This window comes from Allorhizobium undicola ORS 992 = ATCC 700741, from assembly GCF_000621665.1.
GTDB lineage: Bacteria > Pseudomonadota > Alphaproteobacteria > Rhizobiales > Rhizobiaceae > Allorhizobium > Allorhizobium undicola.
This window is the reverse complement of sequence record NZ_JHXQ01000005.1, coordinates 113,467-169,851: the sequence shown is the minus strand read 5'-3', so window position 1 is coordinate 169,851 and position 56,385 is coordinate 113,467. Positions and strand designations below refer to the sequence as shown.

Here is a 56,385-nt window from a genome sequence, read left to right as displayed (position 1 = left end):
CTATGGCAACGCCGGAAAATTCGGGTGGCACATTTTCGAGCACGGCCGTGGTCATGGCTGGCACGCCTGTGCCCATTCCGGCTGGTATCAGCATGAAGGGCAGGATCAGCGCGATAAAGGGCGCCGTGGCGCCAAGCGCGAGCAGTGTCAGAAATCCGAAGGCATCAAGCAAGGCTCCGCCGATCATCGGCGCTCTTGGGCCAAAACGCCCGACAAGCGTACCGGCAAGCATATTCACCAGGAAAAACGTGGCTGTCAGCGGCAGGTAGGCATAGCCTGCCTGCATGGGCGTGAAGCCGAGCGTTTTTTGCAGATAGAGGCTGATGATGAAGACGACGCCGTAATAGGTGAAATTGACGGTGAATCCATAAAACAGGCAGATCCGATAGAGCGGAAGCCCGAAGATCTCCATCGGGATCAGCGGCTGTTTCGCCCGCCGTTCCACCAGAATGAAACCGGCGACGGCAAGCGGTCCGCAGATCATGCCCGCAAGCCCGCAGGCGAGCGATGCCGCGGCAAACACTGCGATGCCGAGCAGATAGATTGTTCGGGCGCCAAACCTGTCGGTCAGAAATCCGCCGGAAAGCAGCAGGGATGCAAATGTCAGCGCATAGGCATCAACAATCCATTGCAGCCAGGAGATGCCGCCGCCGAAGGTCGCCGAGATGTTCGGCGGCGCTTCTCTAATCGGCGGGGCAAGGTCAAGCTCCATTCAAGCGGGACCCACGGGGGATGGCTTTCGGCTCCGGTAGCCCCAGAGCAAAGTGCGAGGCTTCCACACTAGGCAACTTGTGATATCCGTTGTCCAACGACCAATGGAAAGTGTTAATGAGTTTACTATCAACCGTAAAAGTCCTTATGTTCGTAGCCATCGGATGTGGAGCCATATGGCTAGTCCCTGCTCGGTTTGACCGGTCGAAAATCGAAGAGCGGTGGGGCAGTTCACTCGCAGGCCTTCTCTTCGGACAATGTGATGCCGCTTTCAAAGCTTTCGTGGAAAGAGACAGAACGAGCTTTCCCTCCGACGTAACCATAAGCGTACGTTTTCTCCCAGCATCTCTTCCGGCTATCTACCCAGTCCTGAAGGAAGAAGAGGATCAAGTCGTCGGCTTCATTGAGCGCAATTTTGGCTGGAAGCCGTCGCGGGAAAAATTTCTTATTTCTGCCAGCCCACAGGGTCACGCCACTTTCCATGTTGTTGGCACGGATGACCCTGGCCTGCGGGACGGCTTCACCCTCGACGAGTGCGGTTATCTGATTGGAGACGACTACAGCACACGGAAGCGCCATATAGCCGTTCTTTCCGGTGCACATAAAGATGCCGCCAGATGAACTTGATTGGCGGCGCGCGCCGCCAACGGGCTCTCTCCTAAGACAGCCAGTCACCAATTCCTGTCTACGTTCGGCTCACCTAGCGTTCATCGTCTATCGCGGCCCGCGCTTCTCTCCGGGATCGGCATTTAGCCCTCCCATGATAGGGTCCAGTAGATGATGCGGTCCAATCTATGCTGCATCCTGATGACGGGTCATCGGAATAAACGCCGCCACGAACTCACATCACCATCGTCCGCGAAGGACGTCTTCCGCTGCTACGCGGAACCTTGAATTCGAACCTTCTGATTGCCTCTGGGGCTGACTGTCATGCTGCTAAGGTTGAGACGGTGTCCTCCCTTGTCCAGCGGAACTCGGTGCCATCCACCCACATGCGGTGCATGACGACTGCTAGACGGCGGGCCAGTGCCACTTTGGCCTTCTTGCTGCCATGGCGCTTCGCGATGTTCATGGCCCATGCCTTCAGCCAGCACCATTTTACCATGCGCGTCATCATCGACTGGGCGGCTTCATAAAGCAGCTTTCGCATCATTGCGTCTCCGCGTAGAGAGACATGGCCGACCCTGCTCATTTCGCCCGACTGTTTGAGGACAGGGGTGAGGCCCAATATTGCTCCCACCGATCGGGAATGACGAAACCTGCCGGGAATATCTATCGTCGAGACATAGGCGAGCGAGACGATCGGTCCAACGCCAGGCACCGTCATCAGCCGCCTGCAAACCTCATCCTGCCTCGCTTCGGCCAGAACCCGCTTCTCTAACTTGGCAAGCCCTTCTCGCAACTTGCGTCGTCCCGCGAGCAGCGGCTCCATGATTTCCGCCAGCTCAGTGTCGTGTTCGACAAGTTCGAGTATCCGTCTCTCGAACACGCCGCCTGAAGTATGGCCGACCTTCAGTCCGAAGTTGCGCAGGAGCCCACGCATCTCATTCTCCAGGTCGATTGCCTTTTCCTGCAGTAACGATCGGGCCGTCAGCAAGGCGCGGCGCTTCTGGCTGGAGAGCGTCTTTACATGCACGTCCTTGAACAGGCCGACCCGCATCATGTGAGCAATACCGCGTGCATCGTTCCTGTCGCTCTTGTTCTGCTGAAGAGCGTCGAGAAAAGCTTTGGTGTGCCGCGTCTCGATGCAAAATACAGGCATGCCAGCTTTTGCCAGCCCTTCGAACAGCCACTGCGATAGCGGTCCTGCCTCAATGCCCACCCTCTCCAAGCTGAGTGCCGGATCGCTCAGGATCGCTACAAGGTCTTCCGGGTGAGATGCCACCTTCCGTTCCCGGCATAGTTTCCCGCTTTCATCAACGATACAGACGCTCGTTTCTTTGACTGAGTCATCGAGGCCGACGTAGTGTTTCATGGCTGCGCTCCTCTGCATGATGGCTGTGCCTGTTTCCGACAGGCCAGTTGTATCATCGGCAGTCGGGTGCTGCTCATTCTTCCGGGCGGATGAGATGGGCACGAAGCCGATTAGCCCATCTATGTTGACGATCGTGACATCCAGTTGAACCAGGGAAAATCCAAAACTGGTTGCGGCAATGACCGGCACAATCTTCATCGATGTACTTTCTTGTCTCCGCTGCGCCAATGAACGGGCAGGGCCGTCGTTATTTTGACCTCTGGCGGTATGCACGATCATGAACCGGGATGCACGTCCGGTGAACATGGGTTCACCTCCATTGTTTTATCTCCTTGCGTTGACGCATGTCCCGGCGCAAGGCCGCTTTCCCTCATGCCTGAAATGTTCAAATTCTGAGCCATTCCAGGGTTTCATTTTTTGCGTGCCTGCGCGGCTTTTTCCCTGAAATCCCCTTGGCCCCTTGCCATCCGTCTCATCCTTTGCAATGTCACCGGGCAGATGACATGACGCAGGAACGATCCATGCCGCAGCAGCTTTCCACCTTTCTCGATGCCTCCGGCCTTTACGACGTGGCGCTTTGCGATGTCTGGGGCGTGTTGCACAACGGGGTCGATGCCTTTCCCCGCGCCGGTGAGGTGCTGTCGGCTGCCCGCGACAAGGGCGTGACGGTGGTTCTCATCACCAACTCGCCGCGGCCGTCGCAGGGCGTGATTGCCCAGTTGCGCGCCATTGGCGTGCCCGATAGCGCCTATGACAGGATCGTCACCTCCGGCGACGTTACCCGCAAGCTGATTGCCGAAGGCCCGAAAAAAGTCTTCCTGCTCGGGCCGGAGCGCGACCTGCCGCTCGTGGATGGGCTGGACGTGGCCGTCACCTCCGCCGACGAGGCCGAATGCATCGTCTGCACCGGTTTTTTCGACGACGAGAAGGAAGTGCCGGAAGATTACCACGACATGCTGGCCGCTTTCGTGGCCCGTTCCGTGCCGCTGATCTGCGCCAATCCCGATCTCATCGTCGAGCGCGGCCATCGCATGATCCCCTGCGCGGGCGCCATTGCCGCCTATTACGAACAACTGGGCGGGCAAACCCGCATTGCCGGAAAGCCGCACAGCCCCATTTATGCCGCAGCCCTTGCTGCCGCAGGCGAGGCGCGTGGCGGTGAGATCGACATGTCTCGCGTCATTGCCATCGGCGACGGTATGCCGACGGATGTGCGGGGCGCAGTCGCTGCCGGACTTGACCTGCTCTATATTTCCGGTGGCATTCATGCGGGCGAATATTCTCCCCACGGCCAGACGGATGAGGCCCTGATGAAAGCCTATCTGGCCGGGCAGGGGGTAAAGCCTGCCTACTGGATGCAACGTCTGGCCTGAGCTTGAGATATTTCCATGACCGTCTTTCACCGCAATGAACTGAAAAGCCCCCTGCCGGACAGCCTGAAGGGCGGGGTTGTCGCCATCGGCAATTTCGACGGCGTGCATCGCGGCCATCAGGCGGTTTTGCACCGGGCGCTGGAACTGGCGCAAGCGCGCGGCGTGCCAGCCCTCGTCCTGACGTTCGAGCCGCATCCGCGCAGCCTTTTCCAGCCGCAAAAGCCGGTTTTCCGCCTGACGCCTGCGCCCATGAAGGCGCGGCTTCTGGAGGCCATGGGTTTTCGCTGCGTGGTGGAATACCCCTTCGATCGTGAATTTGCCGGGCGCTCGCCGGAGGATTTCGTAAAATCCATCCTCAAGGACTGGCTGGATGCTTCGGAAGTGGTCACAGGCTTCGATTTCCACTTTGGGAAAGGCCGCGAGGGCGGCCCGGCCTATCTCATGGAGGCGGGGCATCGCCACGGCTTCGGCGTGACGATGCTGGATGCCTTTCGCGATGAAAATGCCGAGGTCGTCTCCTCCAGCCGTATTCGCGACCTGCTTTCCGAAGGGCGCATCGGCGAGGTCAACGGGCTTCTTGGCTATCGTTTCACGGTGGAAGCGGAGGTTATCAAGGGCAAGCAGCTTGGCCGCCAGCTGGGCTTTCCCACCGCCAACATGGCTTTGCAGCCGGAAGCGACGCTTCGTGCGGGCATCTATGCCGTGCGCCTGCGCCGCCCTGATGGCGTGATCCGCGACGGGGTGGCAAGCTTTGGCTACCGGCCAACCGTAACGGAGGACGGAGCGCCGCTGCTGGAAACCTTCGTATTCGATTTCTCCGGCGATCTTTATGGCGAGGTTTGCGCCGTATCGTTTTTCGCGCATCTGAGGGATGAGTGGAAGTTCGACGGGCTGGACCCGCTGGTGGCCCAGATCCGCAAGGATGAGCAGGAGGCGCGCGCCGCCCTTTCCGCCGTCGCGCCGCTTTCCTTGCTGGACGGACGCATTGCATTTTGACAAGCATTGCGCTCAACGCAATGCTGGAATGCTGAATTTGCTGGGGCTTTCGGTGGAAAATGCTGTAAAAGCCGTGGCTTCCGCGTTTTTTGTCTGCCCGCGCAGTTGTCCAGCAGGCAGCCTTTTCCAACAGAAGGAGTACGTGTCATGAATGAGTATGTTTCCCAGCGTTCGCTTCTCCAGTCTTCTCCGCGTTTTACCATTGGCCGCGATCAAAAAGGCTTCTGGGTCCTTCAGGATGAGACCAACCGGCTTGGCGGCCTTTTCGCCAGCGAGGAAGCAGCGCTGAAATTCGTGTCGAAGGAATGCAAGGATCACTCCGCCGAGATCAGCCGCGCTCCCGCCACCATGACGGTCGAGCTTGCCTTTAATAACAAAGGCCTTTCCCGCGCCGCCTGACGCGACCGCCCAGCAGGGCTTTGACCGGATTTCAGAAAGCAGCCTTCCGCACGACGGTCGGCTGCTTTTTGCATTACTGCATAATTCCTTAAATCGGAATCGATTCAAGGTGAAAATTATGCAGCAGTTTTAAAGTGTTACGGCGCCGTGCGTTTGGTAAAAAGCACGGCGCCGTAGGGTATAATCCGGCCGGAGTGAAACGAGGATCGACAAGATTACGCTTCGAAAAGAAAACGGTAGAGCGCCGATCTGATTCAATCAGATCGAAAAGCGCTTTAAGCTCCTGTTTCAACGCATGTCGTCATCGCAAACCCGTTTCACATTTTGCGGGCCATGCTCTCGCTCCTGTAAGGGGCTTTCCCCCAAATCGGCTGCAAATCTGTGTGCAACCGTGTGCGACTGTCCGATTTTGGGTTGCGACGGGCGCGCGAATCCGAAAATCTCGGAAGTCTAGGGGAGGAGGGGTGCCTCCTTCGCGCCTTGGGAGGCTTTCATGCAAAAACCTGTCTGGACGGCGGCCTGCTGGCTGCTTGTCATTCCTTATATCGGATTGCTCTGGGTACCGTTCTATAACAAGAGCGAGCCGCAGCTTTTCGGATTTCCGTTTTTTTACTGGTATCAGCTTGGCTGGGTGCCGCTTGCCTCGCTCCTGATCTTCATTGCCTACAGGAGCTTCAAGAATGACGAGTGAAATCAACGTGACAGCGCTGTCTGTCTTCATCTTCTTCTTCGTGCTCGTCACCGTCATGGGCTTTGTGGCGTCGCGCTGGCGCAAGCCGGAAACGCTGGCCCATATCGATGAATGGGGGCTTGGGGGGCGCAAGTTCGGCACCTGGATCACCTGGTTCCTGGTGGGCGGCGATTTCTACACGGCCTATACCGTCATTGCCGTTCCGGCGCTGGTCTATGCGGTGGGAGCCTATGGTTTCTTCGCCCTGCCTTATACGATCATCGTCTATCCCTTCGTCTTTCTGGTCATGCCGGTTTTGTGGAAGCGCGCCAAGGAGCATGGCTATGTGACAGCGGGCGATGTCGTGCATGGTCAATATGGTTCGCGGGCGCTTGAGCTTGCCGTGGCGCTCACCGGCGTCATCGCCACCATGCCCTATATCGCGCTGCAACTCGTGGGCATGGCAACGGTGTTGAAGGCGCTGGGCCTGCATGGGGAAGTGCCGCTTGCCATCTCCTTCATCATTCTGGCGCTCTACACCTATTCGGCGGGCCTGCGTGCGCCGGCGCTGATTGCCTTCGTCAAGGACATCATGATCTATATCGTGGTGATCACCGCCGTTGCGGCCATTCCGCTGAAGCTTGGCGGCTATGCCAATGTCTTCGCTTCCGCCGAAGCCGCCTTCCAGGCCAAGGGGTCGGGCGGGTTGCTACTGGGTTCCGGTCAGGTTGTGGCCTATGCCTCTCTGGCGCTGGGCTCGGCGCTGGCTGCCTTCATGTATCCGCACACACTGACTGGCATCTTCGCCTCCAATGGCGGCAATACCATCCGCAAGAATGCCGTGTTGCTGCCAGCCTACACGCTGTTGCTCGGCCTTCTGGCGCTGCTTGGCTATATGGGCCATGCCGCCGGTCTCAAGCCCCAGAGCCCGAACGACATCGTGCCCATGCTGTTCGACACGCTGTTTCCGGACTGGTTTGCTGGCTTTGCCTTCTCCGCCATTGCCATTGGCGCGCTGGTGCCTGCGGCGGTGATGAGTATTGGCGCCGCCAATCTCTTCACCCGGAATATCTGGAAGGCCTATGTCAACCCGCAGGTGTCCCATGCCGGCGAGGCGCAGGTGGCCAAGGTCACGTCGCTTGTCGTCAAGGTGGGTGCGCTTCTGGTCATCGTCTTCCTGCCCACCCAGTTTGCGCTGGATCTGCAATTGCTGGGCGGCATCTGGATCCTGCAAACGCTTCCCGCGCTGGTCTTCGGGCTCTATACCAACTGGTTCCGCGCGCCCGGTCTTCTGGCGGGCTGGCTGGTCGGCTTTGCCGGAGGAACCTGGCTGGTCTGGCTGAATGGCTGGAAGCCGCTGCACGCGCTGGCCTTCGGCGGGGCGCCCGTCACGGTCTATATCGGCCTTCTGGCGCTTGCCGCCAATATTGCCGTGGCGGTTCTCGTCAATCTGGTGGCGAGGCCTGCGACAAGCCGGGCCTGATAAAGGCTTCGGTCACGTCCGGGGGCGGTGGCCATTGACTGGCCGCCGCCCTTCTTTGCTTTTCCGTTGGGCTTTTTGCTTTTCTTTCCGGGCAAAAGCGCTTAAACAACCGGCCGATGAGAAAGCTTGAGCCAATAAGCACGCTGCGAATTATTGGCCCGGCCTTTCGTGCGGCCTGAAGGCGCGCCGAAGGGTCCGGGTTTTCGGCGTTTGTCCACCGCCCGCCCGCTTGGCAGGCGCGCTGCCGCAACGCTCCATTCTCTCCTATCGCATTTCAAGGCGCCCGCCGCCGCCCATTCAATGGTTGGACCATGACCGAGACCACGGACAAGCAGGACTATTCTTCCACCCTCTATCTGCCGCAGACGGATTTTCCCATGCGCGCCGGGCTGCCGCAAAAAGAGCCGGAGCTGGTGGCGCGCTGGAAGACGATGGATCTTTACAAGCGGCTTCGCGCCTCTGCCGCGGGCCGCGAGAAATTCGTGCTGCATGACGGCCCGCCCTATGCCAACGGCAATATCCATATCGGCCATGCGCTGAACAAGATCCTCAAGGACGTCATCACCCGCTCCTTCCAGATGCGCGGTTTCGACAGCAATTACGTGCCCGGCTGGGATTGCCACGGCCTGCCCATCGAGTGGAAGATCGAGGAAAAATACCGCGAGAAGGGCAAGAACAAGGACGAAGTGCCGGTCAACGAATTCCGCAAGGAGTGCCGTGATTTTGCCGGAAGCTGGATCAAGGTTCAGGCCGATGACTTTCGCCGTCTCGGCATCGAGGGCGATTTCGACAATCCCTACACCACCATGAACTTCCATGCCGAAGCCCGCATTGCCGGCGAGCTTTTGAAAATCGCCAGAAGCGGCCAGCTTTATCGCGGCTCCAAGCCCGTCATGTGGTCGGTTGTGGAGCGCACGGCGCTGGCCGAGGCGGAAGTGGAATATCACGAAATCGAAAGCGATACGGTCTGGGTGAAGTTTCCCGTCGCCACGGGCGAGCTTGCCGGTGCCTTCATCGTCATCTGGACCACTACGCCCTGGACCATTCCCGGCAACCGCGCCATCTCCTTCTCGTCCAAGGTGGAATACGGCCTTTATGAAGTCACGGCGGCGGCCAATGATTTTGGTCCCCAGCCTGGAGAAAAGATGCTGTTTGCCGACAAGCTGGCGGCGGAGTGCTTCGCCAAGGCAAAGCTTGAGGCAAAACGCCTGCGCGGCGTGAGCGCGGATGAACTTTCGCCCGTCATCTGCGATCATCCGCTGAAGGGTCTGGCCGGTGGCTATGGCTTCCAGGTGCCGCTGATGGATAGCGACCACGTCAATGACGATGCCGGTACCGGTTTCGTGCATACGGCGCCCGGCCATGGCCGCGAGGACTTCGACGCCTGGATGGCCAATGCCCGCAGCTTCGAGGCGCGTGGCATCTCGCCGCAAATCCCCTTCACCGTGGGCGATGACGGTTTCTACACCGAAGAGGCCCCCGGCTTCGGCCCCGGCGCAGAGGGCGGTCCCGCCCGCGTCATGGATGACAATGGCAAGAAGGGCGATGCCAACAAGCGGGTGGCCGAAGCGCTGATTGCGGCCGGAAACCTGTTTTCGCGCGGGCGCATCAAGCATGATTATCCGCATAGCTGGCGCTCCAAGAAGCCGGTGATCTACCGCAACACGCCGCAATGGTTCGTCTATATGGACAAGGATCTCGGCGATGGCACCACGCTGCGCTCGCGGGCGCTTTCGGCCATCGACGGCACGCGCTTCGTGCCTGCCGCCGGGCAGAACCGCCTGCGCGCCATGATCGAAAATCGCCCGGACTGGGTTTTGTCGCGCCAGCGCGCCTGGGGCGTGCCGATCGCCATCTTCGCCGACGACAAGGGCGAGATCCTCGTCGATGAGGCGGTAAACGCCCGCATCGTCGAAGCCTTCGAGGCCGAGGGGGCGGATGCCTGGTTTGCCGAAGGCGCCAAGGCGCGCTTCCTTGCCGGTCGCGAGGATCAGGATCGCTGGACGATGATTACCGACATTCTCGATGTCTGGTTTGATTCCGGCTCCACCCATACCTTTACGCTGGAAGACCGGCCCGACCTGAAATGGCCGGCCGATGTCTATCTGGAAGGGTCTGACCAGCATCGCGGCTGGTTCCATTCCTCCCTGCTGGAAAGCTGCGCCACGCGGGGCCGCGCACCCTACAACACCGTCATCACCCATGGCTTCACCATGGACGAGCATGGCCGCAAGATGTCGAAATCGCTTGGCAATACGGTGGTGCCGCAGGATGTGATGGCCCAGTCGGGGGCCGATATTCTGCGTCTCTGGGTGATGAATACCGATTACGGCGAAGATCAGCGGCTGGGCAAGACCATCCTGCAAACCAATATCGATGCCTATCGCAAGATCCGCAACACCATTCGCTGGATGCTTGGCACGCTTGCCCATGATCCGGGCGACGAGTTTGCCTATGGCGATCTGCCGGATCTGGAAAAGCTGATGCTGCACCGTCTGGCCGAACTCGACCGGCTGGTGCGCGAGGCCTACGACGCCTTCGATTTCAAGCGCATCACCCGCGCCCTGACCGATTTCGCCAATGTCGAACTGTCCGCCTTCTATTTCGACATTCGCAAGGATGCGCTTTATTGCGATGCGCCGTCTTCGGCCCGTCGCCGTGCGGCCCTTTACGTCATCCGCAAGCTGTTCGATTGCCTGGTGCTGTGGTTTGCGCCGATGATGCCCTTTACCACCGAGGAGGCGTGGCTGTCGCGCAATCCGCAGGCGGAATCGGTGCATCTTGAGCAGTTCCCGGCCATTCCGGCGGAATGGCTCAATCCGGCACTGGAGGAAAGCTGGAGCCGCATCCGCAAGGTGCGCTCCGTAGTCACGGGCGCGCTGGAAGTGGAGCGCAAGGACAAGCGCATCGGCTCGTCGCTGGAGGCAGCACCCGTGGTGCATGTGGCCGATGCCAGCCTGCTGGCGGCGCTGGACGGTGTGGACATGGCCGAGATCTGCATTACCTCGTCGATTTCCGTGGTCGCGGGCGAGGGGCCGGCAGAGGCCTTCCGTCTTGCCGATGTTGCCGGTGTCGCGGTGGAACCAAAATTGGCCGAAGGCCGCAAATGCGCCCGCTCCTGGCGCATTACGGCCGATGTCGGTTCCGATGCCGATTATCCGGAGGTTTCCGCCCGCGATGCAGCCGCCCTGCGGGAGCTTGCTGCGCTGCAAGGTTGATTTTGGCGAAATGCCGCTGCACACTTCTGTTTGGGGTTGGCAGACGGCATTTGCTCTTTTACTGAACTTTCGGTAAAAGCTGCCTGAAATTGGCCGGAATTTTCTTTCAGGCGAGAAATGCTCGCCTGAAAGCACGGTGCAAGTCCGCATTCCGCGTGGATACGACCCCTGCCGTGATGGGTGGAGCATGGAGCTGTGACGCCAAGTGGCGCGTCATGCTGAAAGGCTGGAAGTAGATGGTGAAGGCAAAACTGTTTCGCGTAGGTGTGACGCTCGCTGGCGTTGTCGGCGCCTGCTCCGGCCTCAGCGGCTGCATGAGCAGCCCGACCTATGGAACGGACAAGACGGCGATGGAACAACTGACCGACGACCTTGGTTCGGCGGTGTCTGTCACCGGCGGCCAGAAAAAGGCCGATGGTAAGTATAATCCGCGCCCTGATCTGGTGCTGCCGCCCAAGGGCGCGCAGGCCGAACTGGTGCAGCCGCAGACCTCGCTTGCCAGCAAGGACAATCCCGAATGGCTGGAAGCGCCGGAAGATACCCGCAAGCGCTTGGTGGCGGAAGCCGATGCCAATGCCAGCAACCCGAATTATCGCTCGCCGCTTCTGGCCGGTTACGGCACCAACGGCACGATGACGGAAACGCAAAAGTGGCAGGCCTTCCGCGATGCCCGCAAGATCCAGAAGGGCGCCTATCTCGACCAGCGCCGCGTTCTTTCCGATCCGCCGGACAGCTACCGCATGGTGGATGAGACCAAGCTGACCGATCTGGGCGAGCCGGAAGCCAAGAAAGAAAAGCGCCGCCAGAAGGATGCGCAGATTGCAAATTCCGGCAAGAACTGGTGGCAGCCCTTCCAATAAGCGCGCTACAGCGCCGTGCGTTTTAACAAACGCACAAAGGACGCTGTAACACTTTAAATCTGCTGCATAATTTTCACCTTAAATCGATTCTGATTTTAAGGAATTATGCAGTAGTCCAATGCGGTCATCGCAGGTGATGATTTTCGGGGCCGGTATCGGCCCCTTTTCATGTCGGGATTTCCATGAGCTTTACCATTCGCCAAGCCGACCGCGCCGATGTTCCGGCCATTTTGCGCTTCATCACCGATCTTGCCATTTACGAAAAGGCCGAGCATGAGGTACTGGCAACGCCGGAAAGCCTTGAGCGCACGCTATTTGGCGAAGGCAGCGTCACCGGCGCGGCCATTCTGGAAAGCGATGGGGTCGCGGCGGGTTTTGCCATCTGGTTCTACAGCTATTCCACCTGGCTGGCGCGCAAGGGCCTCTATCTTGAGGATCTTTACGTCGATCCCGCCTTTCGCGGAAAAGGCGGCGGCAAGCTCCTGCTGCGCTATCTGGCCAAACGCGCCGTTTCGGAAGATTGCGGACGCTTTGAATGGAGCGTGCTGGACTGGAACGAACCGGCCATCCGGGTTTATGAGGCCATCGGCGGCGAACCGCAAAGCGATTGGATCCGCTATCGCCTGACGGGCGAGGCGCTCAAGGCCTTCGCCGGGGAGTGATAATCTACTGCATAATTCCTTAAATCGGAATCGATTTAAGGTGAAAATTATGCAGCAGCTTTAAAGTGTTACAGCGTCCTTTGTGCGTTTGAGAAAACGCACGGCGCTGTAGGGGCCGCTGGCGATCAGCTCAAGGTCAGCCACAAAATGGCCAGATGCAGCACATGCACGGCCAGCCCGATGCCTGCGACCATTTCCAGCGGGGAATCCGCAAGGCTTGCATATTGCGGCAGGGTGGCGACGAAAACGAGCAGGGCTGCCACCAGAAGCGGCACGAAGCTGAGCGCCGTCAGGCGGGGCGCGCGCCAGGCGACCTTTCCGGTAAACGTCCATTGCATCGGCAGAAGCTTCTGCCGTGGCGCAAGACGAAAATAGGCATGGATGGAAAGCGCCACCATGACAAACCAGAGTGTGACAGGCGTTTCGATCATCGCCGCTCGTGAAAAAAGGCTTTCAGCAGTTCGGCGCTGGCGCTTTCGCCAATGCCGGAATAGACCTCCGGTGCGTGGTGGCAGGTGGGCTGGCTGTAAAACCGGCCACCATGATCCACCCCTCCGCCCTTGGGATCTTCAGCACCATAATATAAACGTCTAATTCGCGCAAAGGATATGGCGGCCGCGCACATGGCGCAGGGTTCCAATGTTACATAGAGGTCGCAACCGCTTAGCCGCTCGTCTTCAAGTATCGCGGCGGCGCGGCGAATGGCGAGGATCTCGGCATGGGCGCTGATGTCGCGCAGCGCGCGGGTTTCGTTTCCGGCTGCCGCAACGATCCGGTCCTGCCGCACCACGACGGCGCCGATCGGCACTTCGCCGCGCGCGCCCGCCGCCTCAGCTTCCTCAAGAGCCGCATTCATGAAACGCCGTGTTGGCAGCATATCCCGCAACTTTCCGCTTAACCAAGCCTGCCGGACCTGATAGGACACAGGCCAAACGACAGGCAAATAGAAAAATGACCGATAACGACAAGTTCCAGCGCCGGGGCGGCAAGGCTCCAGGCAGCAAATTCAATGGCGGCAAATCAGGCCCCCGTAAAGGCGATGGTTTCAAATCCTCCGCCTCGGGTAAACCCTCGCGCTTTTCCGGCAAGGCAGAAGGCGAGGGCGGCGGGCGGTCCGACCGTTCCGAAAAGCCCTTCAAATCCGGTTTCGCCAAGGCGGCAGGCGGCAAACCCTCCGGCTTCAAGCGGGATGCACAGGCTGCGGGCAAGGGTGCCGACAGAGATCAGGTGAAGGCGGCATTTCGTCCCAGGCGTACGGATGGCGCCGTTTCCACCGGCGACGAGGCCATGAAGCCCGAGCGCATCTCCAAGCTTCTGGCGCGCGCAGGCGTTGCCTCGCGGCGGGATGTGGAACGCATGATCATGGAAGGCCGCGTTGCGGTGAACGGCAAGGTACTGGACAGCCCCGTGCTGAACGCCACGCTTGCCGACCGTATCGAAGTGGACGGCACTCCCATTCGCGGCATAGAGCGCACGCGGCTGTGGCTCTACCACAAGCCCGCCGGTCTGGTGACGACCAATTCCGATCCGGAAGGCCGCCCCACGGTTTTCGACAATCTGCCGGAAGACCTGCCGCGCGTCATGTCCATCGGCCGTCTCGACATCAATACCGAGGGCCTGCTGCTGTTGACCAATGATGGCGGGCTGGCGCGGGTGCTGGAACTGCCGACGACCGGCTGGCTGCGCCGCTACCGCGTGCGTGCCTATGGCTCGGTGGATCAGGCCGCGCTGGACAAGCTCAAGGACGGGATTGCCGTGGACGGCGTGCTTTATGGCGCCATCGATGCAACGCTTGACCGCGCCCAGGGCCACAATGTGTGGATCACCATGGGTCTGCGCGAAGGCAAGAACCGCGAAATCAAGAATGTTCTGGGTGCGCTGGGGCTGGATGTGAACCGGCTCATCCGCATTTCCTACGGTCCTTTCCAGCTTGGCGACCTGTCGGAAGGCAAGGCCATGGAGGTGCGCGGCCGCATGTTGCGCGACCAGCTTGGGCCGCGCCTGATCGAAGAGGCCAAGGCCAATTTCGACGCGCCGATCTTCAATGCCGCAGAAGCACGCGATGATGAGGAAGAGCAGTGCCCCATGCGCCCGGCCCGCTCCGAGCGCGCTGAACGCCCCGAACGGCAGGACGAGGACCGGCCCGCTCGTAAAGGCAAGCCGGAGCGCAAAGGCTCCGAGGGTAAGGGCTCTGAGCGCATGTCGGGCCGTGAGCGGGCGCTGGACCGGCTGGACACCAGCCGCCGCGATGAGCGCGATTTCGGCAAGGCCAAGCGCACGCCCGCTGCCACCACCCGCACCGCCAATGTGTGGATGGCGCCGGGCGCACGCCCCGTGGCCGCCGCCAAGGCCGAGGGGGAGGAGCGCGAAAAGCCGCTGCGCGCCCGTGGCGATGGTAAGCGTCCGGATAATCGCTATGGCCGCAACAAGGATGGGTCTGCCTCGCGCTCGCTGTCTAGGCATGATCCCGACAGAAAGGGCGGCGCCAGCCGCGCCTTCGATCCCGGCCCGCGTGTTCTGGTAAGCCGCGCCCGCGACGACGAGGGTGAGTGGATCCGCGCCGAGGAACCGGCCCGCAAGGCCGACGGGCAGGACGCACCGCGCCAGCGCCGCGAGGGCGGCTTTGGCGGCAACCGCGACGGCGGCAAGTTTGAGAACCGCCGCGATGGCGGCAAGTTTGAAGACCGCCGGGGGTCCGGCTTTGGCCGTGACAAGCCAGGCGAAGGCCGCAAGGGGCCGCCTCGCAGCGATGCAAAGCCTTTCGGTGGCAAGCCGGGCGGCAAGTCCTTTGGTGGCAAACCCGGTGGTGGGAAGCCCTTTGGAGGCAAACCCGGCGGCGGCAGGCCTTCAGGCAAGCCGGGTGGCTTCAAGGGCAAGAGGTAAGCCATGCGGATCGTCGCAGGAGAGTTCCGCGGGCGCACCATCGCCTCGCCGAAAAGCAATGCGATCCGGCCGACCATCGACCGGACGCGCGAAAGCCTGTTCAACATCATCACCCATGCCCACCCGGAAAGTCTGGATGGCACCCGTATTCTCGATCTTTTCGCGGGCACGGGTGCTGTCGGGCTTGAGGCTCTGTCTCGCGGCTGTCGCGCCGCCCTCTTCGTGGAAAACAGCGTCGAGGGCCGCGGGCTCTTGTGGGAAAATATCGACAGCTTCGGTCTGCATGGCCGGGCGAAGATCCTGAGGCGGGATGCCACCGATCTTGGCCCCGTCAACACCATGGAGCCCTTTCATCTGCTCTTTGCCGATCCGCCCTATGGCAAAGGCCTTGGCGAAAAGGCCTTTGCCGCCGCCCATAAGGGTGGCTGGCTGGTGCCGGGTGCGCTTGCCATTCTGGAGGAGCGTGGCGATGTGGAGGTTGCGGTGGAGCCGCCCTTCGCGCTTGCCGAAACGCGCACCTTCGGCGACACCCGCATTCACTTTTACAATTACCGGCCCTGAGCCCTTCGACGGAACGACAAAACAGGTTTCCCGCGCGGTGAGCGGCCATGGAAAGACATGCCCCGATGATCGATGAGCATAAAGCATTGGCGGCCGCTCGCACTGGCACTACGCCCACCATCGGCCTTGCGCTTGGGGCAGGGGGGGCACGGGGTTTTGCGCATATTCAGGTGCTGGAGGCGCTGGAAGAGCTTGGCCTTGCTCCGGTTGCCATCGCCGGGGCATCCATCGGCGCCATTATCGGCGCGGGTGCGGCGGCTGGCATGTCCGCGGCGGAAATGCGCGAACACGCGCTGGAAACCGTGGGAAAACGCAATGCCGTGGTCAACCGCATCTGGAGCCTCAGGCCGCCTTCCATGAAGGATGCGCTGGGCGGTTTTCGCCTTGGCCAGTTCAATCTGGAGCGGATTTTGCGCGCCTTTCTGCCGGAGCGGATTCCGGCTGATTTCTCCGATCTTTCCATGCCGCTGAAGGTGATTGCCACCGATTATTACGGTCATTGCGAAAAGCTGATCGAAGCGGGCGATCTTTATCAGGCGCTGGCGGCCTCTGCCGCGATCCCGGCGCTTTTTGCGCCGGTCAACCTCGATGACCGGCTGATGATCGATGGCGGCATTTTCAATCCGGTGCCCTATGAGCATCTGTTCGGCATGGCCGATATCGTGATCGGCATCGATATTGTCGGCGGTCCGGTCGGCACGGGGCTGGAACTGCCCAACCGCATTGAAAGCCTGTTCGGCGCCTCGCAGCTGATGATGCAATCGCATCTGGCGCTGAAGCTGAAGCTGGGGCCGCCAGCCATTTTCCTGCGTCCGCCGGTCAATGGTTTCGGCGTGCTGGATTTCCTGAAGGCGCGGCAGATTTTCGAAGTGTCCGAACCCGTCAAGGATGAGGTGAAGCGGGCGGTGGAGGCGCAGTTCGCCCTGCTTTCCCAGAGGATGTAACATTCTGTTTTTTGCGGATTTTCGGAGGGAAAACCGGTTTCAGCCGGAAAGCATCATGCCCTTGTGGCGGGCAGCGCTTAAATCCTGATAGTGACGATAGAGATAGCGCAGCGTCCCGGCGGCATCGGCGGGCTTGCCGAAATAATAGCCCTGACCCATGGCGCATCCCAATGCGTCGAGCATGGCGGCCTCTGCCTCGGTTTCGATGCCTTCTGCCACCACCTTGAGGTTTAAACCTTCGCACATGGAAATCACCGCCCGTACGATATGTTCGGAGACGCGATCGGTGGTGATAGCGGAAACGAAGGCGCGATCGATCTTTACCTTGTCGAAGGTGAATTCACGCAGCCGTCCAAGGCTGGACTGTCCTGTCCCGAAATCGTCCAGCGAAATCCGCACCCCGGCCTGCCGCAAATCGCCAATGATGGCATTGGCCGTTTTGGCGCAGGCCATGACGGCGGTTTCGGTAATTTCGAGCTCCAGCCGGGCGGGATCAAGCCCGGCAGCGCTGAGAATGGCAAGCGTGCGCGAGGCGGTAGAGCTGTCCTTCAATTGCGCGGAGGAGAGGTTGAAGGAAAGGAAAAGATCGCGCGGCCAGGTGAGGGCGGCATCGGCGGCCTTGCGCAACAGGGTTTCCGACAGCGTATCGATAAAGCCGCGTTCTTCGGCAAGCGGCACGAAAATGGCGGGCGAAACGAAACCCAGATCGGCATCGATCCACCGCGCCAGCGCTTCGAAACCCAGCACCTGGTGATCGGCCAGCGAGACGATGGGCTGAAAATGTACATCCACGGCATCATGGATGATGGCGTTGCGCAGGGCCTGTTCCAACTGGGTGGAGTGGCGCATTTCCTGAGCGATTTCGCGGGTATAGACGGTGATTTGCCCACGTCCGCGACGCTTTGAGCGATAGAGCGCGGTTTCCGCGCTTTTCATGAGATCGCTGAATTCCTCCCCCGCAAAGGGGTAGATGGCAAAGCCCAGCGAGGCTGAAAGACGCACGTTGCGGTCGCCAAGATCATAGGGCGCCGACAGCACGTCCTTGATGAGATAGCCGATGCGCTCGGCGCTGCCTGCCTCGAAGATCAGCGGCAGGATAATGGCGAATTCATCGCCGTCGTGGCGGGTGACGATGCTGCCATCCGGCGTGCAGGCCTTCAGGCGATGGGCGACCTGACACAGGATCTCATCCCCCGCCATCGACCCGAACAGGTCGTTGATCGGTTTGAAGCCATCGAGATTGACAAGCGCAACGGTGAAGGGGGCCGGGTCGGCGGCGCGCTCGGCTGCAAGCGCGCAAACGTCTTCCCTCAGCCGCCGCTGATTTCCAAGACCGGTCAGGGGATCAATGACGCTTGCGCCCGCTCCCCCGCTGTCGTCGGCCGCCATGTCAGCAGCGCTCATCGAAAATCCTTGCAAAACACTTCGGGTTGCGTCTCAGACAACAATAAACCCGGTGCTTGAGCTTGTCTCGCTAATTGAAAAAGCGTCTTGTCAAGCAGTTAACCGGGCCTTGCGCCTTCACCCCGAAGATGGTCACGAAACCCTAATAAATTTTTAGTTTCCGCAGCTTCGCGACATGTGGATTTTTACCCCTGATTTATACTAGTGGGCTGAATTTGCCGTTTGCGCCCGTTTGCAGCGGCGTCGCGCGGCGAAAGCGCGGGCATTGCGCCAGCAAAGGCCGGGGAAATTTATGTCCGCAAACGGTTTTATCAAGACCGGCACCTGGAATGGTTTCAGGCGCGGACAGCCACCTTTTCCAGCAGGCCGTGACGGCTGAGAAGATGTTCTATCATGTCAGGGCTGAGTGGCTTGACGATGGCGTCATCCATGCCAGCCGCCAGACATTTCGGCTTGTCCTGGTCGAAGGCAGGCACGAGCACGCCGACAATCAGGCTGCGTTGCCGGGTATTTTCCTCATGGCGGCGCATGGCCCGTGTCAGCTCAAGCCCGTTTATGTCGGGCAGCGAGATGTCCATCAGCACCACATCCGGGCGGGTTTGCGTCCAGATCCGCAAGGCCTCGGCGCCGCTTGCGGCGATTGTATAGCGGCAGCCCAATCCTTCCAGAATTTGCGAAAACACGATCTGGTTCACGTCATTGTCCTCGACGACCAGAATGGCGGAGGGATCGGCTTTGGTGCCGTCTGGAAGGCCGGTCCCGGCGGTGGCAAGCGGCTCAGGTGAGGACATGGGGGCGGGAGCCGCCGCCAGCCTTGCATGGCCTTCATCCTGCGTGGTGCCCGCGGCCGCGGCACGAAAGGCGGGTGCCGCCTCGGTTACGGTTTCCGTTTCACTGTGGATCGACTGGATTTGACGTATCAGCATGGCGTCCGCCCAGTCATGGGCAAGGACAATGGTCGCAAGACCGTGTTCCCGTGCCAGTGCGGCACAGGCCGGCGGCATACGCCGGTCAACCAGCACAAGGTCGATCGCCACGCCCGCCGCGTGTGCGGCGGCAAGAAAGGGGCGCATATCGGTTGCCATATCCAGCGTGCAGCTATCCGCGCCTGCTTGCGCGAGCAGCCTGGCCATGCGCTGGTTGAAGCCCGCATCGCTGCTGATGGCCAGCACCCTCATGCCGGCCAGGTCGAGGCTCGGGGTCTCTTTGCCGGTCTCGGCGTGCGGTTGGCTGAGGAAGAGCGTTCTATCCTGCATCTGCCCGGCAGTGAGACTGACCATGGTAAAGAGCCGTCCGGCCCGCATTGCCGATGAAAGCCATATGCCCGGCCTTGCCAGCGGCAGCGGCGCATCATTGGCGCGAAGCTGCGGGGCCGTTCGCTCCAGATCGGCAAGAAAGGCGGGGGCGAAGACGGCGCTGGCCTTTTCGCCCTGAACGCCCTGAAGGCCAGCACCCGCGGCCGATGCCACGGCACGGTTGACCGCGACGATTGTCCTGTCTTCGTCCAGCACGAAAAGCGGATGCGGCAGGCTATCGAGTATTTCTTCCGTCACCTCGATGCGTTCCTGATCGGTCTTCCATTGTTCGTCGCGTTTTTTCTGCTCGGTCACATCGGTCATGACGCAGAGGCCGAAGCCTGAGGGCAGGCGGCGTTTGGCCAGACGCATCATGCGGCCCTTCACGGTGCGCTCGACGTCTTCCCAGCGCTCGCGCCATTGGGCGGAAACGCGCTCTGCAATCCACTCCTCGCGCGGGGGCGCGGAGGGTACCAGGCGAATGCAATGGTCATGAACCGCGCCCAGAAAATCGCGCAGTCGCGTGCCCGGACGAAGGTAAAATTCCGAAACCGGAAAGAAGTTCAGCACCAGCGGACTGCCATAGACGATCAGGTCGTCGCGATCGATGACCAGCAGCGCGCTGCCCTGTGTGTCGCAAACGGCGTCCAGCAGGCCGCGCTCCAGGGCGCACTCCGTCATCGCATGTCGTTCCATACCTGCTCTCCAGAGACCTTGGCCACCGCTTGCAGGCGGTGCGCAGTCCCGGTGGCCTTGAGGACAGCCCGGAATTTGGCGCAAATGCCGGGTCGCTTCAGAGGGAATTGTTTTACGCATCGTCCGGCCGGGGCCGGTTTTCACTCTCCCGTTTCCCGACAATCCTATTGGTTTGTGATTAACGCCTGCTTAATATCGTCTGGATTGCCGTTTCTGGGGAGAGTGGCTGCCGGGGGCTTTTCGGGAGGGCGGAAATGCCGGAAAAGAAAAACATGACCGTCAAGCAACTTCCTGAAACCCTGATCAACCAGATTGCCGCGGGCGAGGTCGTGGAGCGACCGGCCAGCGCTGCCAAGGAATTGATCGAAAACGCCATCGATGCCGGCGCGACACGCATCGACATTGCCACTGCCGGCGGTGGCAAGGCGCTGTTGCGCGTGACCGATAACGGCTTTGGCATGGATGCGCGGGACCTGGAGCTGGCGGTGCGCCGCCATTGCACTTCCAAGCTGGACGGTTCGCTGGACGAGATTCGCAGCCTCGGCTTCCGCGGCGAGGCGCTGCCCTCCATCGGCTCCGTGGCCCGCCTTTCGATTTCCACCCGCAGGCAGGGCGCGCCCCATGCGCTGCGCATTCAGGTGGAAGGGGGAAAGGTGTCCGAGGTCGGTCCGGCGCCGGGCAATTTCGGCACGGTGGTGGAGGTGCGGGATCTGTTTTTCGCCACGCCCGCCCGGCTGAAATTCATGAAAAGCGAAAGGGCAGAGGCTGGCGCCATTACCGAAGTGGTCAAGCGCATGGCGATTGCCTTTCCCGCCATCCGCTTCGTGCTTTCGGGCACGGATCGCTCGGCGCTGGAATTTCCAGCCACCGGCGATGACCATCTTGCCCGCATCGCCCAGATACTGGGTGCGGATTTCCGCGACAATGCCATAGCGCTCGATGCCGTGCGCGAGGATGTGGCCCTCACCGGCTTTGCCGGTATCCCCACCTTCAATCGCGGCAATGCGGCGCATCAATATGCCTTCGTCAATGGCAGGCCCGTGCAGGATAAGCTCATCCTCTCCGCCATTCGCGGCGCCTATGCCGAAACGGTGCCACAGGGGCGTTATCCGGTGGCGGTACTATCGATCACGCTCGATCCGGCGCTGGTGGACGTCAATGTGCATCCGGCAAAATCGGATGTGCGGTTTCGCGATGCGGGCCTTGTGCGCGGCCTGATTGTCGGGGCCATCCGCGAGGCGCTGACGCGGGAGGGCGCGCGCCCTTCCACGGCGGGGGCAGGGGCCATGTTGCGCGCTTTCCGTCCCGGCATGGGCGGGTTTGGCACATCGGCGGGCGGCAATGCCGGGTGGACGCCGGCAAGCTCGCCCAGCCGTCCGCTGGCAAGCGGCCTTATGCAGCCGGGTCTTGCGGAAACGCCGCAGGGCCGTTTCGATAGCCTCGCCATGCCAACGGCCCGCAGCGAGGCCGCGCCGATCGAGACGCGGCAGGCCGTCGAGCGGGATTTTCCGTTGGGTGCCGCACGTGCCCAGCTTCATGCCAATTACATCGTGGCCCAGACCCGCGACGGGCTTGTGATCGTCGATCAGCACGCCGCGCATGAGAGACTGGTCTTCGAAGATATGCGCAAGGCGCTGAGCGGACGCCGCCTTCCCTCGCAGGGGCTGCTTATTCCTGAAATCGTCGATTTGCCTGAGGAGGATTGCGACCGGCTGGCCGCGCACGCGCAGGAATTCGACAGGCTCGGGCTGGCTTTGGAGCGGTTCGGGCCGGGCGCCATGGCGGTGCGCGAAACCCCTGCCATGCTGGGAGAAATGGATGTGCCCTCGCTTTTGCGCCAGCTTGCCGACGAGATCGCCGAATGGGAAACGGCGGGCGGACTTTTCGCACGCCTGGAACATGTAGCCGCCACCATGGCCTGCCACGGTTCGGTACGCTCGGGCCGGGTGCTGCGGGCGGAGGAAATGAATGCCCTGCTGCGCAAGATGGAGGAAACGCCGGGCTCTGGCCAGTGCAATCACGGCAGGCCAACCTATGTCGAGCTGAAGCTTGCCGACATCGAGCGGCTCTTCGGCCGTAGCTGACCTTGCGGCGTCTTGCCATTATGCGATATGACCGGGGCGCGACGATGCGCAGGCGTCCGCGCCTTGCAAGAAGACAGGAGCAGATCATGAACCGGTTCGAAGGCGGAAGCGGCAAGGAAGCCAGATTGCGCTATCTGGATGGCGATTTTCAGATTCTTACCCCCGGTTCCCATGTGATCTGCGCCATGACCGGGCGGCCGATCATGGTGGACGAACTGAAATACTGGAGTGTGGATCGTCAGGAAGCTTACGTGGATGCCGCCGCTTCGCTGGAGGCCGAAAAGCGCGCCGGAAACCTGCCGAACCAGCGGCGCTGATCGAGTTTTGATCCTACTGCATAATTCCTTAAATCGGAATCGATTTAAGGTGAGAATTATGCAGCAGCTTTAAAGTGTTACAGCGTCCCTCGTGCGTTTGATCACAGTACACGACGCTAGGGTTTAGCGTGTGGCTTACCCCCCCTCTGTCCTGCCGGACATCTCCCCCTCAAGGCAGGGCAATCGCATATGACCGATTTCGAGGAATCGAAGGGCGAACAAAACGGAATCGTTGCAAGAACAAATGCTCGCAGATTCCATGTTTGTTCCGCATATGCGATTGCCCTGCCCTCAAGGGGGGAGATCGGCAAGATGAAGGCCTTGCCTAAATCCTTGAAAAAGGCCGTCATCACAAATAGTCTTTGAAGAATGGCGCTTTGTCCGTATTGCAATCTCCCCCTTGAGGGGGAGATGCCTGGCAAGGCAGAGGGGGGTAGGCCACGCCACATGCCTAAGCGTCGTGTACTGTAGCGTTTGATAAAACGCACGGCGCTGTAGAGCATTTTCAGGAAAAGTGGAAACCGGTTTTCCTGAAAATGCTCTAAAGGATTTTTCCTGCGTCTCTGAAGCGCGCCTGCGCTTTTTCGATAATGCGTTTCGGCGCGGAGGGATCGTCGAAAACGATGTCGATTTCCACCACGATCGAGCGTTCGGCAAGCTCCCCGGCCCGCCCGGCGCCGCCCTTCAGCCGCACGAAATCCTTGGCGGTCGTGACAAGTTGCAGCTTGTGTCGGCGGGCTGTGTCGAGCAGGTCGTCCATCTGGCGGGGCGTGAGGGGCTGGTGGTCGCCGAAGGCGCGGATTTCGGCGAGATTGGCGCCCATGTCGCGCAGGGTGCGATGGAATTTTTCCGGATCGGCAATGCCGCAATAGGCCAGAACCTGTTTTGCCTTCAGCTCTTCCCCGTTGTCGTGAGGATGTTCCAGATCCACCGGGCGGGGCTGCACCTTGCCAAGCAGCACGGGCTTGCCAAGCCGCGCCACCTTGCGCACAAGCGGCTCAGCGCCATCGGCCGTTCCCACCTGTAAAACGGCGTCCATGGCGGCCAGTTGCCGGGGCAGGGGGGCGCGAAGCGGGCCTGCGGGAAACACCTTGCCATTGCCGAGACCCCGGCGGCTATCCACCACCAGCAAGGCAAAATCGATGGCAAGCCTTGCACTCTGGAAACCGTCATCCATGATGATGAGATCAACGCCTGCGGCGCGCAAGGCTTCGGCCCCTTCGACACGACGGGGGGAAATGACGGTCACGGCCTCCCGCGCCAGCAGCAGTGGCTCATCGCCGACATCGGCGGCAAGATGGCGGGCCGGATCGACAAGGGTGGTGCGCTTCAGCCTGCCACCATAACCGCGACTGAGAAAGCCGGGCTTGAGGCCCATGGCCTGTGCCGCCCGCGCCAGCGCAAGGGCGGTTGGGGTCTTGCCAGCGCCGCCCAGCACGAAATTGCCGATGCAGATGACCGGAAGCTGCACGCGGTGCCGCACGCCCCGCGCCATGCGGGCGCCGCTGATATGGCCGTAGACGAGGCTAAGCGGCGCAAGTGCAAGGCTCTGCCAGCCGCCCTTGCCATGCCACCAGAAGGAGGGAGACGTTACCATGGCTCGTCCTTTATGCCGATGCTACAGCGCCGTGCGTTTTATCAAACGATAAAGGAGGCTGTAAAACTTTAAATCCGATGTATGGCGTGGCACTTGCTGCCGGCCCTCGCGGGCAGGGTGGCAGGGTCAGAGATGTGCTTCCAGTTCGGTAATATCGTTGAGGCAGATGTCCGAGCCCGGTTCCAGCGTCAGCCGTGAGCCGGTGCCGGTCAAAACGGCCACCACCAGACCGGCGCCTGCCGCCCGGCCCATGGTCAGGTCGTGGTTATTGTCGCCAACCACGGCAACCTGTTCCGGCGCAAGGCCGGTTGCCGCGCAAAAGCCGAGAACCATGCCGGGTTCCGGCTTGCAGCCATGGCCGCTGTCATAGCCGGCGACGAAATCCACGAGATCGTCGAGCCCGAACCGTTTGACGATATTGCGGATCGAGCGCTCATTGTCGGAGGAGGCGATGCCGATTTTCAGCCCGCGCTGTTTCAGGCGCGCAAACAGCGCGGCAAGATCGGTCACGGGAACCGAAAGCTCGGTGGCGGCGGCGAAAATTCCGTCCAGTTCCTGCGTCAGGAAGGCGGCATCGAAGGGTGATCCGGCCTTTTCCAGTCCTGTGGCGATTTCGGCGGAGTTTCCGGCAGCAAGCAGGCTGTCCGGCACCACATGGCCGCTTTCAGGATCCATGCCGCAGGCCGCAAGCAGCTGGTTTGCAAGACCCTGGTCGCCATTGGCGGCCATCAGCGCCAATTGCCGGTTTACCGGTGCCCAACTGGCATCGTAATCCAGCAAGGTTCCGTCCTTGTCGAAAACAATGCCGCCAATGGCGGGGCGCCCGTCTGCCTGCACCGTCATTCTCCAGCTGCCTGTTGCGGCTCCAGCCGCGCCTTGACCGTCAGCGGATTGGTGTAGGGCTCCAGCACCTTCATGGTCGTGGTCAGCGCGCCGCGCATCTGCTGCACCGCCTCCATGCCCGCATCGGCCATCTTGTGGCGCACCAGATGTTCATTCATCAGATAATGCACGCCCTTGGCCAGCATTTCGGCATCGCGCACCATGCGGGCGGCGCCGTTGCGCACCAGAGCCTGATAGGTCTCGCGGAAGTTTTCCACATGCGGTCCGGCCAGTACCGCGCAGCCCAGCACGGCAGGCTCCAGCGGATTGCCACCGCCACCGCCCTGATAAAGCGAGCGCCCGACAAAGGCAATTTCCGTCAACCGCAGATAAAGCCCCATTTCGCCGATGGTGTCGCCCAGCAGAATATCGGTCTGCGGGGTCACGGCATCGTTGCGGCTGCGCCGCGCCACCGTCAGCCCCTGCGCCACCAGCATGGTTTCAATCTCGTCGCAGCGGTCGGGATGGCGCGGCACGACAATGCTGAGCTGGCCCATGGAGGCGCGCAAGGCCCGATGCACCATGGCGGCAAGCTTTTCCTCGCCTTCCGCCGTCGAAATTGCCGCCCAGGTCTTGCGATGACCGATCTGGCGTTCGTAAGTGGAGAGAGCGGCCTGATCGCAAGGCGGCGCATCGGTATCCACCTTGATGTTGCCGGAAACCGTGACCGGCCAGGCACCGAGATCGCGGAAGCGCTCGGCATCGACATCCGACTGTGCCACCACCAGCGACAGCTTGGAAAACAGCGATTGCGCCACGGCGGGGTGGCGCTGCCAACGGGCATGGGAGCGATCGGAAAGCCGCGCATTGACGAGGATCTGCGGAATTTGCCGCTGGTGGAGTTCCATCAGCGTCGATGGCCAGATTTCCGATTCCACCGTAATGGCAAGATCCGGCTGCCAATGGTCGAGAAAACGGCGAACGGCGGGGCCAAGATCGAGCGGCACGAACTGGTGAATGACCTCGTTCTTCAACCGCTGCCATGCAATTTCGGCCGAGGTGACGGTGCCGGTGGTCAAAAGCACATTGATCTGGCTGCGGCGCAGTTCGCGCATCAGGGCGGTGATGGCCATCATTTCGCCGACGCTGGCGGCATGGACCCACACAAGCGGGCCATGCGGACGCTCGAAGGCGGCATGGCCCAGCCGTTCGCTCAGCCGCGCGCGGTCTTCCTTGCCCCGCATGGCGCGGGCGCGCAAAACAAGACCGGCTGCGGGATAGCCGATGATACCTGCCCAGCGATAGGCGGCCAATCCGATACGGGCCAGTGCGGTCATTATTCTCCAGCCTGGATGAGTCGCGACCTGACCATGTGTTTTTCCAACCACGGTCAAGAATGATCTTGATTCCAGATTACGGTTTTAAATTGAAACGGAAAGATGCTTGCGCGTCTTTCCGCAGGTCTTTTTGTCCGTTAGAGCATTTTCAGGAAAAGTGGAAGCCGGTTTTCCGTCTGAAAATGCGTAAAAACAAATAGTTAGACCGGTTCAATGTTTCCGTGAAACAATGAACCGCTCTCGGCAAAATCCTGGCGCGGATCAGCCCTGGGCGGGATCCAGCAACTTGTGCATATGCACGATGAAATAGCGCATATGGGCATTGTCCACCGTCATCTGGGCCTTGGACTTCCATGCGGTGAGCGCGGAGGCGTAGTCGGGGAAAATGCCGACGATGTCCAGCGTCTTCAGATCGCGGAACTGCACGTCGTTGAGGTCGTTAAGCTCACCGCCGAAGACCAGATGGAGAAGTTGTCTTTTATTGTCCGTATCGGTCATTGTCATCTTACTCGTTAGCGCGTGTCCCGGAAAAAGCGTCAGCCGCATTCGGCCGGGAGCCTGGAAAACAATAGCTGGACGCATGACTGGATCGGGCCCCGTCAGGCCGTCATGAGTCCGCCGCGTGAAGGAACGCGCCGTCTCTCATGTGTTCAGGCACAAAGGGCGTTCCCGTGATCTCCCCCGTTGCTTCTCTCGGATATTTCACCTCAAAGGTCAACTGCCTGTCATACAGGCCGGAAGCCATCCAGCAGCGCAGGAAGCAGCGGAGCCGCCCCCGCCAGCAGAAAACCGTGGCGGACATCCTGACGATTGTAGAGAAGGTCGTGGCCCTGACTGTCCACGAGGCGGCCGCCTGCACGCTGGAGAATGAGATCGGCGGCGGCCAGATCCCAGTCATGGGCATTTTTCAGCACCAGCGTCGCATCGATGCGGCCAGCGGCCACCAGGGCCAGCCGGTAGGCAAGCGAGGGGATGTGGGAAACGCGGGTCAGCCGGTTGCGCAGGGCGGGGCCGAAGGCCTTGACGAGATCGGCGGGGGCTGCAACCCGGATGGCCTGGCTCTCGCCGGGCAGGGCAGCGTTGATGGGGGCGCCGTTCAGGGTGGCCGGTCCATCGGCGGTTGCCAGATAGGTTTCGTTCAGCGCCGGGGCCACGAGGGCTGCGGCAACGGGCCGGCCTTCATGCACCACGGCCACGCAGACACACCAGGTTTCCAGCCCGGAAATGAAGGCGCGCGTGCCATCGATGGGGTCGATCACGAAAACGGTGCTGCAATGCAGACGGCTTTCGTCATCGTCGGTTTCTTCCGAAAGCCAGCCATAAGCGGGCCGGGCGGCGCGAAGCCGCTCTTCCAGCAGCCGGTTGGCGGCATAATCCGCCGCACTGACCGGCGAGTGACCGCCATTCTTCCACCACACCTCGGGATCCTTGCCGAAATGCGCCAGCGCCACCGCGCCTGCCGCACGGGCGACATCGGCAATCAGCTCAAGGTCGGCCTGCCATGCGGCCGGGGCGTGCTCGGTCACGGTCACGCCCTCACTTGCCCGCCAGCGTCATGCCCTCGACGGCCAGCGTCGGCGCGGCGACGCTGAAGGTGCGGTCGATGTCGTTGGCAAGCGTCACGCGCATGAACATGTCGCGCAGGTTGGAGGCGATGGTGACTTCCGATACGGGATAGGTCAGTTCGCCGTTCTCGATCCTGAAGCCGGATGCGCCGCGGCTGTAATCGCCCGTCAGCATGTCCACGCCATGGCCGATCATGTCGGTGACGTAAAGCCCGTTGCCCACGGAGCGGATCAGTTCTTCGGGGGAAATGTCGCCCGGCTCCAGCGCCAGATTGGTGGAGGAGGGGGAAACCGCCGTGCCGCCGCGCGCGCCGCGTCCATTGGTGGTCAGGCCAAGCTCGCGGGCGGCGGAGGAGGACAGGAACCAGTGCTTCAGCACGCCGTCCTCGATCATGGTCAGCTTTTCGCCGCGCACCCCTTCGCCGTCGAAGGGGCGGGAGGCCGGGCCGCGGATAATGAAGGGATCGTCGGTCACGGTCAGTCCGGCGCGTAAGACCTGCTCACCCATGCGGTCCCGCAGGAAAGAGGTCTTGCGGGCCACCGAAGCGCCATTGATCGCCGCGGCAATATGCCCGGCAAAGCCACGCGCCACGCGGGGATCGAAAACCACGGTGACGTCGCGCCCCGTTTCCAGTTTGCGCGGATTGAGGCGGCGCACCGCTCGTTCGCCCGCCCGGCGGCCAATCTCGTCGGCATCGTCCAGATCGGCATGATATAGGCGGCTGTCGAAGTCGTGATCACGTTCCATGCCCGTGCCTTCGCCCGCAACCGCGCCAGCAGAACGGCCGAAGCGGCTGACGGCATAGCTGCCGGAAAAGCCGTGCGATGTCACCAGCACCAGCCCGCCCATGCCTGCGGACGCGCCAGCCCCGAGCGAATTGGTCACGCCCGGCACGGCGCGTGCGGCATCTTCCGCCGCAAGGGCTGCCTCGCGCAGGGCATCGCTCGAAACCTCGGTCGGGTCGAAAAGGTCGAGATCGGGATAGGTCCGGGCCAGCATGGCTTCATCGGCAAGGCCGGTGAACGGGTCTTCGGGCGAAACCTTCGCCATGGCAACGGCCCGTTCGGCCAGCGCGGCGAGATCGAAGCCCGGATTGGCCGAAACGGATGCAACCCGGCGGCCGATGAAGACGCGCAGGGAAAAATCGTCGCTTTCGGCGCTCTCGGTGGATTCCACCTTGCCAAGCCGGACGCTGACCGATCGCGAACGGGACCGCACCACAACGGCGTCTGCGTGGTCTGCGCCCGCCTTGCGGGCAAGGGCCACGAGATGTTCGGCACGGGAAAGCAAATGGTCGGGGCTGATTTCGGATGACATGGCTTGGCCTTTCTTGTGTTCCCCATTTATTGTGCATTACCACCTGCATCAAGGGCGGAGCGTGATTCTCCCGCCGTGGATTTTGCACATGCCGGAACCCACCGGGTTCCCACACGCCTATAGCAGGCGGCAGTCGATAGGAAGGACGATCATGAGCGCGCCCAATCATATTTTCGCCGAAGCGCTCATGCTGCTGGGGGGCGCGGTGGTGGCGGCGCCGGTCTTTCGCCGCCTTGGGCTTGGCACTGTGCTGGGCTATCTTGCGGCGGGGGCCCTTATCGGCCCGGTGGGCCATCTCATCACCGGGGCGGAGGATATTCTGTCGGTGGCCGAGCTTGGCGTCGTGCTGCTGCTGTTCATTATCGGGCTGGAACTGAAGCCCTCCACGCTCTGGCGCATGAGGGGCGATATTTTCCTGCTTGGCGGCGCGCAGGTGCTGCTTGGCGGGGCGGCCCTGACGGCCGCAGCCATTGCAACCGGCCTCGTGGACTGGCGCGGCGCCCTGGTGGCGGGATTTGGCCTGGCCCTTTCCTCCACGGCCTTTGCCCTTCAGATCCTGAATGACCGCAATGATCGCAACAGCCGCTACGGCCAGCGCAGTTTTTCCATTCTGCTGTTTCAGGATCTGGCCATCGTGCCGCTTCTGGCGATGATTTCCATTCTGGCCTCGCAGGCCGAACCCAGCCCCTCCTCTCCCTGGGTGGATGTCGGTGTGGCGCTTCTGGCCGTTGCTGCAATGGTGCTGGCGGGGCGCTACCTGCTCAATCCGCTTTTCCAGGTGATTGCCCGCACCGGCGCGCGCGAGGTGATGATCGCTGCGGCGCTCTTCATCGTTCTCGGATCGGCGCTGCTCATGCAGATCAGCGGCCTTTCCATGGCCATGGGGGCGTTTCTGGCTGGCGTGATGCTGGCGGAGTCTTCCTATCGCCATGAGCTGGAAACCGACATCGAGCCCTTTCGCGGCATTCTTCAGGCGCTGTTTTTCATGGCGGTCGGACTGTCCGTGCAGTTTTCCGTCATCATCGACAATCTCGCCATTCTTCTGCTTGCCGTGCCTTCGGTCATGCTCATCAAGGCTTTAAGCATCTACGGCATGTGCCGGGTGGCGGGCTCCCCCCACAACGATGCCCTGCGCATTGCCGCCCTGCTGCCGCAGGGGGGTGAATTCGGCTTCGTGCTGTTCACCACCGCCATGAGTGCGGGTATCTTTTCCGGCGCCACGGCCTCGCTGCTGATTTCGGTGGTGACGCTGACCATGGCGCTGACGCCTCTTACGGCGGCACTGTCCATGCGCTTCATGTCTTCCGACGATCACGAGGAACTGGACGAGGATTTCGACGGGGCGGGTTCGGATGTGCTGATGATCGGCTTTTCGCGATTCGGGCAGATCGCCGCGCAAATCCTGCTGGCCAGCGGTCGCGATGTCACGATTCTCGACGATTCCGCCGACCGCATTCGTCAGGCCGCCCAATTCGGCTTCCGCATTTATTTCGGCGATGGGTCGAGGCTCGATATTCTGCGGGCCGCGGGCATCGAAAAGGCAAAGATCGTTGCCGTGTGCACGCATAACCGCGCTGTCACCGACCGAATCGTCGAGCTGATTCGCAGCGAATATCCGCAGGTTCGCCTGTTCGTGCGCTCCTATGACCGTATCCACAGCCTTTCCCTGCGCGAGCGCAATGTGGAATACGAAGTGCGCGAGACGCTGGAATCCGGTCTTCTCTTCGGCTGCCAAGCCATCCAGGCGCTGGGCGTGAACGAGGAAACCGCCAGGGCCATCACCGACGACATTCGTCAGCGCGATGAAGAAAGGCTTCAAATTCAAGCCGTTGAAGGATTGAGGGCGGGCAGTCACATGCTGTTCAACCGCCCCGTTGTCCAGCCGGAACCCCTGGTCAAACCGCGAAAAACAGATGGCGCGTAGGCCTTATTTCCGCCACGGAAAGGGACGATTACGCCTGCAAGTATTCGAGCCGGAAACCGGTTTTGCCTCGTTCGCGAAGGCGTGAAAACAGCCGTCAGGGCAAAATAGAAGGGGCGGTTCCTCCCGGAACCGCCCCCAACGCTAAGCCGGAGATCCAAATCCTGCTTGGCTGCTACATGGCTTCTATACCACAGCTTATTTTAGATATCACGAGTGTGTGACTGATTTATTTAGTCGTAGTCGTGGTGGTGGAAGATGTCGTGCTGCCGTCGCGCATGTCTTCCAGACGCTTGAACTCAGGAGCGGATTTCAGGGCGTCAGCCGTTTCCATCGTCGTCAGGCGCAGCTTGTTGTTGTCCTTGGCGTCGCGGGTCATGGTGATCTTGTCGAGCGGCATGGCCACATCCTTTTCCCCCATGCCCAGGAAGCCGCCGACCCCGATGACCACGGCGACGACGCCGCCATTCTGCTGCATGATCAGGTCGTTGACTTCACCGATGCTCTTGTTGTCCGAGGTGTAGACGTTCTGGCCGATGAAGTTGGTGGCCGCCATCTGGTCGGAACCCTGCTGGGTCAGATAGGTGCCGCCGGTCATGCTTGCGGCAGGCGCTGCGGGCGTTGCAGCCGGAGCCGTGGTGGTGGCGCTCTGCGCGAAGGCCATGGGGGCAAGGGCCGTGGTGCCGGCGATAGCTGCTGCTGCAAAAATGTTGATCGACTTTTTCATCTCGAACCTACCTTTGTGAACGTTGCGTTAGAACAAGCGGCTGTGGGTTCCGCTCGTTGGTTCGAGAGGGAAATGAATGGCGGGACAGAACGTTCCTGCTGATTTCGCTAATAAATTTTTGCAGTATGCCGGAACTTTAGGCAGCTTGCCCAGTTTGAGGGCGCCTTATCTGGCCGGTCCTTGTCGGGCCGGTATGGGGACCGGCCGGGCAGGGGGCATGTCAATGCCCCTCCGCAATGAGCGGCAAAGCCGAACCTTCATCAACTCAGACGGAACAAGGCCTCGGCGCGGCCTTTCACGGCGACATCGAGAATGAACACCTTGCCGCCATGCGGGTCGGCGGCCAGACCGTCCTCGTCAAGCCCTTCGGTTGCCGACGTCACCAGCAGGCGGGAGAAATCGCGCCCGATAAAGCTCGGGCAGGTGGACTGCGCTGCCGGAACGCGGTAGCGCGCCAAGTGACGGCCCGCCGCATCGTAATGATCGACCGCGCCCACTCCCCAGCGCGCATTCCACAGGCCGCCCTGGGCGTCGCAGACCGAGCCGTCTATGCCGCCATCCTGCCCGCGTCCGTCGATGTGGATGGAGGCGGCGCCAAGCGGCAGGCCTGTTTGCGGGTCGAGCGGCACGCGCATCAATGTGTTCACTCTGGTATCGACATAATAGCCAACCGTTCCATCCGGCGAGAAGCAAATGGAGTTCGGAATGCTGATGGCGTCGAAAAGACGTGTCACCGTCTTGCCCGCCACATGGTAGATGGCGCCCGCGCCCTCCTGCGCCGAGCGGCCCATGGTGCCGACCCACAAGGCGCCGCAGGGATGCACCCGGCCGTCATTCGAGCGGTTTTCCGGCTTGTCGGCTTCCAGCATGGCGTGAAGCGACAACTCGCCCGTGGCGCTGTTGCGAAGGAAAAGCCCCTCGTCAGAGGCCAGCAATTGCCGCGTATCGTCAATTTTCGCCAGAACGCTGGCCATGAAGGGCAGGGCGTGGGCGCGGGTGATGCCCGTGGAAAGCCCGTGTTCGTAAAGGGTGCGTCCGAGAATATCGAACCACCATGCCGTATCGGTGGCGGGGTCGTAGGTCGGGCCTTCACCCAGATGCATACGGGTTTCGGTCAAAATCGTGCCGTTGAAGGATGGGTCCAACATGTCTTGCTCCGGTGGATTACGAACATCTCCTGTGGCCTATACCAAACTTGGAGCTTTGAGGCGTCAACAAATGAAGGTAATGAAATGCGAAATCCGTTACTATCCTCTCGATGGCGCGGATTGGACCTTGCCGCATGATTCCCGGATCCGGAATCGGTTAAAGTGAGAATTATGCAGAAGGTTTAAAATGTTACAGCGCGCTTGATAGGGTTTGTGAACCTATGGCGCTGTAGATCGAAGCGTGCGTGCTGGGCACTTGCGATCCCCGCAGCTCCCGTCTTTACGCTGGCAGGGCAAGGCAGAACGCTTTTCCCATCGGCGCGGAGGCCGGAGAATTGGCCTGTTTTGTCGTTTTTAAACAAATGGCCGTAAATTGCGGGAATGCAGAAAACCCTTGGATTTGCAGGGGTGGGTTGATGTGGCAGAGTGCGTACGCCGGATGATGCTTGGGCGCCCGGCAGACAGGAGCTGGAGGGCGGGCCGTGGAAACAGGATTGACTGACCCTATGGGGGATGACTTACGCGATTCGATTGCGACGGAGGAGCAGAGCCGTTTTTCGGCTGCGGCCGTGGAAGGCTTCTTGAAGGAACTGACGCTTTCGCGCACCCAATTCGATGTGTTCCGGTTGATGAAGCGGGTGACAGAGCATTATGAAGCCCGCCACTTCATGGTTCTGAACATGCCGCCTGCTGATTCGCGTATGCTCTCGGCCAGTTCCGTCATCACCAACTGGCCTGCCGAAGTGCTGAATGAATATGACCAGTATGAGTTACTGGCCACGAGCCCGATTTTCCAGCGCCTGAGAGCTGTGTCCATACCGCAGATTTTCGACGTGAATCTCGCGGCGCGGGAAAGGGACAGCAAATCGGCCGAACTGGCCCGTTCCCTGTTTACCCGCTTCCATATGCTGCGCGGCGCCTGTTTTCCGGTGACGGATGCGGCGGGCAATCGCGGCATCGTCACCTGGTGCGGCGACATGGAGGCCTTCACGCTGATGGAAGTGATGGCGCTGCATTTTCTTGCGGCGCATATCTTCAACCGTCTGGCGGAAATTCGCGACATGGACGCCCGCGTCGTCGAGACCCTGACCGACAGGGAGCTGGCCTGTCTGAACTGGACGGCCGCTGGCAAGACATCGATCGAGATCTCCGAAATCATGGGGCTTTCCGAACACACCATCAATCACTACCTGAACCGCGCCACCCGAAAGCTCGATACGGTCAACCGGACGCAAGCGGTGGCAAAGGCCCTGCGGCTCGGCCTCATCAAATGATGGTAGAGGGGCAGGGGTGGGGCTGTGGCGTCATGCCGTGATGGCCGGATTTTGAAAATCCTGCGCTGCCGCCATTTTAATCATTGCAATTCATATCGGCATTTTTCTGCCCGGCTTGCAGGCATTGCTGATGCAAGGGGCGGCAGAAATGCCGGTTTTTCGCCGCTTTGGCATTTGGCACGCTTCCTGCATTCCCTGTTTTCAAAAGGGTCCAGAGGGGACCATGGCAAGGGCGCGACAAAGACGCCCGATCCAGAAGAAAAGCCGCCACGGCCCGAAAGGGACGCTGGCGGCTTTCTGTTTGAAGGGGCAAAGGTCCGCTGGCCGGGCGTGATGCGCATATCCTCTTTCGTTTTGCTGAAAGACGCACTATTTGCGGTTCTTCACTGCCGCAGCGGAGAAGTGCATCCATGTCCCCTGACAAGAATAGCGTGCTTGAAGCCCTTAAAACCGTTCGGGGGCCGGACATGACCGGCAATCTCGTGGATGCGGGTCTGGTGTCGGATGTGTTCATTTCCGATGGCAAGGTTTATTTTTCGCTGAATGTTCCGGCAGAGCGGGCACGTGAACTGGAGCCGTTGCGGCAGGCCGCCGAACGGGTGGTGCTGGCAGTGCCGGGCGTCAAGGGCGCGCTTGTCAGCCTGACGGCGGAGCGCAAGGCGGGTGCTGCGCCGGGCGCGGCCCCCGGCGGCGCGGCAAAGCCGCAGCAGCCTTCGCCGCAGGCACGCAATGCAAAGACCGGCGTGCCGGGAATAAAGCATATCGTGGCGGTCGCCTCGGGCAAGGGCGGGGTTGGCAAGTCCACCACGGCCATCAATCTTGCGCTGGCGTTGAAAGCCAATGGGCTTGCCGTGGGCATTCTCGATGCCGATGTCTATGGACCGTCCCTGCCGCGCCTTCTGGGGGTCAGCGGGCGTCCGCAGCAGGCCGAGGGCCGCATTATAATGCCTATGGAAAATTATGGGCTGAAAGCCATGTCCATGGGCTTCCTGGTGGATGAAGGCACCGCCATGATCTGGCGTGGCCCCATGGTGCAATCGGCGCTCATGCAGATGCTGCGCGAAGTGGCCTGGGGCGAACTGGACGTGCTGGTGGTGGACATGCCGCCCGGCACGGGCGACGCCCAGCTTACCATGGCCCAGCAAGTGCCGCTCACCGGCGCCGTGATCGTCTCCACCCCGCAGGATCTGGCGCTGATCGATGCCCGCAAGGGCATCAATATGTTCCGCAAGGTCGAAGTGCCGGTTCTGGGCATTGTCGAGAATATGAGCTATTTCATCGCACCGGACACCGGGGCGCGCTACGATATTTTCGGCCATGGCGGCGCACGGGCTGAAGCGGAGGCGATCGGCGTTCCTTTCCTGGGAGAGGTGCCGCTGACCATTGCCATTCGCGAAACATCCGATGCGGGCCGGCCGGTGGTGGCCTGCGATCCGCATGGGCCGCAGGCGGTGGTCTATCGCGAGATAGCGGCGAGACTAGCCGAGAGCATCGGCGCCCGCCCGCCGCGCCGCGCCCCGGATATTGTGTTTGAATAAAAGCATTTCCAGCAAAAGTGGGAACCGGTTTTGCGTTCGGAAATGCGTGGAAGAAAGCATTTCCAGCAAAAGTGGGAACCGGTTTTGCGTTCGGAAATGCGTGGAAGAAAGCATTTCCAGCAAAAGTGGGCCCCGGTTTTGCGTTCGGAAATGCGTGGAAAAAAGCATTTCCAGCAAAAGTGGGCCCGGTTTTTTCGTCCGGGAATGCGTGGCGCAACGAAAGCTGCTGCCGCCATCCGGTGCGGGATGGGCCATTAAGGGCATTCCGGCGCAAGCGGTCCGGGTCCTAGGGAAAACCGGCCTGTTTTCCCTAGGTACCGGCCGTCCGGACGGCGGCAGCGCCGCCAGGTGTAGGGTTCGGCGGCTTTTGCTTTCTCATCCCCATATCAGCACCCTGCGTTTGATAAAGGCAGAGCACTTCAAGGGATTGCAACGGGGTCGAAATACCAATGCAGAGTTGGGGCTGCATTGACCGAAATCAATTCACGCCTGTGGACAGGTCGGTTTGGAGATATGCTTGTATTTTTGAACAAGCTGCTGCATACCGCGTTATCGCACGCTAAGGCATGTCGCGCAAAAGCGTGCAGCGGTTTTGCGATAACGACACGCGACAAAAGAATGTCTTTAAGGCGAGGATGGGTTAGCATCTTAGAGCCTTGGTATTTAAGCGTCGGAAGCGAATCTGAAAGATCGCGACACGCTTTGAAATGTGCAACTGCGGGCCCCTCTGGCGGGAATATTCGGCTTTCCCGTGATGTCGGAGTTGTTGTGATGAGCAACGTCGAACCTGTGGAGGTCTCATGGATTGGATACTGGCGGATTTCATGGGGCAACCCCTGTGGATGTGGCTTGGATTTCTTGCTTTCGTTCTCGTGCTTCTCGTTCTCGATCTTGGCGTACTGAGCGCCCGCAGCCACCATATCGACGTGGCGCAGAGCATGAAGCTTTCAGCCTTCTACATCGCCATGGGAATTGCCTTCGGCGGCTTCATCTGGTGGCGGCTCGGCCATGACGCGGCCATTCTCTATCTGACCGGCTATGTCGTGGAAGAGAGCCTGTCGCTCGACAATATCTTCGTCATCGCGCTGATCTTCGGCTATTTCCAGATCCCGCAGCACTTGCAGCACCGGGCCCTGGTCTATGGCATTATCGGTGTAGTGCTGCTGCGCGGCATCATGGTGGCGGCGGGCACGGCCATCGTCGATCAGTTTCACTGGGTTCTTTATGTTTTTGCCGCGTTTCTCGTCTATACGGGCATCAAGATGCTGCTTTCGGCGGAAGAGCAGTATGACGTGGCAGGAAATCCCGTTCTCCGCTTCCTGCACAAACGGCTGCCGATCACCGAGGAATTGCACGGGCAGAAATTCTTCGTGCGCCTGCCAAGGCCCGGCGACGAGGTGGGCAAGACACGGCTTTATGCAACGCCGCTCTTTCTGGCGCTGGTCATGGTGGAACTGGCAGACGTGATTTTTGCCGTGGATAGCGTGCCGGCGATTTTCTCCATCACCACCGATCCCTATCTGGTGTTCACCTCCAACATCGCCGCCATTCTCGGCCTGCGCGCGCTGTATTTCGCGCTTTCCGCCATGCTCGAACGCTTCATCTTGTTGAAATACGCGCTCTCGGCGGTTCTTGTCTTCATTGGCGGCAAGATTTTGCTGGGTGAAATGCTTGGGCTGGGCAAGATGCCACCGCTGGTGTCGCTCGTAATTACGCTTGCCATCCTGTTGTCAGGTGTTATTGGTTCGCTGCTGAAGACCAAAACGCATTATACCAAGGGTCACTGAAAATGACGTCTGGTATTCCTTTTTCGAATATCTCACGCCACAAGGCAATCGGGCTATTCGAAATCCCTTCAAGGCGAGGATGCGCCAGCATCTTCGAGCCTTGGTATTAACCGTCAGCGGGCGAAGGTACAGATTTGATCAGGGCATACAGGTGCGACGGGACGGCAGAGCTTATTTTGCCCAGCGCGGCGCCGGACAAACTGGATGAATCAATCCTTTGGATCGATCTCATTCAACCCGACAGGACGGAAGAGCGTTTAATGGAGGGGCTTCTGGCAATGCCCCTGCCAACACGCGATGATTTGAAGGACATCGAACCTTCAAGCCGTTTGTATGGGGACGATCATGGCGTTTACATGACCGCTTCGCTGATCTGTAAGGCAGACAGCAATTTGCCCTTTCTGACCGATGTTGCCTTCATTCTCGGCGGCGGGCGGCTGGTGACGGTGCGCTATGCCGAGCCCCGCGCCTTCGATCTTTTCATCGCCGGGCTCGGCCGCAGCAAGGGCAGCTTTGACACGGCAGAGGGCATGATGGCTGGCCTGATGGAGACCGTGGCGGACCGCACCGCCGAAATCCTGGAAATAGCCGGCGCACGCCTGGATAGTCTGGCGAGCGAGATCTTTCTGGACCGGCGCGCGGCAAAGACGCGCCCGGCACGCCAGCTCGAAGACAAGCTTCTGGATATTGCCGGTTTCCAGCGGCTCGTCAGCAAGACGCGCGATAGTCTCGTGTCGCTTTCGCGCCTGGTTGGCTTTGTGATGTCGGTGGAACCGATGAGCCGAAATGCCGAAGCACTCGGCCTCTGTCAGGTGGTGGCGCAGGACCTGCATTCGCTTTCTGAACATGCGGCATTCGTTGGCAGCAATATAGCCTTCATGCTGGATGCCTCGCTCGGCCTCATCAATGTCGAGCAGAATGCGATCATCAAGATTTTCTCCATCGCTTCGGTGGTTTTTCTGCCGCCGACGCTGGTGGCTTCCATTTATGGCATGAATTTCAAGTTCATGCCCGAGCTGGACTGGAGCCTCGGCTATCCGCTTGCGCTGATTGCCATGGTTTTGTCCGCTGTCATTCCCTTCCTGTTTTTCCGTTGGAAAGGCTGGCTCTGAGAGCCTGTATCGATCGATGTCCCAGGAAACCTCCCATACGACCGAACCCAACAAGGATCTGCGCAGCTTCCTGCTGCTGGCGCTCGGCTCGGTCGGTGTCGTCTATGGCGATATCGGAACCAGCCCGCTTTATGCCTTCCGCGAGGCCTTGAAACCCATTGCCCATGACGGCATCACCCGCTTCGAGGTCATCGGCCTCACCTCGCTGATCGTGTGGACCCTCACCATCATCGTAACCTTGAAATATGTGCTGTTTCTGCTGCGCGCCGACAATGACGGCGAAGGCGGAACGCTGTCCCTGCTGGCGCTGCTCAGCAAATCGGCGGGCAAGCATACGGTCGTGCTGATGATCCTTGGTCTGGTGGGGGCCGCGCTCTTTCTGGGCGATGCCATGATTACACCGGCGCTTTCGGTGCTTTCCGCCGTGGAGGGCCTGAAACTTGTCATGCCCCATGCCGATGGCTTCATCGTGCCGATTTCGGTGGTCATTCTCATCCTGCTGTTCCTCGTGCAATCGCGCGGAACGGAAGTGGTGGCGAATTTCTTCGGCCCCATCACCGCCGTGTGGTTTATCGTCATGGCGGCGGGCGGCGTTGCGCATATCTTCGATGATCCGGCAATCTTCCGGGCCTTCAACCCCATTCACGCAGTGACGTTCCTGTTGCAGGAAAAATTCCTCGGCTTCGTCGTGCTGGGCTCTGTCTTCCTCACCGTCACCGGGGCGGAAGCGCTTTACGCCGATCTCGGCCATTTCGGCCGCCGCCCCATCCAATGGGCCTGGTTCGTGCTGGTCTTCCCGGCACTGGTGCTGAACTATCTCGGACAGGGCGCGCTGGTGCTGAAGGATCCGCAATTCGCGACCGATCCCTTCTATCTGATGTTTCCGGGCTGGGCGATTTTGCCGGTCGTCATTCTGGCCACCGCCGCCACTGTCATCGCCAGTCAGGCGGTGATCACCGGAGCCTTCTCCATGGTGCGTCAGGCCATCCATCTCGGCTTCCTGCCGCGCATGGAAATTCTCTTTACGTCCGAAACCCATACGGGCCAGATCTATCTGCCTTCGGTCAACAGCCTGTTGCTGATCGGCGTGCTGGGGCTGGTGCTGCTGTTCGAAAGCTCCGATGCTCTGGCCACTGCCTATGGCATCTCGGTCACGGGCGCCATGGTCGTCACCACGATCATGGCCTTCGAATTCGTGCGTGTGAAGTGGAAATGGTCGGTTATCGTGGCGCTGCTGCTGCTCACGCCGCTTCTGGCTCTTGAAATGGTCTTCCTGGGCGCGAACCTCCTGAAGATCCATGACGGCGGCTATATTCCGGTGCTGTTTGCCGCGGCCTTCACCATTGTCATGTGGACGTGGCGGCGCGGGACGGCAATCCTGTTTGCCAAGACACGCCATGCCGATATTCCGCTGTCGTCCTTCATTCCCTCCATCGAGAGAAAGAGCGACCATGCCCCGGTTTCGGTGCCAGGCACGGCAATTTTCCTGACCAGCGATCCCGAAACAGCGCCTGCCGCGCTGCTGCACAATCTCAAGCACAATCATGTGCTGCATGAGAAGAACATCATTCTGACGATCAAGACGGTCAATCGCCCCCGCGCAACCGAGGCCGAGCGATTCGTGGCCGAAAGTCTGTCCGAGCGCTTCTCTCGAGTCGAAATCCGCTTCGGCTACATGGAGCAGCAGAATGTTTCGCAGGCGCTCGCAAGGCTGCGCAAGGGCGGGCTCAAATTCGACATCATGTCCACCTCCTTCTACCTTGGCCGGCGCAAGCTGGTGCCGGATGCAAAGGCAGGAATGCCGAACTGGCAGGACAGGTTGTTCATTGCGCTAGCAAATTCCGCCGCCGATCCGTCGGATTATTTCCGTCTCCCGGCAAATCGCGTCGTGGAACTGGGAAGCCACGTCATCATCTGATTCCCGGCCACCGGTTTCAGTGGACGACAGCCGGTGGCGCGGCGCGGAAATAACCTTTGTTCATCGGGAATTTATGGAGTTTTTGCCGGTCGGAGCCGGCAAAAACGCAACGTCTAAACGGATTAAACCGATTTTACCCGGTAAGCCATTGTTTTTAATCTATTAATTTGTCGTGGGCATTCTCGCTGCCATGCTTGACTATATGAGGCGGCAAAATTATGGTGCGCCCGACTTCAAAACGGGCCGAAGGGGTTGTTTCCGCGCCGTTTGCATATTCGCCTGAGCCGTATTTCGGCTCTGGCGGTTTCGGACGGAAGGAGGAAAACACCGTGGATGACCAAGAGAAGAACCTGGAAGATCGCCGCAACCGGCTGGGGGACAAGCTGGCCGGATTGAAGGCCAAGGCAGGGGACGACGCAGACAAGGGCGCAAGCGCCGCTGCAAGCCGCAAAGGCTTCGGCGAGGCGATGAAGCTCTCGAGCGAGTTCCTTTCAGCTGTGATCGTGGGGGCGCTTCTCGGTTATCTCCTCGACCGTTTCGCCGGGACGTCGCCGTGGGGGCTGATTATTCTTCTTCTGCTTGGCTTCTGCGCTGGTGTTTTGAATGTGTTGCGTGCGGTGGGCAAGGTATCCTCTCCCCATCCTGCGGATCGCAGTCCGGGTGAAAACAAGAAGTAGGTGCGGCGCAAGCGTCGCGACGATTAGTGAAGATGGCCGTGGAAGCGGCGCAGCGAAAGAGAGCATCAGGTGTCAAACGATCCGACTCATCAGTTCCTGATCCAGAAGATTGTTCCGATCGAAATTGGTGGTCTGGATCTGTCCTTCACCAACGCTTCGCTTTTCATGGTGGCAACCGTTGCTGCTGCCTCTGGCTTCCTTTATCTGGCCAGCTCGCGCCGGGCGGTGGTGCCGGGCCGTGCGCAGTCCGTTGCCGAGATGTCCTATGAATTCGTGGCAAACATGTTGCGCGAGGGTACGGGCGGGCATGGCATGGCCTTCTTCCCCATGGTGTTTTCGCTGTTCATGTTCGTGCTGACGGCCAATCTTCTGGGCATGATGCCGTATTTCTTTACGATCACCAGTCAGATCATCGTTACTTTTGCGCTGGCGCTCTTCGTTATCGCAACTGTTCTGGTCTATGGTTTCTACAAGCATGGCCTGCATTTCCTGGGTGTCTTCGCTCCCGCCGGTGTGCCAAAGGCGCTGCTGCCGCTTGTCTCGGCAATTGAAATCATCTCTTTCCTGTCTCGTCCGATCAGCCTTTCGGTTCGTCTCTTCGCCAATATGCTGGCGGGTCACATTACGCTTAAGGTTTTTGCCGGTTTCGTGGCGTCGATGAGCGCTCTGGGTGCTCTCGGTGTCGGCGGTGCCGTCCTTCCCCTGATGATGACGGTCGCCATGACCGGTCTCGAATTTCTCGTTGCCTTCCTTCAGGCCTATGTCTTCGCGGTACTGACATGCATGTACCTGAATGACGCCGTGCATGGTGGTCACTGAGAATAATAGTCGCTGGCCCCGGCCTTGACCGGGTGCCCTCAACAGCCGCAACAACCATTTCGAAGGAGTATCCATATGGAAGCGGAAGCAGCAAAGTTTATCGGCGCGGGTCTTGCATGCCTCGGCATGGCTGGTACGTCGCTGGCTCTCGGCCGTATTTTCGGTGACTACCTGACCGGCGCTCTGCGCAACCCCTCTGCTGCCGACAGCCAGTTCGGCCGTCTGGTATTCGGCTTCGCCGTTACGGAAGCTCTGGGCATCTTCTCGCTGCTCATCGCTCTCCTTCTCCTGTTCGCCGTCTAATTCACGGCTGGAGATCGGGATCACGGCGTGTTTCGAAACCCGGTCGTGATCCCGTACTTTTGTGAATACACCTGGAGGTGAGCATGTTTGTGACTCCCGCCTATGCCGAGGATGTTCCGGCTGCGGCTGAGACCCATACCGAGACCGGCGTCGCGCATGAAGGCGCTCATGGCGGCGTATTTCCGCCTTTCGACCATACCACCTATCCTTCGCAGGTGCTGTGGCTGGTCATTACGTTCGGCCTCTTCTACATGCTCATGCAGAAGGTGCTGGTGCCGCGTATCGGCGCCATTCTCGACCAGCGTCACGACCGCATCGCGCGCGACCTCGATGAGGCGACCCGCATGAAGGCCGAGGCAGATGCTGCCGTCGAGACCTATGAAAAAGAATTGAGTGCGGCCCGTGCAAAGGGTTCGCAGATCGCCAACGCCGCCCGCGAGGCTGCAAAGGCCAAGGCAGATGCCGACCGCGCTGCAATCGAGGCCGATCTGGCGCAGAAGATTTCGGCTGCCGAGGCCCGCATTGCGGAGATCAAGGCGAAGGCATTCGCCGATGTCGATTCGATCGCTGCGGAAACGGTGGGTCCCATCGTCGAACAGTTGACGGGCAAGAGCATTTCGCAGGCCGATATTGCGGCTGCCGTCGCCGCCGGAAAGGGAGCCTGAGACGATGCATTTTGATGCAACTTTCTTTGCCTTCGTCGGCCTTATCCTTTTCCTCGCCCTGATTGCCTATCTCAAGGTACCGGGCATGATGGCCAAGGCCCTTGACAGCCGCGCGGCCAACATTCAGGCCGAACTTGACGAGGCACGCCAGCTTCGCGAAGAGGCCCAGAAGCTTCTTGCCGATTATCAGCAGAAGCGTAAGGAAGCGGAAGAAGAGGCCAAGGCCATTCTTGCTGCTGCCGAACGCGAAGCTGCGGCCCTGACAGAAGAAGCCCGGCAGAAGACCGAGGAATTCGTCGCACGGCGCAATGCCATGTCCGAGCAGAAGATCCAGCAGGCTGAAGCCGATGCGATCAAGGCTGTTCGTGCCGCTGCTGTAGACCTTGCTGTTGCCGCAGCCGAAAAACTGCTGGCCCAAAGCGCAACGGGCGAGGTACAGGCTGCGTTGTTCCAGTCATCGGTCGGTCAGGTTAAAGCCCGTCTGAATTGAGCTTCCGTTCAGGACGCATTCTGAGGCCCGGTCGTCGTGATGACCGGGCTTTTTTGTTTGGCTGAGGCCGGGAGATCGCACCGGGAAGCAATGTCACGTTTGCATCGTGCCTCACACACCCTAGGCAGGATCCTTCCGTAAAGGCTTGAAAGTCATACGGTGCAGAGCGCATGGCCCATATGCCACAATCGCCCTGCGATGGGCCTCCGTCGGGTATCCGGCATGAATGTCGAAGCCATAGGATGGGAACCATTTCGCGCTGCGGCTCATCATCCGGTCGCGCATGACCTTGGCAACAATCGATGCTGCTGCGATGGAAAGCGAGCGAGCGTCGCCTTTGATGATGGCTTTGCCGGGACAAAGCAGGGCAGGGGGGACATCGCGGCCATCGCACAGGACGAGTCTGGGGGTGATGTTGAGGCCCGCGACGGCACGGCGCATGGCGTCAAGGCTGGCCTTGCGAATATCGCTGGCATCAATACAGGCCGGGCTGGATGACGCGATAGCCACGCACGCGCTATCGAGGATTTCCGTAAATAAAAGCTCGCGCCGGGCATGGGAGAGCTTTTTCGAATCGTTCAGACCAGCTGGTATTCTTGCCGGGTCGAGAATGACGGCCGCCGCAACGACAGGCCCGGCAAGCGGCCCTCTGCCGGCTTCGTCAGTGCCTGCAACGGGCGAGAGACCCTCCTCTCGCGCCGCAGTTTCCAGTGAAAAGTCGGGAACAAGCGGGATTGGGTCGAACAAAGCGGGGGTGGTTTTCGCTGATTTCTTTGCCATGCCTCTCTGTTCGCATAGCGCATCCGCCGTCGCAAGGGGGCTGAAACTGCGCTGCTCCTGTCGGACGCAGCCTCTGCTGCGCTGCGAACCGGCATTTTTGTGAATGTACATCCCGATATGCAATTACAGCGCGACCTGTGGGCGCTGGCAGGACAGAATCGGCATCGCTTTTATAGAGGGCTACGGGGCGATAATGGTTGATACAAGTCACAAGGATCGCCGGCCCTTGCTGAGGCGCGCAGACAACGGCGCATCAAGCAGGGCCGGCGACGCCGGAACGGCTGGCAGGGGAATGCGCCCGTTCCGGCAAGCTTTGACTGCATAAGTCCTTGAGCCGGGACCGCATCAAGGTGAATGATATGCAGGAAAATCAGAGTGTTATCATGTCCTTACAGCGCCGTGCGTTTTATCAAACGCACGAAGGACGCTGTAACACTTTAAATCTGCTGCATAATTTTCACCTTAAATCGATTCCGATTTAAGGAATTATGTAGTAGAGCGTTTATCAAATTGCACGGCGCTGCAAATCTATGCCAGACGATGACCGGATCGTTTGCTGGTATGGGATGAACATTTGCTGATTGATAGCCCGCAAAGGGTGAGTTTGCGCGCTTCTCTATTGCATGATTGCGTAAACCGGAATCGATCTGAAAGATAAATCATGCAGCATATTTAAAGTGTTACGGCGTGCTATGTGCGCTCGATAAAACGCCCTACACTGTAAGTCATTGTTTTGGCGGCAAAACATCTAAAATAACATGCTCATCTTGAAATCAGGTGGGGTGAGAGAGGAGAGCGGCGGCATTTTCGGGGTGCGCCGCCGCTCTCATGAAACGTATGCATTGCGGCGGACACACGTTTCAAATTAAAAGTATAAATGGCGCTTTCTTCATCTGTTGGCTGCGCAGACTGTATAGATCCTTGAATAAGAATCGCAGTTAGAGCACCTCCGGTGGACTCGAGTTCAACTGAATTGCTCCAAAATCTTGATTTGACGCATTTTTGAGCGCAAAATCAACGACACGTCTGCCGGAAATGCCTTAGAGCGCTTTTCGATCTGATTGAATCAGATCGGCGCTCTAACCTTGTTTTCTTGAACCATAATCTTGTCGATCCTCGTTTCACTCCGGTCGGATTATGCTCTCGGCAGTCTTACAGCAAGGAAAGCTGCACGCCACTGCCATTGGGAGGTACGAACAGATCGTCCCGCAATTGCAAACTGCGGCGCCCCAACCCCAACCGCTTCGTGGCCATTTCAAAGCGCCGTCCGATTTGCCAGGCATAGGGACCGGCTCCTTTCATGCGCTTGCCAAATTCCGCATCATAGTCCTTGCCGTCACGCATGGAGCGGATCAGCGACATGACATGGCGATAACGATCGGGATAGTTTTGCAGCAGCCAGTCACGAAAAAGCGGGCTGACCTCCAGCGGCAGGCGTAACAACACATAACTTGCCTCGCGGGCACCGGCAGCCTGGGCTGCGTCGAGAATGCGCTCGATCTCATGATCGTTGAGCGCCGGAATGACGGGTGCCACGAGAACGCCAACCGGAATTCCCGAATCGCTGAGCTTTTTGATCGCCTCCAGCCGCCTTGTGGGGGTCGAAGCACGAGGCTCCATGCTCCGGGCCAGTTTTCGCTCCAGCGTCGTCACAGAAACGCCGACGCGCGCCAGCCCCTGTTCTGCCATCTCCGCCAGAATATCGGCATCCCGCAAGATCAGCGCAGATTTGGTGACAATGGAAACAGGGTGTTTCGCCGCTCTCAACACCTCGAGAATTTGTCGCATGATACGCCATTCCCGCTCAATCGGCTGATAGGGGTCGGTATTTGTGCCAATGGCAATGGTGCGGGGCTTGTAACCCGGCTTGGACAGTTCACGCTCCAAAAGCTTTGCAGCGTCCGGCTTGGCAAAGAGCTTCGCTTCGAAATCCAGACCGGCCGAAAGGCCCATATAGCTATGGGTGGGACGGGCGAAGCAATAAATGCAACCATGTTCACAGCCGCGATAGGGATTGATCGACCGATCAAAAGGCACGTCGGGCGATTCATTGCGGGTGATGACACTTCGTGGACGCTCTACCTGAACCTCGGTGCGGAAAGCAGGCATATCACCTAGACTGTCCCAGCCATCATCCTCCTCCACCCGCTCCTGCACATCAAAGCGTCCGCTGGGATTGATACCGGCACCACGTCCCCGGCGCCGCTCACCATCGACCCTGAGGCCTGAGGCCGCCAGCAGCGCATCGGCAATATCCGGCTTATGGGCAGGCTGAAAAGCAGCCTGCCGCACATCAGACAATAATGTCATTGTGGGCTCCTGTGGACGTTCGAAGGTCCGTGTATGAAAAGAGTCCTAACCCGAAAAAGAGAACAAGGCAAGAACAAAATTTGTCCATGACGCTTTTGCATTTTCAGGAAGGCCAGCTTCATTCTTCAGAGCGCCGGTCGGATTATGCTCCAGGAATCCTATCGGAATCCTGGCCATTTCAGGGTCAGGCGGCCGCCGTGATATGGAAATGCCGTTTTCCTTCGGTTATGAAAGGCAATGCTGACGGTAATTTTTGAATGTCATAATCAGGAATATGAATTGGCCCAATCGCTGACCTCGCTTGTTGCGGGGGCGGTGGAGGGGCTGGTTTCGGATGTGGTCATTCTCGATCACGGCTCCGATGATGGCACGATGCAGCTTGCGGATGCCGCAGGATGCAGATTTTATCAGGAATGGACGCTTGCCGATGTCCTGGGTTCTGCCAGGGGGCAGTGGTTGCTGCTGATTGAGCCCGGTGCGCGGCCCGGTCGCGGCTGGATGGAAGACCTTGCGGAATATATGGCGACAGGTTCGCAGCCAGCCCGCTTCGCGCCCTCCCGCCTGCACCGCCTGCCCCTGTGGCGCAGGCTGTTTGCGCGGAAATCGCCATTGGAACGAGGGCTGTTATTGCCGCGCGCGAAGGCGGTTGGTCTTGCCGGTCAAGGGGCAAGCTTGCAGTCTTTGGCAAAGGGACTGAAGACACGCGGCCTTGCAAGCGAACTTGCGCCCGCATGGGCGGCGAAAGCTGCACGCAGGTGAAAGGGCAAGGGCCGCGTGCGGAACCGCTCCAGCCGCGCGGTTGAACGCGGTTCAGGCCTTGCCGCGTTGCAGGTGTTCGTCCAGCCGTGGCATGATTTCGACGAAATTGCAGGGGCGGTGGCGATAATCGAGCTGCTGGAGCAAAATTCCGTCCCATGCATCCTTGCAGGCGCCGGGAGATCCGGGAAGCACAAAAACGAAGGTTGAATTGACCAATCCCGCCGTTGCCCGCGATTGAATGGTCGAGGTGCCGATCTTGTCGTAGGAGAGGCGATGAAAGACGGCGGAAAAGCCGTCCATGCGCTTCTCGAAAAGCGGCTCGATGGCCTCCGGCGTCACGTCCCGGCCGGTAAAACCGGTTCCGCCGGTGGTGATGACCACGTCGATTTCCTGGGAAAGCGTCCAGCTTCGAACCTGGTTGGCGATCCGGTCGAGATCATCCGGCACAATGGCCCGGTCCACAAGGTGGTGGCCTGCCTTCGCGATCCGCTCTGCAAGCGTGGCACCGGAAGTGTCGTCGGCAAGCGTTCGTGTGTCGGAGACGGTGAGAACCGCAATGCCCAGCGCAATGAAGGGCTTTTCGCCTGCCTTGGTGGTCATGTCATACTCCCGCATGGCCGATGGATGATGAAGAAAAATACCAGTCCGGCTTCATGGCGTGAAGAGTGACACGGGCGGCTTCCGCCTGTTCCTGCGTGGCAAACAGGCCGAAGCAACTGGCGCCGGAGCCTGACATGCGTGTCACCAGCGCTCCTGTTCCGGCAATCAGTGCTGCCAGTTCGGCAATTGCCGGGCATAGCGTTCGGGCTGGCGGCTCCAGATCGTTGCGCAGCGTCTGGAGATAGGCAGTCCAGCTGTGCTGGCCGCCATGCGCGGGCGGTGGCGGCAAGGGTGCATTGTCGCGGCTTTGCAGGGCCTTGAAAATGGCGGGTGTGGACACCGGCTGAAGTGGATTGCCGAGCAAAAGGCCAAAAAGCGGCATATGCGGCAGGGGTGTCAATTGCTCGCCAATGCCCTTTGCGCGCAGCGGCTGTCCTGCAAGGCACATGGGCACATCCGCACCAAGATCGACGGCGAGCGAGGCCAGCCTTTCCGGCGGCAATTCCACCTGCCAGGCTCTTTGCAAGCCGCGAAGCGCGGCGGCGGCATCGGCGGAACCGCCGCCAATGCCGGCGGCAACAGGCAGGTTTTTTTGCAGCTCAATGGCAATGGCCGGGGCGGCATGGCCCCCGGCGAGCAAGAGGGCGCGCAGCCGGTCACGCGCTTTTATCACGAGGTTGCCGCTGCAAGCCTCGCCATCAAGCAGGGCCGCGAAGGGGCCGGAGAGGGTGAAGCTGTCTTCATCCGCCAGCCTGAAATGCAGCATATCGCCATGACGGCTGAACCCCACCAGTGAATCCAGCAGGTGGTAGCCATCCTGCCTTAGTCCCGTCACATGCAGGGCAAGGTTGATCTTGGCGGGCGCCAGTTCATGAATGCTCTGCATGGCGGGGCGGGCGTCAGCTTTTCTTCTGCGGATCGACCGCAGGCGCAGGCGCAGCCGGGTCAGGCGTGGTGGAAGGTGCAGGAGCAGGCGCGTTGCCGTCTGCGGGCTTCTGCTCCGGCTGGCTGGGCTGTGGCGGGGTCGCGCCTTCCGGCTTTGCCTCGGCGGCATTTTCGCCAGCGGGCAGTGCTGGCAGGCCGTTTTCCAGCTTTTCGCGGATCTTCGGCTCCAGATCGGCTTCCGGCTTGAAGGCCAGCGCCTGACGCCACTGGAAAACGGCCTCCAGCTTGCGGTCTACGCGCCAATAGGCGTCGCCCAGATGGTCGTTGATCGTGGCATCGCCCGCCTTGAGCTGCACGGCGCGCTCCAGTTCTTCCACCGCCTCATCGAAGCGGCCAAGGCGGTAATAGGCCCAGCCCAGCGAATCGACGATGTAGCCATCATCGGGCTTCAGCTCCACGGCCTTCTTGATCATCTCCAGCCCTTCCTGGAGATTGCGGTTCATGTCCACCCAGGAATAGCCGAGATAATTCAGCACCTGCGGCTGGTCCGGATTGAGTTCCAGCGCCTTGCGGAAATTCGGTTCGGCCTGATCCCATTTCTTCAGCCGCTCATAGGCAATGCCGCGCTGGAAGAATACCGACCAATGGCTCTTGGCGGGCGTCGGGCCGATGGCTGCGACGGCCTTGTCGTAATTATCGGCCATTTCCGCATAGTCCTTGGCATCGGACAGCACGCTGCCATAGGCCAGATAGCTGCGAATATCAGCCGGATCGGAGGCGATCAGTCCCTTGAGGTGGTCTCGCGCTTCCTTGTCCTTGCCGGTTTCGGCAAGCGCCAGCCCCAGTTGCAGCTCGGAGATCCGCCGCATGGGCGATTCTTCCTTCACCAGCTTGTAGTAGGAAATCGCAAGATCATTCTGCTTGTTGGCTTCCGCAATGCCGCCCAGAAGGATCAGCATGTCGGCGGCGTCGGGATAAAGCGCCCGCGAAAGCTGGAGATAAAGCGCAACCGTATCCTGCGCGCCCTGCCGGTTCAGCGCACCGCCAATGGAAAACAGCACGGAGGCGGCCCCCTGGTCGGCGGTCCTGATGACCTGTTCGGGCTTTTCACCCTTTTCGATCTGCTGTTGCAGCGCCTTGAAGGGCGCGTAATTGGTGATCATTTCATCGCCGGCGGCAATGGCGTCCATGGCCTTTTGCCGGTTGCCGTCGCGCGCCTCAAGCGTTGCCAGCGCCATGACGGCGCGCAGATAGGTATCAGGCGCGGTTGCGCCACCTTCGCGGTCGGTAATAACGCTTGAAAGCGCGCTGCGGGCTTTTGCGGTGTCGCCGATGGCGGCTGCCATCGCGCCGATATTGTAGTTTTTGAAGATGGCGTACCAGCCGGGCCCCTTCAGCGCCTCGATCTGGGCAATGGCCTCCTTGCCGCGTCCCGCGCCCATGCGCGCCCAGGCCACCAGCAGCGCATTGGTCAGGCGGTCCAGATCGTTCGGCCCCTTATAGGCCAGGATTTTTTCGGCTTCCTTGTAATCCCTGGTCCGGATGGCATCCAGCCCGCGGGCCATGGTGGTAATGCGCTCGACCGCCGGATCCTTGCGCAGGTCGCGTGCAAGCTTCACGCCTTCCACGAAGTTGCCCGCCATGAAATGCGAGAGCATCAGGCTTTCACGCAATTCCTTGTCGTTCGGTTCGTAGCGCAGCGCCTTGCCGTAAAGGGCCACGGCCAGCGGGAAATCCCGGTCGGCATTGGCGGTGCGGGCGGCAAGATAGGCACCGGAGAAGCTGTCCACGTCATCGATGGTAAAGCCATCGGCAGCTGGCTGCGGGGCGGTTTCGGCCCGGGCGGCGCCGGTCAGAACGCTGCCGAGGCCAAGGCACGCCACCAGCGCAAAGGCCGAACCGGAAAGAAAACGTCTGGCAAAAATCTGCCGCATGAAGATGCCTTTCAACGAGAGGGCCAGCCGCGACACTGGCCTGAACGATAAGCCCGCAAAGCCCTTAAATGGCGATGGGACGGGAAAATGCCACAAATCCACTGGCTGCTTGCAATGACAGCATGGCTTTTTTCGGAAAGCCCGGCCAAATCCTGTCAGCTCACCCGCTCGATGCAGAAATCGATCACATCCAGAAGCGCCTGTTTCCACGCGCTGTCGGGCAGGGGCGCCAGTGCATCACGCGCGACATCGCCGTAATGCAGTGCGCGCGCCACCGTATCGGCAAGGCCGTTATATTTGGTGATGAGGCCCATGGCGCGTTCGAGATTGGCATCGTCGTTCTGGCCGTTCTCGATGGCCTCGCGCCAGAAACCGCGTTCGGCTTCCGTGCCGCGGCGATAGGCAAGAATGACGGGCAGGGTGATCTTGCCTTCGCGGAAATCGTCGCCGGTGTTTTTGCCCAGTTCCGCAGCCTTGCCGCCATAATCCAGCGCATCATCGACGAGCTGGAAGGCCAGACCCAGATTCATGCCATAGGATTTCAGCGCATTGCGGGTGGCGCGGTCGGTATTGGCCACGATCGGCCCCACTTCCGCGGCGGCGGCAAACAGGGCTGCCGTCTTGGCGCGGATGACGGATTGATAGTCGTCTTCCGTCGTTTCCATGTTCTTGGCCACGGAAAGCTGGAGCACCTCGCCCTCGGCAATGACCGATGCGGCGGTGGAAAGCACGTCCAGCGCATCCAGCGAGCCGACCTCCACCATCATGCGGAAGGCCTGCCCCAGCAGAAAATCGCCCACCAGCACGCTGGCCTGATTGCCCCAGATCATCCGGGCGGTGGATTTTCCACGCCGCAGATCGCTTTCATCCACCACGTCGTCATGCAGCAGCGTGGCGGTGTGCATGAATTCGACGCTGGTGGCCAGTTTGATATGGCCATCGCCCTCGTAGCCGAACATGGCGGCGGAGGCGAGTGTCAGCATGGGGCGCAGGCGTTTGCCACCGGACGAGATGAGGTGGTTGGCCACCTCGGGAATCATTTCCACGTCGGAACCGGCCTTGGAGAGGATCAGCTGATTGACCCGCTCCATCGCGTCCTTCGTCAGGTCCACCAGCGGCTTCACCGAGGCCTGTTTGTTTTTCTTGTCACCAAGCGGTATTACTGCGCCCAAAGCACCGGACTCCTGTTCATTTCCAGCGGCCAGCGATAAGTGCGGCCTGCTGCCGGCAGGGCTTTCGCCACCCCTTTGACCGTTTCCGGCGTCACCTGCATTAAACCCATCGATCGCTTCGCGAAAGAGCATAAAAATCCTGCCGCCCTCCGGCAAGTGCGGAAATGGCCGGTCGAGCAGATTTGATGGAATAACTTCCCCCCGTTCTGCGGCTTTTCGCGGCAATGGACATTGGCCGCTTTGCACTTTCATTGGGCCTCCTGTATTGAGGGCGCCATCGACCACGGGCAAGGAGCAGCAGGGTGCAGGCCGAAACCATCGATGCCTTTCATCGCGGACGGTTTTTCCTGTTGCAGCCCAAGGGCAGGGGCCACCGTTCGGGCATGGATGCCATGTTGCTGGCCTCGCTGGTGGCGGATGAGCGGCCGGTGACGGTGGCCGATCTGGGGGCTGGCGCCGGGGCTGCGGGGCTTGCGGTTGCCGCACGGCTTGGAGGTGCGCAGGTGACGCTGGTGGAGCGCTCGCCCGATATGCTGGATTTTGCCCGGCGCACGCTTGCCCTGCCGGAAAATGCCGCCCTTGCGCCGCGCCTTGGCCTGATCGAGGCCGATGTGACGGTGAGCGGGCGGGCGCGGCGGGCGGCGGGCCTGATGGAGGATGTGTTCGATCACGTCATCATGAACCCGCCCTTCAACGATGGCCGCGACCGGCTGACCCCCGATGCGCTGAAGGCCGAGGCCCATGCCCTGAAGGACGGCCTGTTCGAGAACTGGATCCGCACGGCGGGCGCCATCATGAAGCCCGGCGGGCAAATGTCGCTGATTGCGCGGCCGCAATCGCTGATGGAGATCATGGCCGCCTGCGGCCAGCGTTTCGGCGGCGTGGAAATCACCCTGATCCATCCGCGTGAGGGAGAATGCGCCATTCGCCTGCTGTTGACCGCCATAAAGGGATCGCGTGCGCGCCCGCAATTTCGAAGCCCCCTCTTCATGCACGGGCAGGAAGGTCATGCCTTCCTGCCGCTGGTGGACGATCTCAACAATGGCAGAAAGGCCTATCGCCGCCTTGGACCGGCGCGGACAGGATGATCCCCGGATTTTCAGGCGCGGCCTTGCGTTTCCCGCGCCCTCACTTACATCAGCCCCAACAGGACCGGAACCGGTGAAGGAGTCTCAGGCATCATGACAGGCGGATGGAAGCGGTTTTTGCCCAAACGGTTTCGCAAGCAGGACGTGGTCATTCCGGTGGTGCGCCTGCATGGGCCGATCATGAGCGGCGGCAGCCGTTTTCGTCCCGCCCTCAACCTTGCCAGCATTGCGAGCCAGCTTGAAAAAGCCTTTTCGCTGAAAAACAGCCCCGCCGTAGCCTTGTCGATCAACTCGCCGGGCGGTTCGCCGGTGCAGTCGCGCATGATCTATCAGCGCATCCGCAGCCTTGCGGAGGAAAAGAACAAGACGGTTCTGGTTTTCGTGGAGGATGTGGCAGCCTCCGGCGGCTACATGATCGCTATTGCCGGGGATGAGATCATTGCCGATCCCACCTCCATCGTCGGTTCCATCGGCGTGGTTTCCGGCGGCTTCGGCTTTCCGGAACTGCTGAAAAAGCTGGGCGTCGAGCGGCGTGTCTATACTTCGGGCGAAAACAAGGTGATCCTCGATCCCTTCCAGCCGGAAAAGGAAGGCGACATTGCCTACCTGAAGACCCTTCAGGCCGATATTCACGAGGTTTTCATCGAAATGGTCAAGGCGCGGCGCGGCATCCGGCTGGCCGATCACCCGGATCTGTTTTCCGGCCTGTTCTGGACGGGGCGCAAGGGGTTCGAGCTGGGGCTGGTGGACCGGCTGGGCAGTCTGCGCGAGGACATCAAGGCGCGTTACGGCAAGAACGCCCGGCTGCAACTGATTTCGGGCAGAGGCGGGCTGTTTGGCCGCAAGGCGCCGGGCGCAAGCCTTGGCGGGCCGGAAGCGTTCGGGGCGGCTGCTGCATCAAGCCTTGCGGAAAGCGTGGAAGAAAGGGCATTGTGGGCGCGTTACGGTTTATAATGGCGCGCGCTCGATGTTTCGCATTCTTTTCTTTGCTGGCCTGATCCTCATTGCGTGGTGGTATATCCGCCGGTTCACGGCCAATGCCGAGCGGCTGTTGCGCCGCAGGCGTCAGCAGGAAAAGGAACACCAGACCGGCGCCATCGCCACGCTGGTGAAAGACCCCAGGACCGGCGAATACCGGCTGATGCGCGACGACGAGTAGCCGGCTGCCCCGCTTGTGAGCGCACAATGGCAAATTCCTGCGGCAAGTGCTTGACCCTTCCGGCAGTGCATGGCACTCACCGGACTGCAAAGACATTCGCATATCAACGGTAGACAAGATGACCGCCACCAGCCTCGCCCCGCACATGGACCCGAAGCGTTCCTTTCAGGCCCTGATCCTGACGCTGCACAATTACTGGGCCGACAAGGGCTGCGCGGTTCTCCAGCCCTACGACATGGAAGTGGGGGCAGGCACTTTCCACCCGGCCACCACGCTCAGGGCGCTGGGTCCGAAGCCCTGGCGCGCGGCCTATGTGCAGCCTTCGCGGCGCCCCTCCGACGGTCGCTACGGCGAAAATCCCAACCGTCTCCAGCATTATTACCAGTATCAGGTCATCCTGAAGCCCAACCCGTCCAACCTTCAGGAGCTTTATCTCGGTTCGTTGAAGGCCATCGGCCTCGATCCGCTTCTGCATGACATCCGCTTCGTCGAGGATGACTGGGAAAGCCCGACGCTGGGCGCCTGGGGCCTTGGCTGGGAATGCTGGTGCGACGGCATGGAAGTCAGCCAGTTCACCTATTTCCAGCAGGTCTGCGGCATTGAATGCTCGCCGGTGGCGGGCGAGCTGACCTATGGTCTGGAGCGGCTGGCCATGTATGTGCAGGGCGTGGACAATGTCTATGACCTCAACTTCAACGGCCGCGAAGGCGAGGAAAAGATTTCCTATGGCGACGTCTTCCTTCAGGCCGAGCAGGAATATTCCCGGCACAATTTCGAATTTGCCAACACAGAAATGCTGCACCGCCATTTCATCGATGCCGAGAAGGAATGCCAGGCGCTGCTTGAAGCCGGGCGCGTGCAGCCTGCCGGTGCGGATGCACAAGCGGCGGGGATCCTTCATAAATGCGTGTTTCCCGCCTATGACCAGTGCATCAAGGCAAGCCATGTCTTCAACCTTCTCGATGCGCGCGGCGTGATTTCCGTCACCGAACGGCAAAGCTATATCCTGCGGGTGCGCACGCTGGCCAAGGCCTGCGGCGAGGCCTTCCTGCTCACCGATGCCGGTGGGGTCAATTTCGGCAAGGCCGCCTGATCCTTGCGCGGAGGGTCGCCCATGACACTGGATACCCTCCTGACGCGGCTCATCTGGATACGCCGTGCCTGGCTTGGTGCAGCGCTGTTCTGCGGGCTGCTGCATGTGATGGCGGTGCTGATCTACCTTTATGGCGCCTGGGCGCAGTTCATGCTGCTGCGCAACGGGCTGGCGGCCTTTTCCCAGCTCAACATGCCCATGGTGCGGCTGGTGCAGTTCTGGGGCAGCCAGCTTGACGGCATCTTGCAGATCGCCCGGATCCTGTGTCTTGCCGTCGCCATCGTCTGGTTCTGGTTTTCCGGCCGTTTCGCCATGCAGGCCTGCCCGCAGCGAAAACCGCGTTTCGGCCCGTGGATCGTTGCGGTGAGCTGGTTCGTTCCGCTTGTCAATGTTATCGTGCCGCCCATGGCCATGATGCAGATGGCAAGGGCAACCCGGCTCGATCCGCTGATGGAGGAGCCGTCACCGGAGCGCCATGGGCGCACCATGACCGCGCTGGTGTTTCTGGCGCATGGGCTCTACATCGCCACCATCCTGCTCTATCAGTTTGCCACCATGCAGGCCATGCGAGCCGCAGGCCAGCCCGATGCCCTGCTGGGCCTGCTGCACCTTGCCGCTGCCGGTGGCGTTGTCACGCTGCTATGGCTTCTGGCGCTCGATGCCTTCATGCGGGCCCTGATGGCCGCTCAGGAAACGCGGCTGGCGCGTCATCCCCTGCCGGAGCGGCCGGATTTGACGCCGCCTGCAATTTGAGCGTTGCAACGGCTGGCCGTCCACGCTACCCAAGCCGGGATCATTCACCGCCGAACCGCCGGATTGCCGCATGAGCCTCGACACGCTGACCCTTCTTCCCGTCACCCAGCCGTTGACCGGCCAGGTCAGCCCTCCCGGCTCGAAATCCATCACCAACCGGGCGCTGCTGCTGGCGGGGCTTGCCAGGGGCACCAGCCGCCTGACCGGCGCGCTGAAAAGCGATGACACCCGCTATATGGCCGAGGCACTGCGCGCCATGGGCGTGACGGTGGACGAGCCGGACGCCACCACTTTCGTCGTCAC

54 protein-coding genes (2 of these 54 cut by a window edge) are annotated in these 56,385 nt (G+C 60.5%); 33 read left to right on the top strand and 21 right to left on the bottom strand.

What is annotated here, in order from left to right; genetic code table 11:
* The 3 genes from T424_RS20445 to T424_RS0107840 form a co-directional block, all read right to left on the bottom strand.
* Positions 1-712, bottom strand: partial view of an MFS transporter gene (locus T424_RS20445; protein WP_027487248.1) — the 5' portion only. 206 nt of this gene lie to the left of the window's left edge; 712 of the gene's 918 nt are visible here — the first part of the coding sequence; its start codon is at positions 710-712; the stop codon falls past the left edge of the window.
* 230 nt (positions 713-942) lie between these two features.
* Positions 943-1,314, bottom strand: a complete 372-nt coding sequence (locus T424_RS0107845) for a hypothetical protein (protein ID WP_154664838.1) — start codon at positions 1,312-1,314, stop codon at positions 943-945.
* 325 nt (positions 1,315-1,639) lie between these two features.
* Positions 1,640-2,686 carry an IS110 family RNA-guided transposase gene (locus T424_RS0107840; RefSeq protein WP_027487246.1) on the bottom strand — a complete coding sequence of 349 codons (1,047 nt, stop codon included), beginning with the start codon at positions 2,684-2,686 and terminating at the stop codon, positions 1,640-1,642.
* Between the two features lie 521 nt (positions 2,687-3,207).
* On the opposite strand from T424_RS0107840, the gene T424_RS0107835 reads away from it, so the two are divergent.
* The 8 genes from T424_RS0107835 (at position 3,208) to T424_RS0107800 (ending at position 12,347) form a co-directional block, all read left to right on the top strand.
* The gene (locus T424_RS0107835; protein ID WP_027487245.1) at positions 3,208-4,059 is read left to right on the top strand and encodes a TIGR01459 family HAD-type hydrolase; all 852 of its coding nucleotides are present in this window, start codon (positions 3,208-3,210) and stop codon (positions 4,057-4,059) included.
* Between the two features lie 15 nt (positions 4,060-4,074).
* Positions 4,075-5,055: a bifunctional riboflavin kinase/FAD synthetase gene (locus T424_RS0107830; protein WP_027487244.1), complete on the top strand. Its 981-nt coding sequence runs from the start codon at positions 4,075-4,077 to the stop codon at positions 5,053-5,055.
* Positions 5,056-5,202: 147 nt separating this feature from the next.
* Positions 5,203-5,454 (top strand): hypothetical protein, encoded by a 252-nt coding sequence (locus T424_RS0107825; RefSeq protein WP_027487243.1) that lies wholly within the window; start codon positions 5,203-5,205, stop codon positions 5,452-5,454.
* 493 nt (positions 5,455-5,947) lie between these two features.
* Positions 5,948-6,145 (top strand): DUF3311 domain-containing protein, encoded by a 198-nt coding sequence (locus T424_RS0107820; RefSeq protein WP_027487242.1) that lies wholly within the window; start codon positions 5,948-5,950, stop codon positions 6,143-6,145.
* Positions 6,135-7,607 (top strand): monocarboxylate uptake permease MctP, encoded by a 1,473-nt coding sequence (gene mctP, locus T424_RS0107815; protein ID WP_027487241.1) that lies wholly within the window; start codon positions 6,135-6,137, stop codon positions 7,605-7,607. Before T424_RS0107820 ends, mctP begins: the two co-directional genes overlap by 11 nt.
* 311 nt (positions 7,608-7,918) lie before the next feature.
* Positions 7,919-10,825: an isoleucine--tRNA ligase gene (ileS, locus tag T424_RS0107810; RefSeq protein ID WP_027487240.1), complete on the top strand. Its 2,907-nt coding sequence runs from the start codon at positions 7,919-7,921 to the stop codon at positions 10,823-10,825.
* 236 nt (positions 10,826-11,061) lie between these two features.
* A complete protein-coding gene (locus T424_RS0107805) occupies positions 11,062-11,685 on the top strand; it encodes a hypothetical protein (protein WP_027487239.1) in 624 nt (207 codons plus the stop codon).
* 182 nt (positions 11,686-11,867) lie between these two features.
* Positions 11,868-12,347, top strand: coding sequence for a GNAT family N-acetyltransferase (locus tag T424_RS0107800; RefSeq protein WP_027487238.1), 480 nt, complete (start codon positions 11,868-11,870; stop codon positions 12,345-12,347).
* Between the two features lie 125 nt (positions 12,348-12,472).
* Here the strand turns inward: T424_RS0107800 and T424_RS20440 are convergent, their stop codons facing one another.
* The gene (locus tag T424_RS20440) at positions 12,473-12,778 is read right to left on the bottom strand and encodes a hypothetical protein (RefSeq protein WP_037066945.1); all 306 of its coding nucleotides are present in this window, start codon (positions 12,776-12,778) and stop codon (positions 12,473-12,475) included.
* Positions 12,775-13,224 carry a nucleoside deaminase gene (locus tag T424_RS0107790; RefSeq protein ID WP_027487237.1) on the bottom strand — a complete coding sequence of 150 codons (450 nt, stop codon included), beginning with the start codon at positions 13,222-13,224 and terminating at the stop codon, positions 12,775-12,777. The genes T424_RS20440 and T424_RS0107790 overlap by 4 nt, the downstream gene beginning before the upstream one ends.
* A gap of 74 nt (positions 13,225-13,298) precedes the next feature.
* On the opposite strand from T424_RS0107790, the gene T424_RS20435 reads away from it, so the two are divergent.
* The 3 genes from T424_RS20435 (at position 13,299) to T424_RS0107775 (ending at position 16,735) form a co-directional block, all read left to right on the top strand.
* Positions 13,299-15,230: a pseudouridine synthase gene (locus tag T424_RS20435; RefSeq protein WP_084268428.1), complete on the top strand. Its 1,932-nt coding sequence runs from the start codon at positions 13,299-13,301 to the stop codon at positions 15,228-15,230.
* Between the two features lie 3 nt (positions 15,231-15,233).
* Entirely contained in the window at positions 15,234-15,791 is a 558-nt protein-coding gene (gene rsmD / locus T424_RS0107780) for a 16S rRNA (guanine(966)-N(2))-methyltransferase RsmD (RefSeq protein ID WP_027487236.1), read from the top strand.
* A gap of 65 nt (positions 15,792-15,856) precedes the next feature.
* Positions 15,857-16,735, top strand: coding sequence for a patatin-like phospholipase family protein (locus T424_RS0107775; RefSeq protein ID WP_154664851.1), 879 nt, complete (start codon positions 15,857-15,859; stop codon positions 16,733-16,735).
* A 39-nt stretch (positions 16,736-16,774) separates the two neighbouring features.
* Here the strand turns inward: T424_RS0107775 and T424_RS20430 are convergent, their stop codons facing one another.
* Positions 16,775-18,139, bottom strand: coding sequence for a putative bifunctional diguanylate cyclase/phosphodiesterase (locus tag T424_RS20430; RefSeq protein ID WP_051558850.1), 1,365 nt, complete (start codon positions 18,137-18,139; stop codon positions 16,775-16,777).
* Between the two features lie 335 nt (positions 18,140-18,474).
* Positions 18,475-20,130: a response regulator gene (locus T424_RS0107765; protein WP_027487234.1), complete on the bottom strand. Its 1,656-nt coding sequence runs from the start codon at positions 20,128-20,130 to the stop codon at positions 18,475-18,477.
* 272 nt (positions 20,131-20,402) lie between these two features.
* Between T424_RS0107765 and mutL the strand changes: the two genes are divergently transcribed.
* The 3 genes from mutL (at position 20,403) to T424_RS22475 (ending at position 22,897) form a co-directional block, all read left to right on the top strand.
* Positions 20,403-22,214, top strand: coding sequence for a DNA mismatch repair endonuclease MutL (mutL, locus tag T424_RS0107760; RefSeq protein ID WP_027487233.1), 1,812 nt, complete (start codon positions 20,403-20,405; stop codon positions 22,212-22,214).
* Positions 22,215-22,297: 83 nt separating this feature from the next.
* Positions 22,298-22,531, top strand: a complete 234-nt coding sequence (locus tag T424_RS0107755; protein ID WP_027487232.1) for a DUF2093 domain-containing protein — start codon at positions 22,298-22,300, stop codon at positions 22,529-22,531.
* Positions 22,532-22,720: 189 nt separating this feature from the next.
* A complete protein-coding gene (locus T424_RS22475) occupies positions 22,721-22,897 on the top strand; it encodes a hypothetical protein (RefSeq protein WP_154664836.1) in 177 nt (58 codons plus the stop codon).
* A 175-nt stretch (positions 22,898-23,072) separates the two neighbouring features.
* Here the strand turns inward: T424_RS22475 and lpxK are convergent, their stop codons facing one another.
* The 6 genes from lpxK to T424_RS0107720 form a co-directional block, all read right to left on the bottom strand.
* The gene (gene lpxK, locus T424_RS0107745; protein WP_027487231.1) at positions 23,073-24,128 is read right to left on the bottom strand and encodes a tetraacyldisaccharide 4'-kinase; all 1,056 of its coding nucleotides are present in this window, start codon (positions 24,126-24,128) and stop codon (positions 23,073-23,075) included.
* Between the two features lie 126 nt (positions 24,129-24,254).
* Positions 24,255-24,971 carry an HAD family hydrolase gene (locus T424_RS0107740; RefSeq protein ID WP_027487230.1) on the bottom strand — a complete coding sequence of 239 codons (717 nt, stop codon included), beginning with the start codon at positions 24,969-24,971 and terminating at the stop codon, positions 24,255-24,257.
* Entirely contained in the window at positions 24,968-26,287 is a 1,320-nt protein-coding gene (waaA, locus tag T424_RS0107735; protein WP_407921386.1) for a lipid IV(A) 3-deoxy-D-manno-octulosonic acid transferase, read from the bottom strand. The genes T424_RS0107740 and waaA overlap by 4 nt, the downstream gene beginning before the upstream one ends.
* 261 nt (positions 26,288-26,548) lie before the next feature.
* Complete coding sequence (locus T424_RS0107730) at positions 26,549-26,785, bottom strand: DUF4170 domain-containing protein (RefSeq protein ID WP_027487228.1); 237 nt, start codon at positions 26,783-26,785, stop codon at positions 26,549-26,551.
* Between the two features lie 227 nt (positions 26,786-27,012).
* Positions 27,013-27,813 (bottom strand): 3'(2'),5'-bisphosphate nucleotidase CysQ, encoded by an 801-nt coding sequence (locus T424_RS0107725; protein ID WP_027487227.1) that lies wholly within the window; start codon positions 27,811-27,813, stop codon positions 27,013-27,015.
* A 10-nt stretch (positions 27,814-27,823) separates the two neighbouring features.
* Positions 27,824-29,170 carry a TldD/PmbA family protein gene (locus T424_RS0107720; protein WP_027487226.1) on the bottom strand — a complete coding sequence of 449 codons (1,347 nt, stop codon included), beginning with the start codon at positions 29,168-29,170 and terminating at the stop codon, positions 27,824-27,826.
* A gap of 151 nt (positions 29,171-29,321) precedes the next feature.
* Here T424_RS0107720 and T424_RS20425 point away from each other — a divergent pair, with 151 nt between their 5' ends.
* Positions 29,322-31,094, top strand: coding sequence for a monovalent cation:proton antiporter-2 (CPA2) family protein (locus tag T424_RS20425; protein WP_084268426.1), 1,773 nt, complete (start codon positions 29,322-29,324; stop codon positions 31,092-31,094).
* A gap of 226 nt (positions 31,095-31,320) precedes the next feature.
* Here the strand turns inward: T424_RS20425 and T424_RS20420 are convergent, their stop codons facing one another.
* Complete coding sequence (locus T424_RS20420; RefSeq protein WP_037066941.1) at positions 31,321-31,818, bottom strand: PRC-barrel domain-containing protein; 498 nt, start codon at positions 31,816-31,818, stop codon at positions 31,321-31,323.
* Positions 31,819-32,078: 260 nt separating this feature from the next.
* The gene (locus T424_RS0107705) at positions 32,079-32,966 is read right to left on the bottom strand and encodes an SMP-30/gluconolactonase/LRE family protein (protein ID WP_027487225.1); all 888 of its coding nucleotides are present in this window, start codon (positions 32,964-32,966) and stop codon (positions 32,079-32,081) included.
* Positions 32,967-33,472: 506 nt separating this feature from the next.
* On the opposite strand from T424_RS0107705, the gene T424_RS0107700 reads away from it, so the two are divergent.
* The 11 genes from T424_RS0107700 to T424_RS0107645 all read left to right on the top strand — a co-directional run bounded on the left by T424_RS0107700 (position 33,473) and on the right by T424_RS0107645 (position 43,549).
* Positions 33,473-34,240: a LuxR family transcriptional regulator gene (locus T424_RS0107700; RefSeq protein ID WP_084268425.1), complete on the top strand. Its 768-nt coding sequence runs from the start codon at positions 33,473-33,475 to the stop codon at positions 34,238-34,240.
* Between the two features lie 410 nt (positions 34,241-34,650).
* Positions 34,651-35,778, top strand: a complete 1,128-nt coding sequence (locus T424_RS0107690; RefSeq protein ID WP_027487223.1) for an Mrp/NBP35 family ATP-binding protein — start codon at positions 34,651-34,653, stop codon at positions 35,776-35,778.
* 154 nt (positions 35,779-35,932) lie between these two features.
* Positions 35,933-36,250, top strand: coding sequence for a hypothetical protein (locus tag T424_RS22470; RefSeq protein ID WP_154664835.1), 318 nt, complete (start codon positions 35,933-35,935; stop codon positions 36,248-36,250).
* A 328-nt stretch (positions 36,251-36,578) separates the two neighbouring features.
* Positions 36,579-37,565, top strand: coding sequence for a TerC family protein (locus T424_RS0107680; RefSeq protein ID WP_027487221.1), 987 nt, complete (start codon positions 36,579-36,581; stop codon positions 37,563-37,565).
* A gap of 134 nt (positions 37,566-37,699) precedes the next feature.
* A complete protein-coding gene (locus T424_RS0107675) occupies positions 37,700-38,677 on the top strand; it encodes a magnesium transporter CorA family protein (protein WP_027487220.1) in 978 nt (325 codons plus the stop codon).
* Between the two features lie 16 nt (positions 38,678-38,693).
* Positions 38,694-40,595: a potassium transporter Kup gene (locus tag T424_RS0107670; protein WP_027487219.1), complete on the top strand. Its 1,902-nt coding sequence runs from the start codon at positions 38,694-38,696 to the stop codon at positions 40,593-40,595.
* 329 nt (positions 40,596-40,924) lie between these two features.
* Positions 40,925-41,272, top strand: a complete 348-nt coding sequence (locus T424_RS0107665; protein ID WP_027487218.1) for an AtpZ/AtpI family protein — start codon at positions 40,925-40,927, stop codon at positions 41,270-41,272.
* A 69-nt stretch (positions 41,273-41,341) separates the two neighbouring features.
* Positions 41,342-42,091 (top strand): F0F1 ATP synthase subunit A, encoded by a 750-nt coding sequence (locus tag T424_RS0107660; protein ID WP_027487217.1) that lies wholly within the window; start codon positions 41,342-41,344, stop codon positions 42,089-42,091.
* Positions 42,092-42,166: 75 nt separating this feature from the next.
* On the top strand, positions 42,167-42,394 hold the full coding sequence (locus tag T424_RS0107655) for a F0F1 ATP synthase subunit C (RefSeq protein ID WP_027487216.1): 228 nt from the start codon (positions 42,167-42,169) through the stop codon (positions 42,392-42,394).
* A gap of 83 nt (positions 42,395-42,477) precedes the next feature.
* Positions 42,478-43,059 (top strand): F0F1 ATP synthase subunit B, encoded by a 582-nt coding sequence (locus tag T424_RS0107650; RefSeq protein WP_027487215.1) that lies wholly within the window; start codon positions 42,478-42,480, stop codon positions 43,057-43,059.
* A 4-nt stretch (positions 43,060-43,063) separates the two neighbouring features.
* Positions 43,064-43,549 carry a F0F1 ATP synthase subunit B gene (locus tag T424_RS0107645; RefSeq protein WP_027487214.1) on the top strand — a complete coding sequence of 162 codons (486 nt, stop codon included), beginning with the start codon at positions 43,064-43,066 and terminating at the stop codon, positions 43,547-43,549.
* Positions 43,550-43,669: 120 nt separating this feature from the next.
* Here the strand turns inward: T424_RS0107645 and T424_RS0107640 are convergent, their stop codons facing one another.
* Positions 43,670-44,329, bottom strand: coding sequence for a ribonuclease HII (locus tag T424_RS0107640; RefSeq protein ID WP_027487213.1), 660 nt, complete (start codon positions 44,327-44,329; stop codon positions 43,670-43,672).
* A gap of 1,152 nt (positions 44,330-45,481) precedes the next feature.
* Positions 45,482-46,639 carry a PA0069 family radical SAM protein gene (locus tag T424_RS0107635; RefSeq protein WP_027487212.1) on the bottom strand — a complete coding sequence of 386 codons (1,158 nt, stop codon included), beginning with the start codon at positions 46,637-46,639 and terminating at the stop codon, positions 45,482-45,484.
* Positions 46,640-46,876: 237 nt separating this feature from the next.
* Between T424_RS0107635 and T424_RS0107630 the strand changes: the two genes are divergently transcribed.
* On the top strand, positions 46,877-47,398 hold the full coding sequence (locus T424_RS0107630) for a glycosyl transferase (protein WP_027487211.1): 522 nt from the start codon (positions 46,877-46,879) through the stop codon (positions 47,396-47,398).
* 51 nt (positions 47,399-47,449) lie between these two features.
* Here the strand turns inward: T424_RS0107630 and moaB are convergent, their stop codons facing one another.
* From moaB to T424_RS0107605, 4 genes are all read right to left on the bottom strand, one after another.
* Positions 47,450-47,998, bottom strand: a complete 549-nt coding sequence (gene moaB, locus T424_RS0107625; RefSeq protein ID WP_027487210.1) for a molybdenum cofactor biosynthesis protein B — start codon at positions 47,996-47,998, stop codon at positions 47,450-47,452.
* A 1-nt stretch (position 47,999) separates the two neighbouring features.
* Positions 48,000-48,884 (bottom strand): 4-(cytidine 5'-diphospho)-2-C-methyl-D-erythritol kinase, encoded by an 885-nt coding sequence (locus T424_RS0107620; protein WP_027487209.1) that lies wholly within the window; start codon positions 48,882-48,884, stop codon positions 48,000-48,002.
* A gap of 13 nt (positions 48,885-48,897) precedes the next feature.
* Complete coding sequence (locus T424_RS20415) at positions 48,898-50,817, bottom strand: tetratricopeptide repeat protein (protein WP_037066937.1); 1,920 nt, start codon at positions 50,815-50,817, stop codon at positions 48,898-48,900.
* A gap of 155 nt (positions 50,818-50,972) precedes the next feature.
* Positions 50,973-51,989 (bottom strand): polyprenyl synthetase family protein, encoded by a 1,017-nt coding sequence (locus T424_RS0107605; protein ID WP_027487208.1) that lies wholly within the window; start codon positions 51,987-51,989, stop codon positions 50,973-50,975.
* 302 nt (positions 51,990-52,291) lie between these two features.
* Here T424_RS0107605 and T424_RS0107600 point away from each other — a divergent pair, with 302 nt between their 5' ends.
* The 6 genes from T424_RS0107600 to aroA all read left to right on the top strand — a co-directional run.
* The gene (locus T424_RS0107600; protein ID WP_027487207.1) at positions 52,292-53,077 is read left to right on the top strand and encodes a tRNA1(Val) (adenine(37)-N6)-methyltransferase; all 786 of its coding nucleotides are present in this window, start codon (positions 52,292-52,294) and stop codon (positions 53,075-53,077) included.
* A gap of 93 nt (positions 53,078-53,170) precedes the next feature.
* Entirely contained in the window at positions 53,171-54,031 is an 861-nt protein-coding gene (locus T424_RS0107595; protein WP_027487206.1) for a S49 family peptidase, read from the top strand.
* A gap of 13 nt (positions 54,032-54,044) precedes the next feature.
* On the top strand, positions 54,045-54,236 hold the full coding sequence (locus T424_RS0107590; protein WP_027487205.1) for a hypothetical protein: 192 nt from the start codon (positions 54,045-54,047) through the stop codon (positions 54,234-54,236).
* Positions 54,237-54,381: 145 nt separating this feature from the next.
* Positions 54,382-55,329, top strand: a complete 948-nt coding sequence (locus tag T424_RS0107585; protein WP_027487204.1) for a glycine--tRNA ligase subunit alpha — start codon at positions 54,382-54,384, stop codon at positions 55,327-55,329.
* A 21-nt stretch (positions 55,330-55,350) separates the two neighbouring features.
* Positions 55,351-56,082 carry a DUF4328 domain-containing protein gene (locus tag T424_RS0107580; protein ID WP_027487203.1) on the top strand — a complete coding sequence of 244 codons (732 nt, stop codon included), beginning with the start codon at positions 55,351-55,353 and terminating at the stop codon, positions 56,080-56,082.
* A 70-nt stretch (positions 56,083-56,152) separates the two neighbouring features.
* Positions 56,153-56,385 carry the start of a 3-phosphoshikimate 1-carboxyvinyltransferase gene (gene aroA / locus T424_RS0107575; protein WP_027487202.1) on the top strand. It continues 1,024 nt past the right edge of the window, so only the first 233 of its 1,257 coding nucleotides appear in the window; the start codon lies at positions 56,153-56,155; its stop codon lies off the right edge, out of view.

Excerpts from the sequence above, each read along its gene's own strand:
- T424_RS0107845 (WP_154664838.1), bottom strand. The coding sequence starts at position 1,314 with ATGTGCACCGGAAAGAACGGCTATATGGCGCTTCCGTGTGCTGTAGTC.
- T424_RS0107840 (WP_027487246.1), bottom strand. The coding sequence starts at position 2,686 with ATGAAACACTACGTCGGCCTCGATGACTCAGTCAAAGAAACGAGCGTC.
- T424_RS0107835 (WP_027487245.1), top strand. The coding sequence starts at position 3,208 with ATGCCGCAGCAGCTTTCCACCTTTCTCGATGCCTCCGGCCTTTACGAC.
- T424_RS0107830 (WP_027487244.1), top strand. The coding sequence starts at position 4,075 with ATGACCGTCTTTCACCGCAATGAACTGAAAAGCCCCCTGCCGGACAGC.
- T424_RS0107825 (WP_027487243.1), top strand. The coding sequence starts at position 5,203 with ATGAATGAGTATGTTTCCCAGCGTTCGCTTCTCCAGTCTTCTCCGCGT.
- T424_RS0107820 (WP_027487242.1), top strand. The coding sequence starts at position 5,948 with ATGCAAAAACCTGTCTGGACGGCGGCCTGCTGGCTGCTTGTCATTCCT.
- mctP (WP_027487241.1), top strand. The coding sequence starts at position 6,135 with ATGACGAGTGAAATCAACGTGACAGCGCTGTCTGTCTTCATCTTCTTC.
- ileS (WP_027487240.1), top strand. The coding sequence starts at position 7,919 with ATGACCGAGACCACGGACAAGCAGGACTATTCTTCCACCCTCTATCTG.
- T424_RS0107805 (WP_027487239.1), top strand. The coding sequence starts at position 11,062 with ATGGTGAAGGCAAAACTGTTTCGCGTAGGTGTGACGCTCGCTGGCGTT.
- T424_RS0107800 (WP_027487238.1), top strand. The coding sequence starts at position 11,868 with ATGAGCTTTACCATTCGCCAAGCCGACCGCGCCGATGTTCCGGCCATT.
- T424_RS20440 (WP_037066945.1), bottom strand. The coding sequence starts at position 12,778 with ATGATCGAAACGCCTGTCACACTCTGGTTTGTCATGGTGGCGCTTTCC.
- T424_RS0107790 (WP_027487237.1), bottom strand. The coding sequence starts at position 13,224 with ATGCTGCCAACACGGCGTTTCATGAATGCGGCTCTTGAGGAAGCTGAG.
- T424_RS20435 (WP_084268428.1), top strand. The coding sequence starts at position 13,299 with ATGACCGATAACGACAAGTTCCAGCGCCGGGGCGGCAAGGCTCCAGGC.
- rsmD (WP_027487236.1), top strand. The coding sequence starts at position 15,234 with ATGCGGATCGTCGCAGGAGAGTTCCGCGGGCGCACCATCGCCTCGCCG.
- T424_RS0107775 (WP_154664851.1), top strand. The coding sequence starts at position 15,857 with ATGATCGATGAGCATAAAGCATTGGCGGCCGCTCGCACTGGCACTACG.
- T424_RS20430 (WP_051558850.1), bottom strand. The coding sequence starts at position 18,139 with ATGAGCGCTGCTGACATGGCGGCCGACGACAGCGGGGGAGCGGGCGCA.
- T424_RS0107765 (WP_027487234.1), bottom strand. The coding sequence starts at position 20,130 with ATGGAACGACATGCGATGACGGAGTGCGCCCTGGAGCGCGGCCTGCTG.
- mutL (WP_027487233.1), top strand. The coding sequence starts at position 20,403 with ATGACCGTCAAGCAACTTCCTGAAACCCTGATCAACCAGATTGCCGCG.
- T424_RS22475 (WP_154664836.1), top strand. The coding sequence starts at position 22,721 with ATGACCGATTTCGAGGAATCGAAGGGCGAACAAAACGGAATCGTTGCA.
- lpxK (WP_027487231.1), bottom strand. The coding sequence starts at position 24,128 with ATGGTAACGTCTCCCTCCTTCTGGTGGCATGGCAAGGGCGGCTGGCAG.
- T424_RS0107740 (WP_027487230.1), bottom strand. The coding sequence starts at position 24,971 with ATGACGGTGCAGGCAGACGGGCGCCCCGCCATTGGCGGCATTGTTTTC.
- waaA (WP_407921386.1), bottom strand. The coding sequence starts at position 26,287 with ATGACCGCACTGGCCCGTATCGGATTGGCCGCCTATCGCTGGGCAGGT.
- T424_RS0107730 (WP_027487228.1), bottom strand. The coding sequence starts at position 26,785 with ATGACCGATACGGACAATAAAAGACAACTTCTCCATCTGGTCTTCGGC.
- T424_RS0107720 (WP_027487226.1), bottom strand. The coding sequence starts at position 29,170 with ATGTCATCCGAAATCAGCCCCGACCATTTGCTTTCCCGTGCCGAACAT.
- T424_RS20425 (WP_084268426.1), top strand. The coding sequence starts at position 29,322 with ATGAGCGCGCCCAATCATATTTTCGCCGAAGCGCTCATGCTGCTGGGG.
- T424_RS20420 (WP_037066941.1), bottom strand. The coding sequence starts at position 31,818 with ATGAAAAAGTCGATCAACATTTTTGCAGCAGCAGCTATCGCCGGCACC.
- T424_RS0107705 (WP_027487225.1), bottom strand. The coding sequence starts at position 32,966 with ATGTTGGACCCATCCTTCAACGGCACGATTTTGACCGAAACCCGTATG.
- T424_RS0107700 (WP_084268425.1), top strand. The coding sequence starts at position 33,473 with ATGGGGGATGACTTACGCGATTCGATTGCGACGGAGGAGCAGAGCCGT.
- T424_RS0107690 (WP_027487223.1), top strand. The coding sequence starts at position 34,651 with ATGTCCCCTGACAAGAATAGCGTGCTTGAAGCCCTTAAAACCGTTCGG.
- T424_RS0107680 (WP_027487221.1), top strand. The coding sequence starts at position 36,579 with ATGGATTGGATACTGGCGGATTTCATGGGGCAACCCCTGTGGATGTGG.
- T424_RS0107670 (WP_027487219.1), top strand. The coding sequence starts at position 38,694 with ATGTCCCAGGAAACCTCCCATACGACCGAACCCAACAAGGATCTGCGC.
- T424_RS0107655 (WP_027487216.1), top strand. The coding sequence starts at position 42,167 with ATGGAAGCGGAAGCAGCAAAGTTTATCGGCGCGGGTCTTGCATGCCTC.
- T424_RS0107650 (WP_027487215.1), top strand. The coding sequence starts at position 42,478 with ATGTTTGTGACTCCCGCCTATGCCGAGGATGTTCCGGCTGCGGCTGAG.
- T424_RS0107645 (WP_027487214.1), top strand. The coding sequence starts at position 43,064 with ATGCATTTTGATGCAACTTTCTTTGCCTTCGTCGGCCTTATCCTTTTC.
- T424_RS0107640 (WP_027487213.1), bottom strand. The coding sequence starts at position 44,329 with ATGGCAAAGAAATCAGCGAAAACCACCCCCGCTTTGTTCGACCCAATC.
- T424_RS0107635 (WP_027487212.1), bottom strand. The coding sequence starts at position 46,639 with ATGACATTATTGTCTGATGTGCGGCAGGCTGCTTTTCAGCCTGCCCAT.
- T424_RS0107630 (WP_027487211.1), top strand. The coding sequence starts at position 46,877 with ATGCTGACGGTAATTTTTGAATGTCATAATCAGGAATATGAATTGGCC.
- moaB (WP_027487210.1), bottom strand. The coding sequence starts at position 47,998 with ATGACCACCAAGGCAGGCGAAAAGCCCTTCATTGCGCTGGGCATTGCG.
- T424_RS0107620 (WP_027487209.1), bottom strand. The coding sequence starts at position 48,884 with ATGCAGAGCATTCATGAACTGGCGCCCGCCAAGATCAACCTTGCCCTG.
- T424_RS20415 (WP_037066937.1), bottom strand. The coding sequence starts at position 50,817 with ATGCGGCAGATTTTTGCCAGACGTTTTCTTTCCGGTTCGGCCTTTGCG.
- T424_RS0107595 (WP_027487206.1), top strand. The coding sequence starts at position 53,171 with ATGACAGGCGGATGGAAGCGGTTTTTGCCCAAACGGTTTCGCAAGCAG.
- T424_RS0107590 (WP_027487205.1), top strand. The coding sequence starts at position 54,045 with ATGTTTCGCATTCTTTTCTTTGCTGGCCTGATCCTCATTGCGTGGTGG.
- T424_RS0107585 (WP_027487204.1), top strand. The coding sequence starts at position 54,382 with ATGGACCCGAAGCGTTCCTTTCAGGCCCTGATCCTGACGCTGCACAAT.
- T424_RS0107580 (WP_027487203.1), top strand. The coding sequence starts at position 55,351 with ATGACACTGGATACCCTCCTGACGCGGCTCATCTGGATACGCCGTGCC.